Here is a 55,883-nt window from a genome sequence, read left to right on the forward strand (position 1 = left end):
CTCTGGTAGGCGTCGCGCAGCCGTCCGTCGCGCACGTCGTCGAGGCCGAGGCCGAGCCGGTCGAGGCCGGTGATGGTGGTGGTGAAGTAGTCGAAGGTGGCCTTCACCTGGCCGCTGCCGTCGTCCGCGCTCTTGCGGATCCCGGCGAGCCCGCCGAGCCGCCCGAGCGACGCGCGCACCGAGTCGGCGGCGTCGTCGTCGCGCCCGGCGAGCGCCTCGTCGAGGGCGGTGCGGGCGGTGTCGGTGGCCTTGCGCTGCGCGGGCAGTTTGGCGCTGAACTGCTGGACGCCGCCGACGTACCCGGTGGTGAGACCGCGCTCCTTCTGGAGCTCGTGGACGAGGCCCTGAAGGGTGATCTCCAGGCGGGCGTCGGCGGCGGTCGCGGAGGCGTTGCGGTAGTCGGAGACCTGCTCGGCCGCGAAGACGCCGAGCAGGGCGAGCAGCACGGTGAGGGCCAGACCGAGGATGCGCAGCAGCCGGGTCCGGATGGTTCTGGTACGGGCGGGGCCGCTGACGGTGGCCGCCACCGGGGAGAGTGAGCGAACAGAGGAGAGGAGATCCACGGAAATGCCTTATGGAGAGGGCGAGTTGACGAGGCAGAAACGGTGCATCTGCGCCCGGCCAACGAGCCCTCTCCGACCCCGGTCACCGGATCGTGTGCGTGTTTTACGCCCCGGAAACCGCGCCCGCCCAACGGGCCAGGTGGCCCGTCGTCACTCCTTCGGGGCATCGCCCGGCCGTATACAGGGCCAGCGCCTCACAGCCCGCAGTCACAGCACGAGCAGCATTCGCAGCACGAGCACGCCTCGCAGCACGAGCAGTCACAGTTGCAGTCGCCGCACCCGTTGCAGGCGCCCTCGCGCTTCTTGCGGGACCAGGGCCCCTCGAACTCGTCGGCGCAGCAGACCTTGCAGGTGCAGCAGAGCCCGATCGCGACGGCGCACCCGGCGAGGAAGCCGCGCTTGCCGGGCTTGGGCGGCTGGAAGGACGGCCCGCCGCCGAACCCGCCCGGACCGCCGGGCCCACCGGGGCCGCCGGGATGCCCGCCCCCGTAGGGATTGTTGGAGGTGTACGCACCCGAGCCGGTCGGCGCGTACGGGCTGCCCGGCGCACCGGTCGGCGCCCAGCCGTCCCGGCCGCCGCCCTGCTGGGGCGTGGACGCCGCACCGGCGTGCGCGCCGTGCCCGCTCGCGCAGGCGCCGGTCCCGAACGCGCGGTCCACCGACCGGCCCAGCTCGTGCGCGAGCAGCAGATGCGCCAGCTTTCCGTCCACGAAGTCGACCTCGCGCAGCGCGAGCCGGATGCCGTGCACGGCGTCGTCGGCGAGCCGGCGGGCCTCGACGAGCGGGGTACCGGTGGCGGTCAGCGGGTTCCAGGCCCCGGCGGCGGCATCGGCGCTCCGGTCCTCCACGGCGTCCAGGAGGTGGGCGAGCCGCCCGAACAGGCGGCCCGCCTCGGCGAGCGGCTCGGCGTTGTGCGGCCGTCCGGCGAGCCGGGCGGTGTGCGCGAACGCGGCGGCGGTCGCGGTCTCGGTCGGCTCGGTCACGGTCAGCACGGAGGTGCCGGGCCCGGCCAGCGCCTCGATCCCGGCCTGCCGCTCGACGGCGTCGACGAGCACCGCGGTGTCGAACCCGACGTCGGAGCCGGTACGGGCCCCGGCCCGGCCCCAGCTCGCGGCGACCTTCCGCGCGGCGGCGGCCACCGGGCGGCGGGCGAACAGGCCGTCCCGGTCGTCGACATGGTCACGCACCTTCGCCGACGCGAGCACCAGCGAGACGGCGGCGGCGAGGCGTGCGCCCTCGCCCTGCGCGACGGACGCGGTGCGCATCCCGCGCAGGGGGCAGGGCCCCGCCTGCCTGCGCCCGCCGCCGGACCGCTCGGTCTGAGCCTCCGTCAGAACCGAGACCAGCAAACCGTCGTAGTTCGTGACGACCCGGGCGAACTGCCCGTGGTCGCCGCGCAGGGCCAGGCACAGCCCGCAGAGATGGGCCATCCACTGGGTCTTGAGGCCCTCACCGAGCCGATGACTGCAGGGCCGGACAATTCCGAACAAGGCGACTCCCCCGTACACCGGATGACGGTCCGTCAACAAGCCGACACGCTGCGTCAACCCGTCATTGACCGAGAACGTCGGCATGCTATCGAGCCGCCCCGAACGCCCCCTCGTTCACCCGTACGCACCGCACATCACCCAAACGCCGTGAAGAATCATATTTCACTCACTGTCAGCAGCCGTACCCCGTACAGCCCTTGGGAACTCCGGGGCAACACCGTGTTGACTGTGCACCAGTACCGTCACGAAAACCCCGCGCGGCGACTATCCACTTGGCGCGGGATCCGCATCATGGATGAACATTGGGGATGCAGGACATGCGGAACGCAGAGGAACCGCTGTGAGAGGAGGCGTCCATGGGATCGGTGCGCAAGGCGAGTGCCTGGCTTGGCCTCGTCGACGACAACGATGACGAGCGTTACTACGACGACGACTACGACGAGGGGCCCGAGCCCGCTGCAGGAGCAGCCGCCTGGGTGACGGATCCGCGCGTGAAGGTTGCCGCGGAGGAGGCCGAGCAGGAGGGCCGCCGGATCGGCACCGTGACCCCGGACAGCTTCCGGGACGCGCGGCGGATCGGTGAGATGTTCCGGGACGGCACCCCGGTCATCATGAACCTCACCTCCATGGAGCCGTCCGACGCCAAGCGCGTCGTCGACTTCGCGGCGGGGCTCATCTTCGGTCTGCGCGGCTCGATCGACCGGGTCGCCACCCGGGTGTTCCTGCTGACCCCCGCGGACACGCAGATCGTCTCGGGCCGCGAGGCCGGGACCCAGCCGGATGGTTTCTTCAACCAGAGCTGAGACGCTCCGCAAGGGGTGCTGCCCCTCCCGTCCATCCGACGGTGGAACCGGTGGGCGGGAGGGGTAGCACCGCTCGGCCGCAGGCCGGGCGCACCACCACGGTCGGTCAGACGACCGACGACTCCGCCCGGGACGGCTGCCGCTGCGCGGCCACGTCCGCATCGCCCGCCGCGGGCGCCTCGCACTCCATCCGGAGCGGCAGTCGCAGCGCGGCCACCGCGCCGAGGAACAGCAGTACGGCGCTGACGATCAGGGTCACGTGCAGCCCGTGCACGAACGCGGCCCGCGCGGCGTCCCGCAGCGCCCCGCCCGCCGCGCCCCCGAGCTGCGCGGCGACCTGGTACGCCTCCCCCAGCGAGTGCCCGGCGGCCTCGCTCGCCGTGCCGGACACACCGGTCACATGGGCGAGCCCGGGCGCGTACGCCGCGTTCATGACGGATCCGAGCAGCGCGATGCCCATGCCCGCGCCGAGCTGGTACGAGGTCTCGCCGATCGCGGCGGCGCCGCCGGCGTCGTCGGCCGGCGCCTCGGTGAGCATCGACTCGTAGGCCCCGAACAGCGTGGTCTGGAAGCCGAAGCCGAGCAGTATGAACCCGGTGCCGAGCAGCCACGGCCGGTCGTGCTCGCCCATCAGACAGAGCAGCAGGACGGCGCAGGCGGTGAGCGCGAAGCCGCAGGCGACCATGGCGCGCGGCCCGAACCGTCGCAGGTTCGCGGAGCCCATCACGCCCGCGACCATCGCGGCGAAGGTCAGCGGCAGCATCCGCAGACCGGTCTCCAGCGGGCTGAGCTCCAGCACCAGCTGCAGGTACTGGACGGCGATGAGTTCGAGTCCGACCAGCGCCAGCATCGCGATGACGATGCAGCCGACGGACGTGGAGAACGCGGCGCGGGAGAACAGCCGCATGTCGATCAGCGGGTGCTCGCGCCGGCGCTGCCGGCGCACGAACAGCGCGAGGAGCACGATGCCCGCGAGGAACGGCAGCACGGCGCCCGCGTCGAGCAGATCGCGGTCGATGCCCAGTTCCTTGATGCCGTAGACGACGCCGAGGACGCCGAGCGCGGCGAGGACCGCGCCGAACAGGTCCCACGGCCCGTCCGCGCGCCCCTTGGACTCGCGCACGAGGATCCGGCACAGCGGCAGCATGACCGCCATCAGCGGGATGTTGATGAGGAAGACGGAGCCCCACCAGAAGTGCTCGACGAGGAAGCCGCCGAGGACGGGTCCGGTGGCGGCGCCGATCGCGGCGACCGCCGTCCACACGCCGATGGCGACGGCCCGCTCGTGCCGGTCCGGGAAGACGTCCCGCAGGATCGACAGGGTCGCGGGCATGATCATCGCGCCGCCGATGCCGAGCAGGGCGCGGGCCAGGATCAGCACCTGGGCGGTGTCGGCGAAGACGGCGAGCGCGGAGGCCGCGCCGAACAGCGCGTAGCCGAGCAGGAGGATCCGTCTGCGGCCGACGCGGTCGCCGAGTGTGCCGAAGAGGATCAGCAGCGAGGCGCAGACCAGCGGGTAGGCGTCGCCGATCCAGAGGAGCTCGACGGAGGTGGGCTTCAGGTCCTCGGTGACCGAGGGCAGGGCGACGTAGAGGATGGTCGAGTCGAGCGCGACCAGAAGCAGGCTTGTGCACAGGACGACGAGGACGACCCAGCGGTTCGTGCGGACCCCCGTGGCGGCCAGCCGATGACGCAGGCGTCCGGCGGCCGTGCTCGTCCCGGACATGTGCGAACCTCCCAGTGGTCCTCGCGTTCGGCGGATCCGGGGGCTGGGGATGCCCATGGTCTCCGGCTCGGGAGGAGCGGCCTCCCGGCCCCGCTACGAAAGGCGAGTGAGCCGTCAGAGTACGCGAGTTCAGGCCAGTCTCACGTGGCGGACCTCTCACGAATTCCCTGGACCCGTGTGGTGTATGCCACTCGCGCGCCGAGGGCGGCGGACGGATCCGCCGGGGCCGACGCCGATAATCGGGGCCGTGAACGACGTCGACCGACAAGACCGGCCGCCCTCCCTGCGGCGGGCGCTGCCCGCGCTGCTCGGCTACGCGGGGGTGCGGGCGCTCGGGCTGCTCGCGCTCGCCCTGTGGAGCGCCGCCGCGGACAAGAGCCCGCACACGCTGCTGACCGCGCGCTGGGACTCCCTCTGGTACACGCGGGTCGCCGGGCACGGGTACGGCTGGTCGGTGACCCTGCCGGACGGCAGCGTCCACTCGAACCTCGCGTTCTTCCCGCTGCTGCCCTGGCTGGAGCGCCTGGTCGCCGCGGTGAGTCCGCTGTCGTACGCCGATGCGGGTCTGGTCGTGAGCTGGCTCGCCTCGCTCGCGGCGGCCTGGGGGATCTTCGCCGTCGGTGACCGGCTGTACGGGCGCCGGGCCGGAGTGTGTCTGGCCGTGCTGTGGGGCGCGCTGCCCGTCGGGATCGTGGCGTCGATGGCGTACAGCGAGGCCCTGTTCACGGCGCTGGCGGCGTGGGGACTGTACGCGGTCGTGCGCAAGCACTGGGTGAGCGCCGGTCTGCTGGCCTCGCTGGCGGGTCTGACCCGGCCGATCGGCGCGGCCGTCGTGGCGGCGGTGTGGGTGGCGGCGGCGCTGTGGATCGCGCGCGAGCGCAGCGCGCCCTGGCGTCCGGTGCTGGGCGTGCTGCTGGCGCCGGTGGGGGCGGCGGCGTACGTGCTGTGGGTCGGGCACCGGACCGGCGGCGGACTGTTCGGCTATCTCGACGTGCAGGGGCAGTGGGGGAACGGGTTCGACGGCGGCGCTGCGTTCGCCCGCTTCATCGGCGACAAGTTCACGTCACCGGCCGGCGCGCCGGCCGGGATCGGGCTGATCGTCGCAGTGGCGCTGGTGCTCTGGCTGTACGTGGCCGGGGTGCGGCAGCGACAGCCGGTGCCGCTGCTCGTCTACACCGGCATCGTCGTCGTGCTTGCCCTGTGCGCTTCGGGGTACTTCGGATCCAAGCCGCGTCTGCTGCTGCCCGCGTTCCCCCTGCTGCTGCCGATCGCGGTGGCACTGGCCCGGTGGCGTACCGGCAGGTCGGCGTGGCTGCTCGGCACACTGGCCCTGGCCTCGGCGGTCTACGGGGCGTTCTGGCTGAACGGGTCCGGCCCTCCGTGACCGGCCCCGCGCGACCTTGATCGACCTTGATCGACCTTGATCGACACCGACGGGCCCGATGAGCGGACGGAGAATTCCGTGCCAGCAAGCGGTGAACGCATTCCCCATCGCGCCAAAACCGGCCCTCGGAAACGATCAGTGAATTCGCAAGGACTTCCGTTACCGGTTACCGGAATCCCGGGAATAGATGGAGTCCTGAGATCAATCCCACATCACATCGTCATCACAAAGCCACTGTTTCGTCCTGGTCCGCAGCGCGCCCGCTGTAGCGTCGATTGGGTGCGTACCGAACGAAACCTGACCCGCCGCCTCGAGCGGGTCTTCGCCCGGCTCGACCGCGAGCCCGAACGACCGGTCAACCTGGACATGCCCAGGATGAGCCGGCACCGGGTCGTGCTCTTCGGGCTGACCCTGTCCTTCTACCTCGCCATCGTGGTGGCGGTCCTGGCCACGACGTGGCTGGTCACCTTCGACTGGCAGGTCATGTTCTTCCGGCCCTACCAGCAGTGGCCCGAGGTGCACGCCTTCCTCGACTACTGGGTCGTCCTCGGCCAGCGCGGCCCGACCGCGGTCATGGTGATGGCGTGGCTGGGGTGGCGTTCGTGGCGGCAGCACACGCTGCGCCCGCTGCTGATGTTCGGTACCGCACTGCTCCTGCTCAACGCCACGGTGGGCGCCGCCAAGTACGGCATGGGCCGCGCGGGCCCGCACTACGCCACCGTCATCGGCTCGAACGAGATGTGGAAGAACGGGGATATATTTCCCTCCGGCCACACCGCGAACGCGGTGGTGACCTGGGGCATCCTCGCCTACCTGGCCTCCACGCCGCGCGCCCGCCGCTGGCTGTCCGCCGTCTCCGCGGTGATCTCCCTGAGCGTCGGCCTGACCACCGTCTACCTCGGTACGCACTGGCTGAGCGACGTGCTTCTCGGCTGGGCCGCGGGCCTGCTCATCCTGCTCGCGCTGCCCTGGTTCGAGCCGCTGGTCGCCCGGGTCGAGGCCGTCGTCCTCGCGGTCCGCGCGCGCCTGCGCGACCGCCGCACCGGTGCCACCGCGCCCGCACCCGTCCCGGCGCCCGCGCGGGTCCGCACCCCGGTTCCCGCCGACGACGGGGTCCGGGCGCGCGAGCCGGTGAGCACGGGACGCTCCACGGTCCGCCCCTCGACGCTGCTCGCGCCGGGGCCGCACACCCCGCGCGGCGAGCGCACGCCGGTCACCCCGGCCGGCAGCCGCCGCCCGGCGACCGAGAGGCTCCCCCGCACCGCACCGACGGCCAGGCCTCTCTAGGTCCCACGATCAGCGGGGCCGGTACGCACAACCACCCCGCACGGCGAAGGGCCCCGCAACCTCCCAGAGGTTCCGGGGCCCTTCGCCGTGCTCAGCCCTTCCAGCAGCGCGTCACCGTGCCGTTCGTGACCTCGAAGTTCAGCCGTCCCGCGCGGTACTCCATGGTGATGATCGCCCCCGGCGGCAGCTGCCGGACGCTCGACCAGCCGCGGCCGTGCGCCTGCCGCTCGGCTCGCTCGGCGTCGAGTCCGACGTACGTGTCGGGGCTGTCCTGGGGTTCTGCGGGCGGGGTCGGAATGGGTGCCATACGGCCACCGTAGGCCGTGCGCACAGGTGACGCCAGGCCCGCTCGCCCAGCCCGCCGCGCTCTTGTACGGTCACGCTTTCGTCACAAGATCACGACAGTTGTTTCTGCCGAACTTCCTCACACGATCGGGGGGTTCCTTACTTCTTACGCCGTTCTTACATGCACCCACCGATGCCCGGCGCGCGAAATTCCGGATTCCTTCGGGACCCCTTCTTCGCCCCGCGCGTCCCTTTACCGGGAGCACCTCGCACGAATTCTTCGCCCATTCCGAATCCGGCGGCGCGGCACGCGAGTTGAGATCGTCCGGGAATTGCCTGTCCATGCCACAAAGAGCCGTTCGCCCCCTGTCGCGGCGACGGCTGCGCGCGCATCATGGCGGGAGTTCGGAAGCAGGCCCGAGGCGCGCGCAGCGAGGGAGCAAGCGATGGGAACCACCGGGGTGCGGGCCGGGCCCGCGGCGGCCGGACCGGCCCGGGACCGGCGACCCGGCCGCGTGATCGTGGACTGGCTGACCACCACGGACCACAAGAAGATCGGCCACCTCTACCTGATCACGGCCTTCGGATTCTTCCTGGCCGGCGGGCTGATGGCGCTGGTGATGCGGGCCGAACTCGCCCGCCCCGGCCTCCAGATCGTCAGCAGCGAGGAGTACAACCAGCTGTTCACGATGCACGGCACGATCATGCTGCTGCTCTTCGCGACGCCCACGTTCGCCGGCTTCGCCAACGAGATCATGCCGCTGCAGATCGGCTCGCCCGACGTCGCGTTCCCGCGTCTGAACATGCTCTCGTACTGGCTGTTCCTCTTCGGCGGCCTGATCGTGCTCGGCTCGCTCGTGGTGCCCGGCGGGGCCGCGGACTTCGGCTGGTTCGCCTACGCGCCGCTGAACAGCCTGACCCGCTCCCCCGGCATCGGCGCCGACATGTGGATCATGGGCCTCGCGCTGTCCGGGTTCGGCACGATCCTCGGCTCGGTGAACTTCCTGACCACGATCATCGGGATGCGGGCGCCCGGCATGACGATGTTCCGGATGCCGATCTTCACGTGGAACACGCTGTTCACGTCGATCCTCGTGCTGCTCGCGTTCCCGGTCCTGGCGGCCGCGCTGCTCTGCCTGGAGGCGGACCGGCGGTTCGGCTCGGTGGTCTTCGAGGCCCAGTACGGGGGCGCGCTGCTGTGGCAGCACCTCTTCTGGTTCTTCGGGCATCCCGAGGTCTACATCATCGCCCTGCCGTTCTTCGGCATCATCAGCGAGATCCTGCCGGTCTTCAGCCGCAAGCCGATCTGGGGCTACACGATGCTGGTCGGCGCGACCATGGCGATCACGGGTCTCTCGGTCGTCGTGTGGGCGCACCACATGTTCGTGACGGGCGGCGTGCTGCTGCCGTTCTTCTCGTTCATGTCCTTCCTCATCGCGGTGCCGACCGGGGTGAAGTTCTTCAACTGGACGGGCACGATGCTGAAGGGCTCGCTGTCCTTCGAGACGCCGATGCTGTGGTCCGTCGGCTTCCTGGTCACGTTCCTGTTCGGCGGCCTGACGGGCGTCATCCTGGCCTCGCCGCCGATGGACTTCCACGTCTCGGACACGTACTTCGTCGTGGCGCACTTCCACTACGTGGTGTTCGGCACGGTCGCCTTCGCGACGTTCGCCGGGTTCTACTTCTGGTGGCCGAAGCTGACCGGGAAGATGCTCGACGAACGGCTCGGCAAGATCCACTTCTGGACGCTGTTCGTCGGCTTCCACACCACGTTCCTGGTGCAGCACTGGCTGGGCGCGGAGGGCATGCCGCGCCGGTACGCCGACTACCTCACGGCGGACGGCTTCACGGCCCTCAACAGCATCTCGACCATGGGCTCGTTCCTGGTCGGGCTGTCGACCCTGCCGTTCCTCTACAACATCTGGAGGACGGCCAGGTACGGCACGCCGGTCGAGGTCGACGATCCTTGGGGCTTCGGCCGCTCCCTGGAGTGGGCGACGTCGTGTCCGCCGCCCCGCCACAACTTCACGACGCTGCCGAGGATCCGCTCGGAATCCCCGGCGTTCGACCTGCACCACCCCGAGTTCGCCGCGTTCGAGGACCGCCCCCTCAAGGCCGCGGACACCTGAGCCGCCGGGCGCTCAGACCGAAGTGACGTGTACCGAAAGGTCGTTGTCGACGGTGTAGTACGGCTCGGCCGACAGGTCCCGGCCGGCGACGGTCACCTGGACGACCGGATACGCGAAGATCGGCTTCTTGTCGGCGATGTCGTCGAGGATCCGGGCCACCCGCACCTCGGGCCCGTCGTCCCCGCCGGGCCGCACCCACAGGTCCCAACGGCCCTCGGAGAACTCGTCGTACCCGATCCGCAGAGTGAACTCGGGTCCGTCGACGGCCAATTCCGCCCGAAGCGCCGGACCGGAGACGGCGCGGGAACGTATCTCCGCGTACGCCTTGGCCGTGAACTGCGTGCCGTAGACCCGCCCGTGCACCGTCAACTCACCGTCCACGATGCGCAGTTCACCGGCCTCCGCGTGCGGCGTCCGCAGCCAGCTGCGCACGGTGAGATTGCCGTGCTTGGTGGCGTACGGGATCCGCACGGCGACATGGCCGCGCGATCCGCTGGGCGCGCGGTCGACCAGCGAGCGCAGATCGTTCACGCCCGGCATGAGCCGCACCGGCTCGTCCCCGGCGACCTGCGCGTACGTGTCCCAGCGCCCCTCGGGCAGGCCCACGCTGATCGGCAGCGAGGCGCGCAGGCGCCCGTCGCCCATCGGCGTGAGCGGCAGCCGGACCTCCTCCCCGGTGGCCCGGTCGATCAGCACGAGGTGGGCCGGGTCCGTCGAGACCCCGTGGTCGGTGACGTCGAAGGTGAGGCCGCCGGCGGAGTCGGCGATGCAGTCGGCGCTGGGTGCCATACGGACGGTCCTGTCGTCAGGCGCGGGCAGCGGTGCGGGCGTGGCCAGCGGCGTCGTCATGCGGTGCGCCCCTTTCCCGGGGACTTGAAGGCGTCCCGCACGGCGTGGGCGCCGCCCAGCAGAGTTCCGCGGGCCCGGTTCAGCAGTCCCACGGAGCCGCCACGGCCGGTGAGCGAACCGAAGAGGTCCTCGTAGCGCTCGGCGATCCGCGCGGGATCGAAGCGCTCGGAGTGCGTGAGGGCGCGCGCCGCCATCTGCCGGCGCAGCGGTTCGTTGTTGATGAGTTCGAGCAGGCCGCCGGCGATCGCGTCGACGTTGCCGACCTCGACGAGGCGCCCGTCGACACCGTTGTCGATGATCTCGCCGGGGCCGTGCGGGCAGTCGGTGGAGACGACGGGCAGACCGCACCGCATCGCCTCGACGATCGTCATGCCGAACGACTCGAAGGTCGACGTCACCGCGGCGACGGAACCTTTCGCCCACTCCGGTTCGATGGGGTTGGCGGGTCCCATGAGGAACACGTGGTTGTACAGGCCGAGTTGATCGATGAGGCGGCGCAGCTTGTCCTTCTGCTTGCCGCCGCCGTAGATCCGCAGGCGCCAGTCGGGGCGCTCGGCGCGCACCTTGTCGAAGGCCCTGATCAGCAGGTCGTACCGCTTCACGGGCGCGAGCCGCCCCGCGGCCACGACCCACTTGCCGCTGCCGTCGGCCGGCGCGACACCGGGCGCGGGCACCGGGTTGGGCATGGCCTCGATGCGCACGCCGGGCAGCCGCATCCGGTCGCGGTAGGCGTGGGCGTCGGCCTCGGTGGTGGTGGTGAGGGCGTCGAGCCGCGGGTAGACGCTTTGCAGTTCGCGGCGCAGCCCCACGGAGTGCGTGTCCAGCGTGAGGTGCTCCTGGCCGACGCGCAGCGGGCCGCGCCTGGTCTGCCGGGCGAGGTGCACGTTGAGGCCGGGCCGCGTTCCGACGACCACGTCCGTCTCGACACCGGCCAGGTACTCGGCGATGCGCCGGTCGGTGAGCGCGCTGTACTGGTCGTAGCGCCCCTCCTGCCGGGGGAAGACCGAGGCGGCCTGCTCGGCCTCGGGATCGTCGCCCTCGTACCCTGCGGAGCCCTTGCGCAGATCCACGAGGTGACGGAGCCGTACGCGCTGGTCAGGCGCGAAGACCGGCTCGTCACGGTGCCGGAACACGGAGACGACTTCCACGTCGTGCTGCTCGGCCAGGGTGTTGGCGAGGTTGTACGTGGTGCGGATCGTCCCTCCGATCCCGTACGCATTGTGAATCAGGAAAGAAATCTGCATGCGTCCCCGTATCCCACCATTCCTCGCGGACAGTCCGGACAGTCTGAAACGGTCTGAACAGCCCGGGTGCTCCGCCTACCGGATGGTTAGACAGAGATGCCCCGGCGAGGGTTGTTCTTCATCATCATCTTGTTCCAGAACAGTTGCCGTATTGGTAGGCAATATCGGGAACCCTTTGGCCATTTAGTCCATCGGAGCCACGTCACGGCTGGTAGGAGAGCTGCGGAACGTCAAAGCAGGTACGGCTCATGTCACCGTTCTGGGTGACCCAGCCCCGGCTGTCCCTCCACCGTGCCACCGAGAGGCACGTTCTTCGGGTCGCGGGCGGCTCGGCGAGGGTGCGGTACGTCACGGGCAGCAGGAGTCCGTCGGCCGTGTAGGGGGTGCCGCGCGTCATGAAGCGGTCGAGGCACGCGCGCGTGACGTCGTCCCCGTCCTCGGCGCAGGAGCGCGCGGCGTCGGTGAACCACATCGCGGCGGCCCAGCCCTCCAGCTGCCACTGCGTGTGGGTTCCCAGCGACGCGGTCGCGGCGCGGAAGGCGCGCACGGCGGGGTGCCCGGTGTCCTCGAAGTTGCGGCTCGCGCCGGTCACCCACAGGGACGCGCGGCAGTGCGGCGCGTCCTTGTAGTCGGCGGCGACGGACGACGTCCAGTTCTGCACGTTCGTGACCTTCGCGGTGACGCGGGCCCCGACCTGGTCCATGGCCCGGCACAGCCGTGCGTTGCCGTGCGCGTCGATGGCGTCGAGGACCAGGTCGACACCCTGGTCCTTGAGGTCCGCGGCGACGGCGCGGAAGTTCGGCAGGGCGAAGTCGACCTGCTCGGTGATCACCCGATAGCCCTCGGCCTCCAGGCCGCGCCGCACGAGCCGCGCGTACGCCGCCGAGGCCGCCTGGTTGTACGAGACGACGGCGGCGGTGCGGGCGCCCCGCTCCCGCTTGAAGTAGCGGTAGACCTCCGTGCCGCCGTACAGCTTCCCGTCCCAGCCGGGCGTGCCGTCGCGGGGCGCGAGGCTGCCGTAGATCCCGTACAGGTGCGGGTACGTGTCGTACGCGGCGCCGATCGGCTGGCCGCCGATGTCGGGCACGCGCGCGTGGGAGACCTGTTCCGCGCCCGCGTAGTCCAGGGACGTGGTGGCGACCAGCGCGACGACCTTCTCCTCGTCGATCAGTTTGTGCACGCATTCGTTGTTGCCGACGCCGCTGCCCCCGTCGTCGCACAGGCGGACGTCGACACGGCGCCCTTGGATGCCGCCCCTGTCGTTCAGGTTCCGGAAGTACGCCTGTGCGCCGTCGCGGGTGTCGGTGAAGGTGGCGCCGCCGACGGGGCTCGTCGCGCTCGTGATGATCCCGACGCGGATCGGCGCCGCCGCGTTCACAGGCGCACGCCGCGGCGCCCCGTCCCCGAAGTCGCTCTCCGGCAGCCGCGAGCCGCAGCCGGTGAGCACGAGGAGGGCGAGTCCCGTGGCGAGCGCCTCAGCAGCCCGGGCCCGGCGACGCATTGCCGCTCAGCTGCACCAGCGCGCACAGGGTCTTGACGGACACCTTCCATGTGCCGCCCTGCTCGACGGAGGTGCCCTTGGCGCCGGGCAGCACCGTGGCGCCCTTCAGGGCCAGCGAGTACGTGACGTCGGCGGCGGTCGGCGAGGTGAAGGTGACGGTGTCGACGTTCGCCTCGACCTGGCCGCCGCGCTTGTCGCCGTTGAAGCTCTCCAGGACCGGCCGCATCGCGGCGCCGTTCTCCAGGACGTCCTGCTTCTCCTTCACGGGCACGTCCGGATCGAAGAACTTCTTCCAGTTCGCCGTGATCTCCTTCTTCGCCGCGGCCTCGTCCGCGGGCCCGGTCGGCGCGGGCTCCTTCGAGGAGGGCCCCTGCGAGCTGGGGGTGGGCGGGTCGCTCTCGTTGCCGCCGCTGTCGTCGCCGCATGCGGTCACGGCCGTACCGAGCGCCAGGACCGCGGCGAGGGCGAGGGCCGCACTCCGCCCGCGACCCGTCCCGATCTTGTTCCCGAGAACCATCTGGCTCACCACCGGATGTCGGTCCGGACCCCAACTGCGCCCGGAGTTTTCAGGGTTGGCCTCCAGAAGGCATAGTGCAAGCGATCGGCCGACAAGACCAGACACACAGGCAGACACACGACATCACGACGTGGGGGCCACCGATGCGGACTGTCCGGCTACGAACCGTGGGCCCCGTCCTGTGGGCGGGCCTCGCCGCCCTCACCGCGGGTGCCGTGCTGTGCGTGGTCGGATGGTACGGGATGTCCGGCGAGCGCTTCGCCGAGCGCCAACTGCCCTATCTCGCCTCGTGCACGGTGCCCGGAGCGGCCCTGATCATCGCGGGCGCGGTGCTGCTCACGTACGGCAGGAGCGCCCTGGCCAGGTCCCGGGTGGAGGAGCTGTACGCGCTCCTGGTCACCGTCGACCCGCCGGCGGCGCCCCGGGCGGCCGCCCCGCTCGCCGTCGACGGCACCCTCCTCATGGTCCCCGGCGGCACGCTGTGGCACCGCGCGGACTGCCCGCTCGTCGAGGGCAAGCCGGAGGCCGTGCCCGCCGACGCCGGGGCCGTCGCGGCCGGCGGTCTCGGGCCGTGCCCCATCTGCGAGCCGCCCGCGGGGAGTTGAGGCGTGGCCTCCCTGACGTACGACCTCACGCTGGCCGGCCTCTCGGTGGGTGCGGCGGCGGCGCTCACCGGGACCGGCCTGATCGTCACGTACCGGGCGACCGGCGTCCTGAACTTCGCGCACGGAGCGATCGCGATGCTCTGCGCGTATCTGCTGCGGCAGTGCGTGGTGGTGTGGTCCTGGCCGCTGTGGGCGGGCGCGGCGCTGGTCCTCCTGGTCGTCGCCCCGGCGCTCGGACTGGCGCTGGAACGCGGGGTGTTCAGGCCGCTCGCGACGGCGGGGAGCGACCCGGCCCGCACCCTCGTCGCCTCGCTCGGCGTCTTCGTGCTGCTGGTCGGGGCGGCGGCCCTGTTGTGGGGCACGGGGGCACGGGAGGACGCGCCGACGCTGATCGCGGCCGATCCGTGGGGGCAGCTCGCGGTGGCCTGCGCGATCGCGGTGACGGTGTGGGCGGTGACCCGGTGGACCCGGTTCGGCGGGGAGCTGCGGGCCGTCGTCGACAACCGCCCGCTCGCCGTGCTCGGCGGCATCGACGCGGACCGGGTCGCGGCGGCGGGCTGGGCCTTCGGCGCGTTCACGGCGGGCCTGACCGGAGTGCTGCTGGCCCCCTATGTGCGCCTCGACCCGTACGGGCTGCCGCTGCTGGTGATGGAGGTCGTGGCGGTCGCGGTCGCGGCGCGGATGCGGTTCCTGTCGGTGGCCGTGCCGGTGGCGCTGGCGATCGGGGTGGCGCAGAGCCAGCTGACCCGGCTGCACCCGGGCGGCCGGGCGGAGCCGCTGCTGCAGGCGGTCGGGGCGAACCTGTTCGTGGTGGCGCTGCTGGTCGCGGCGCTCGCCCTGCCGGGGATCGGCGGGCGCGGGGCACTGCCGCGGGCGGTGACCCGGCGGGTGGTGCCGGCGCCGCCGGGCGCGTGGCCGGTGGCGGCGGTGCTGTTCCTGCTGCCGTTGGGCTTCGCGGGCTCGGACCTGCACACGTCGGTCCAGGTGCCCGCGCTGGCGCTGATCCTGCTGTCGCTGGTCGTCGTGACCGGCCGTGCGGGCCAACTGGCGCTGGGACAGGGGGCGTTCGCGGGACTGGGCGCCCTGTTCGCGACATTGGCAGCACTGGGTCGCTTCCCGGGAATCCCCCAACTCCCCGGTTTGGTGGCGCTGTTGCTGGCGGTGGTCCTGGTGGCGCCCCTGGGGCTGCTGACGGCCGTGCCCGCGATCGGCCGGCACGGTCTCGCCCTGGCCCTCGCCACGTTCGCCGTCGGGGTGGGGGTGAGCCGGTTCGTGTTCGCGCAGCCGTACGCGGCCTCGGGCCTGGCACCGGGCAGGCCGGCCGGATTCGCCGGGGACCGGGCGTACTACCTCCTCGAACTCTGCTTGCTGAGCGGCGCGTTGGTGCTCGTATGGGCGCTGCGCCGGGGCCGGGTCGGCCGGGCACTGGCAGCCCTGCGGGACCACGAGGCCGGGGCGTCGGCGGCCGGAGTGCGGGTGTCCGCGCTCAAGGCCGCCGCCTTCGTGGTGGGGGCCGGGCTCGCGGCGCTGGGCGGCGGGCTGCTGGCGTTCGGGGTGCGGTCGTTCGACCCCGGGGCGTACGACCCGGTGCGCGGGCTGCTGTGGTTCGCGGCGATCGTGGCCCTCGGGGCGGACAGCCTGCTCGCCGCGCCGGCCGGGGCGGCGCTGCTGGTCGGCCTGGACGCGGGGACGCGCGGCGGGGTCGCGGCGGCGGCCGTCGGGGTGCTGGCGCTGCTGGTGGGACGGTTCCCGGAGGGGCCGTACGAGGCGGCTCGGGGCCTCGTCGCACGGGTACGGGGGCCTCGGCGGCCGACCGCGCGGGGCGCCGCGGTGCGGGATGCGCTGCGCCGGGGCGAGCGCCGTCCCGGTCCGGCGCCCTCGGACGGGCTTGATGAGCCCGCCGGCCCGGGGAGTGCCCCGGCGCCGAGGCGGACCCGGAGGGCGAGAGCGGGCGGACCGCCCCAGGCGGCCGGACGACCCTCACCGCCGCCCGTGCTGTCCGGCGCGCGCCTCACCGTCTCCTTCGACGGCCACCCCGTTCTGCACGGCGTCGACATCGCCGTGCCGCCCGGCCGGATCGTCGCCGTCGTCGGGCCCAACGGCGCGGGCAAGAGCACGCTGTTCCACTGCCTCGCCGGGACGGTGCGGCCGGACGCGGGGCGCGTACGGCTCGGGGACCGGGACATCACGGCACTCCCCGCCCACGCACGGACCCGGCTCGGCGTGGCCCGCACGTTCCAACAGCTCGCCGTCTTCCCGTCGTTGACCGTGGCCGAGAACATTCGCGTCGGCGCCGAGCAGGGCCGCGTTCGGGACCGGCACGCGACGCGGCGTCTGCTCAGGCTGTTCGGCCTGCGGGGCGGGCGGTTCCCCGCCGATCTGCCCACGGGGACGCTGCGCCGCGTCGAACTGGCCCGGGCCCTCGCGGGCCGACCGCACGTCCTGCTGCTCGACGAACCGGCGGCGGGCCTCGACGACGCCGAAGTCGCCGCTCTGGCACGCCTGCTGAAGGCGCTGGCCGGAGACGGGACGGGCCTGCTCGTCGTCGAGCACGACCTGGACCTGGTGGCGGAGCTGGCCGACACGGTGCACGTGATGACGGCGGGCCGCATCGTGGCGTCGGGTCCACCGGCGGCGGTCCTCGACCGCACGGCCGGAGCGCGCCCGTGAAGCACGGCATCGAACTGCGCGCGGCACACGTCCGCTACGGGCCTCTCGAAGCACTCCACGGCATCAGCCTCGCCGCACCCGCCGCGGCGGTCACCGTCCTGCTGGGCCGCAACGGATCCGGCCGCACCACCGCCCTGCGCGCCCTCGCGGGCACTGCCCCGCTCACCACCGGGACCGTCGTGTGGGACGGCATCGACGTCACCCGGCAGACGCCCCGCGCCCGCGCGGCCGCGGGCCTGTGTCTCGTCCCCGACCGGCAGGCCGTCTTCGCCGCGCTCGGGGTCGCCGAGAACCTCCGCCTCGCCGCGCCCGACGGCGACATCGCCCCGGCGCTCGACGCCTATCCGGAGCTCCGCCCGCTCCTCGCCCGCCGCGCCGGCACGCTCTCCGGCGGCGAACAGCGGATGCTCGCCGTCTCCCGCGCCCTGCTCTGCCGGGCCCGCGTGGTCCTGGTCGACGAGCCCGCCCAGGGCATGTCATCCGGGGTGGCCGACCGCACGTACGCCCTGCTGAGCGGGCTCGACGCCTGCGTGGTCCTCGCCGAGCAGCGGCTGCCGCCGGGCCTGCGCCCGTCCGGCCCGGGCGGGGCGACGGTGCTGGTGTACGAACTCGGGCGCGGCGCCGTGGTGTTCAGGGGCGAGGCCGGCGAGGTCACGCCGTCGGGATGACCAGCTGGGTGCCGGCGTTGAGCCGGTCCGGGTGCGGGCCGACCATCTGCCGGTTGGCCTTGTACAGCGCCTCCCAGCCACCCTTGACCTTGAAGCGGCGGGCGATCGAGGTCAGGGTCTCGCCGCGCTGCACCACGTGGACGCGGCCGGCGAGCCGCAGCTTCTTCGAGCACGCGGGCCAGGCCCGCCAGCCCTGGCTGCGCAGGACGTTCTCGGCGACCTTGATCTGCTCGGCGCGGGTCGCGAGATCGGCGCGGGGCGCGTACTTCAGGCCGCCGTGCTCCTCCCAGGTGGGCTGCCAGAACTGGAGCCCGCCGTAGAAGGAGTTGCCGGTGTTCGCGTTCCAGCGGCCGCCGCTCTCGCACTCGGCGAGGCAGGACCACGGCCACTGGTCGCGTGCGCAGTCGTAGGGCTTGCGGGCGGCGCTCCCGCTGCCGGGGGCGGCGGACGCGGCGGGCGGCGTGAGGACCAGGGCGAGCAGTCCGCCCAGGAGGGCCACCGCCCACATGTGCATCTTCGGCTTCGTGGGCATCAGGTGCATCGCGTCACGCTAAGCAGCGGGTACCGGCCTCTCCCGGCGCCGCGCCGCAGTGACCGCGGCCCCACCCGGTCGGCGCACCGGGCAGGACCGCGGGGCATCGCCGCGGCCGGGGCCTACCCGACCAGCAGCCGCTGTCCCGGGAGGATCAGGTCCGGGTCGCCGCCGATCACCGCTTTGTTGACGGCGTACAGGCGCTGCCAGCTGGTGCCGTGGGCCGCCGCGATGCGTCCCAGGGTGTCGCCGCTGCGGACGACGTAGCCGCCGCTCCGGGCAGTCCCGCGGCCCGCGCCCGACGAGGCGCGCTCCACCGGGGCGGACTTCGGTTCGGCCGACCGGGGCGCGGCGGAGCGGGGCTCGGCGGCGGCCGCCGCCGGTGCGCCGCCGTACGCGCCCGCCCGCGCCGAGCAGACGGGCCAGGCGCCCCAGCCCTGCCCGCGCTGCACCTTCGTGGCCACGGCGATCTGCTGGCCCTTCGTGGCCCGGTCGGCCGTGGCGGCGTAGGCCCCTCCGCCGTACGCGCGCCAGGTGCCGGCGGTGAACTGGAGCCCGCCGTAGTAACCGTTGCCGGTGTTGATGTGCCAGTTGCCGCCGCTCTCGCAGCGTGCGATGCGGTCCCAGACGCCGGAGTCCGCCGCGTGGGCGGAGCCGCCGGACGCGAGGAGGCCGAGGGGGGCGAGGAGAACCGCCCCGGCGATCACCGCTGTCGTGCGAGCCGTACGAATCGGCACGGACATGAGAATCCCTCTCGTGGACTGCTGCTCGGTGCAGACGGCGGTGGAATCTAGGCAGCCCGAGAGGTTTGCATCAACCAAGTCCCTGTCACTCCAGGCCAGTTGGCCGTTACCGAAAGTAGTGATGAAAACGCGCCACCCACTTCATTCACTGATTTCATGATTTGTCGACCTGCCACCTCGGTGATCTGTGACCCACTTCACCCCCTCAACTTGCTCGGAGTACCTACAAGTTGGCGTGGAGTGACAGATTCCGGGTTCCTTCTCACGGTGCGCTTCGGATGAGTGAATTCCGTTCGCCTTCGGGCGTGACTCCCGCCACAGATCACCCGTTGTTCCTTCATAAGTACGCATCCGATCCAGAGGAGCCCCCGTGTCGCGCTTGCTCGACGTCAGTGACGACGTACGCGCCGAGATCGGCGACGAAGAAGCCGACCGGCTGCTCGCCGGTGAGAACGCCCCCGGCGGTTACGACTGCACGTCCTGCCGCACGCCGGGCGACTCCGCGCAGGAACGCACCAGCACGGTCCTGTTCGTCGGCGACGAGACCGCCGTGCTCGCCTTCGCCCATGCCGCCTGCCTGCCCTCGCAGGTCGTCCAGGTCGCCGAGGACCAGCTCCAGGGCGCCGTCCGGTCCATGACCGGGTCCCCGGACGCGCCGGCCGGCGGCGGGCCGCAGGTGGCCGCCCCGACCCAGGCCGTGCTCGGGGTGACCAGCGGCCTGCTGCTGATCGCGGGCGAGCTGCACCCCGCGCTCGTCGTCGAACCGACCGGTCCCATCTCCCGTCCCGGCGCCGAGCCCGGCGGCGGCGACGACTTCCTGCCGCTCCTGATCGAGCAGGGCTTCATGCCGGTCAGCGAGCTGAACGAGGCACCGCGCGTGCTGCCCGGCTGGTCGGTGCTGCTCGCCATGGGCCAGCTGCACGCCGTGCTGCAGCCCGGCACCGGCGGCGCCTCCTCCCAGGTCGCCTGGTGGCAGGCGCACCAGGCGCTCCAGGTCACCGACGGCTGGCGGGCCGCGGCCAACAAGACGCACACCGTGCTCGTCCTGGCCGCCCCCGTCGGTTCGATCGGCCGGCAGCCCCGCGAGGACCTGCTGCGCGACGCCCTCGACAAGGCCGCGGCGAACGGCCGGCTGGTCGCCGCCGCGATGCCGCTCGCGGGCACCTGAGCCAACGGCGGGTCCCCTTCCGGACCCCCGACGAATGCGCCGGTCATCCTCCTGACGCCTCGCATAAGCCGAGGCCAAGGGCGCATCCGTCGGGGGTCCGGGTCGTTGGCACAGACGTGCACCCATACGACCCCACCTCATCCCCCTCCGGGCGGCGTCAGCCGTATCCGACCCCCATTCCGGCCATGCGTCCCGCGGAGGACTATGCGGGCAACTGCTCGGCGACTCCGATCTACGACGCCCTGTACGCGGAGTACCGCCGGTCCTTCCGGGCCCTGCCCGGCGACCGCAGCGGCGAGGAGGATCTGGGGTTCACGGCCTTCGGGACGGGGCCCTACGGGGCACGGCAGCACACCCCGCACTACCCGGCGGCGGTCCAGCACCACCAGTACTCCTACTGGCAGACGAACGGGCGGCAGCACGCCCAGGGAGGTCATCTCCCGGCCGCGCTGCCGCCCGCACCGCGCCGCGAGCACTGAACCCGCGGCGCCTGGACCGTCGTAGCGGTACGGCTGTCCCGTACCGCTCTACTTCTTCTTCCCGCGCTTCTCCCGCACGCGCACGGAAATGTGGATCGGCGTCCCCTCGAACCCGAACTCCTCGCGCAGACGCCGCTCCACATAGCGCCGGTAGCCGTGCTCGATGAACCCGGAGGCGAAGAGCACGAACCGCGGCGGCTTGGTGCCGGCCTGCGTACCGAAGAGGATGCGGGGCTGCTTGCCGCCGCGGATGGGGTGCGGGTGGGAGGCGACGAGCTCACCGAGGAACGCGTTCAGGCGCCCGGTCGGGACGCGGGTCTCCCAGCCCGCCAGGGCCGTCTCGATGGCCGGGACCAGCTTCTCCATGTGGCGGCCGGTGCGCGCCGACACGTTCACTCGCGGCGCCCACGCGATCTGACCGAGCTCGGTCTCGATCTCGCGCTCCAGGTAGTAGCGGCGCTCCTCGTCGAGGGTGTCCCACTTGTTGAACGCGACGACGATCGCGCGGCCCGCCTCGACCGCCATCGTGACGATCCGCTGGTCCTGCACGGAGATCGTCTCGGAGGAGTCGATCAGGATGACCGCGACCTCCGCCTTCTCGACGGCGGCGGCCGTGCGCAGCGAGGCGTAGTAGTCGGCGCCCTGCTGGAGGTGGACGCGCTTGCGGATACCGGCGGTGTCGACGAACTTCCAGGTGACGCCGCCCAGTTCGATGAGCTCGTCGACCGGGTCGCGGGTGGTGCCCGCCAGCTCGTTCACGACGACGCGGTCCTCGTTCGCCACCTTGTTCAGGAGCGAGGACTTGCCGACGTTCGGACGGCCGATCAGGGCGATGCGGCGCGGGCCGCCGACGGCGGTGCCGAAGGTCTGCGCGGGCGCCTCGGGCAGCGCCTCCAGGACGGCGTCGAGCATGTCGCCGGTGCCGCGGCCGTGCAGCGAGGAGACCGGGTGCGGCTCGCCGATGCCGAGGGACCACAGGGCGGTGGCGTCGGCCTCGCCGCTGGGGCCGTCGACCTTGTTGGCGCAGAGCACCACCGGCTTGTTGGCCTTGCGCAGCAGGCGGACGACGGCCTCGTCGGTGTCGGTGACGCCGACCGTGGAGTCGACCACGAAGACGACCGCGTCGGCGGTCTCGATCGCGTACTCGGCCTGCGCGGCCACCGACGCGTCGATGCCGAGCACGTCCTGCTCCCAGCCGCCGGTGTCGACGACCTTGAAGCGGCGGCCCGCCCACTCGGCCTCGTAGGTGACGCGGTCGCGGGTGACGCCCGGCTTGTCCTCGACGACGGCCTCGCGGCGGCCGATGATGCGGTTCACCAGGGTCGACTTGCCGACGTTCGGGCGGCCGACGACGGCGAGGACGGGCAGCGGACCGTGGCCGGCGGCCTCGATCGCGCCCTCGACGTCCTCGATGTCGAAGCCCTCTTCCGCGGCGAGCTCCATGAACTCCGCGTACTCGGCATCGCCAAGCGCCCCGTGGTCGTGCTCGGCGAAGCCGTCGCCCTCGGGCTGGATCTGGTCGTTCATGAAGTCCGTACCTCGTCGTTCATTCGTGGTGATCGGTGCGCCCGCCTCGGTCAAGGCCGGTGCACTACTGAAAGTCTCGCTCAGCGCCCGGTCAGGCGCCTGGCGTCCGCCAGGTGGGCGGTGAGCCGCTCCTGGATGCGCACGGTCGCCGCGTCGAGCGCCTTGCGCGTACGCCGCCCGCTGCCGTCGCCCGCTTCGAAGGGGTCCCCGAAGACGACGTCGACCCGGCTGCGCAGCGGAGGCAGCGCCTTTATCAACCGTCCGGGCCGCTCCGTGCTTCCCAGTACGGCGACCGGGACGATCGGCGCCCCGCCGCGCACCGCGAAGTACGCGAGGCCGGCCCGCAGCGACGCGAAGTCGCCGTCGCCGCGCGTGCCCTCGGGGAAGATGCCGAGCACTCCCCCGTCACGCAGGACGTCGAGGGCCCGCGTGATGGCCGTCCGGTCCGCGCTGGTCCGGTCCACCTTGAGCTGTCCGATGCCTTCGAGGAAGGTGCCGAGCGGCCCGACGAACGCCTCCTGCTTGATCAGGAAGTGCGTCGGGCGCGGGGCGACGCCCATGACCATGGGGCCGTCGATGTTGTGGGAGTGGTTGACCGCGAGGATCACCGGGCCGGTCGCGGGGACCCGCCAGGACCCGAGCACACGCGGCTTCCACAGCCCGTACATCAGGCCGACGCCGATGCGCCGCCCGACCTCGGCCCCACGTTCCGGAGGGCTGACAGGACTCACTTGGAGGCCCGCTTCTCCTCGACGAGGGTCACGACGCACTCGATGACCTGCTGCAGCGTGAGCTCCGTGGTGTCGACCTCGACGGCGTCGCCGGCCTTGGCGAGCGGCGACGTCTTGCGGCTGGAGTCGGCCTGGTCGCGCTTGATCAGGGCCTCCTGCGTGGCCTTGACGTCGGCGCCCTTCAGCTCGCCGGAGCGGCGGGCGGCACGGGCCTCGGGCGAGGCGGTGAGGAAGATCTTCAGGTCGGCGTCGGGCAGCACGGTCGTCCCGATGTCCCGGCCCTCGACGACGATGCCCGGGCCCTCGGCGGCGGCAGCGGTCGCGATGGAGCGCTGCAGCTCGGTGATGAGGGCGCGCACCTCGGGGACGGCGCTGACGGCGCTGACCTTGGAGGTGACCTCGGTGGTCCGGATCGGGCCCGCGACGTCGGTGCCGTCGACGGTGATGGTGGGCGCGGACGGGTCGGTGCCGGAGACGATCTCGGCCTTGCCGGCGACCGCGGCGACGGCGGACGGGTCGGTGAGGTCGATCCCGTTGTTCACCATCCACCAGGTGATCGCCCGGTACTGGGCGCCGGTGTCGAGGTAGTTCAGGCCGAGCTGGGCGGCGACGGCCTTCGAGGTGCTCGACTTGCCCGTGCCGGAGGGTCCGTCGATGGCGACGATCACAGCTGCCGGGGCGGCGGTTTCCACGGTGACGGACACCTTTCTGAGTACACGGGGCAGGAGTGCGGGGCGCGAAAGCACCCCGCACAAGGTTACTGGCTCCCGCAGGCGCCTCTTACTGCCGCATGGCCCAGCCGCGCTCGCGCAGCGCCGCCGCCAGTTTCGGGGCCGCCGCGGGCTGCACCATGAGCTGCACGAAACCGGCCTGCTGCCCGGTCGCGTGCTCGATCCGCACGTCCTCGACGTTGACGCCGGCGGCGCCCGCGTCCGCGAAGATGCGGGCCAGCTCGCCGGGCTGGTCGGAGATGAGGACGGCCACGATCTCGTACGCCGCCGGGGCCGCGCCGTGCTTGCCGGGGACCCGGCTCTGGCCCGCGTTGCCCCGGCGCAGCATCGTCTCGACGCCGGCGACGCCCTCGCGGCGCTTGGCGTCGTCGGCGGACTGCAGGGAGCGCAGGGCCTGGACCGTCTCGTCGAGGTCGGCGGAGACCGCCGAGAGCAGGTCGGCGACCGGTCCCGGGTTCGCGGAGAGGATGTCGATCCACATGCCCGGGTCCGAGGCCGCGATCCGGGTCACGTCGCGGATGCCCTGCCCGCACAGGCGGACGGCGCTCTCCTCGGCGTTCTCCAGACGGGCCGCGACCATGCTGGAGACCAGGTGCGGCATGTGCGAGACGAGCGCGACCGCCCGGTCGTGGGCGTCGGCGTCCATGACGACGGGGACGGCGCGGCACAGGGCGACGAGTTCGAGGGCGAGGTTCAGGACCTCGGTGTCGGTGTCGCGGGTCGGGGTCAGCACCCACGGCCGGCCCTCGAAGAGGTCAGCGGTCGCGGCGAGCGGGCCGCTGCGCTCGCGGCCGCTCATCGGATGCGTGCCGATGTACGCCGTGAGGTCCAGGCCCAGCGCTTCGAGGTCGCGGCGCGGGCCGCCCTTGACGCTGGCGACGTCGAGGTAGGCGCGGGCCGTGCCGCGCCGCATCGTGTCGGCGAGGGTCGCGGCGACGTGCGCGGGCGGCACGGCGACGACGCAGAGGTCGACGGTGCCCTCCGGGGCCTCGTCGGTGCCGGCGCCGAGCGCGGCGGCGGTGCGGGCCTGCGCCGTGTCGTGGTCGGCAAGGTGCACGGTGACACCGCGCGAGGCGAGGGCGAGGGCGGCGGAGGTGCCGATGAGGCCGGTGCCGATGACGAGTGCGGTTCTCACTGGGCGATGTCCTTGCGCAGGGTGGCCGCGGCGCCGAGGTAGACGTGGGCGACCTCGGACTTGGGCAGCTCGGTCTCGACGTGCGCGAGGACGCGGACGACGCGCGGCATGGCGCCCGCGATGTCCAGCTCCTGAGCGCAGATCAGCGGTACGTCGACGATGCCGAGCTTGCGGGCGGCGGCCGCCGGGAAGTCGGAGTGCAGATCGGGCGTGGCCGTGAACCAGATCGATATCAGGTCGTCGGAGGTCAGCTCGTTCCGCTCGAGGACGGCGGTGAGCAGGGCGCTGACCTGCTCGTCCATGTGCCCGGCCTCGTCCCGTTCGAGTTGGACGGCGCCCCGGACCGCTCGTACCGCCACGGTGTCACTCCTTGATCATGTCCGTACGTCTGCCGGCGTCCAGCGTAGTTGGGGCGGTACGCGCGGGTGCGCGGCGCCCGTCCTTCGAGACGGCCGCCGCGCACCGGGTGACGTACGGATCAGAGCTGCTGCTGCTTGATCAGGTCCTCCAGGGAGCCGCTGCTGGGCACCTGTCCCTCGGGGGTCAGCTTGTCGACGACCTGGGGCAGCTGCTGCGCCACCTCCTGGGCCACCTGGTCGCGGCTGACGCCCGCGTCGGTGGCGACCTTGTCGAGGGTCTCGTCGGGGACTGCTTCCTTGACCTGGTCGGGGGTGAGCGGTTGGTTGTCGCCCTTGCCGACCCAGGAGTCGAGCTGGTCCTGGCTGACCAGGCCGGACTTCGTGATCATGTCCATCAGGCCGCCGAGCGGGTTCGAGCCTCCACCGGATCCGGCCGCGCCGCCCGCGCCGCCGAGCAGGCCGCCCAGGATCTTTCCGAGGTCGAGACCCCCGCCGGAGGCCCCGTTCTGGCCGCCTCCGCCCAGGAGACCGCCGAGCAGACTGCCCAGATCGTTACCCGCCATGGTCACGCGCCTTTCGGACATTCGGAAAACCCGTTTCACCTAAATGTCACCCCATTCGCCCCCTGTCGCCACTCGGCCGGAACTGCTTGCATGGATGGCGCCATCGTGTGCTGCCTCGGGGGGAGGCCCGCCATGAAGTCCTCAGGACCCCTCTACACGCTGTTCGCCGGTCTGGCTCTGGGCCTGGTCATGCTGTCGCTGAACGCGACGACGGGTGAAGGTGCCTCTCCGTCCGGTGGTGCGCCGGCCGCCACGGCGATCCCGTCGCCCGCGCCGACCCGTACGACGGCGGGCCCGAGCACCGGTCCGAGCCCGTCGAAGCCGGCCGCTGCGAAGACCAGCTACGCGGGCCGTACCGACGACGACACCGCGGCCGTCTCCGTCTCCGTACGCGGCGACAAGGCGGTGGCCTACTTCTGCGACGGCCGTTCCAAGGAGTCCTGGCTGAAGGGGGACGTCGAGGACGACGGCTCGATGAAGCTCAGCGGCAAGCACGGTGCCGAGCTCACGGGCACCCTCGCCGACGAGCGGATCCGCGGCACCGTCGAGATCGAGGACCGCCCGTACGCCTTCACGGCACGCAAGGCCGTCAAGCCGTCCGGCCTGTACCGGGCCACCACCGAGGTGCGCGGCGCGGAGATCGACGGCGGCTGGATCGTGCTGCCCGACGGCCGTCAGGTCGGCATCGTCACGCGGGACGACGAGCCGTCGAAGGCACCTCCCATCGATCCGGAGACCGGCGCCGTCACGGTCGACGGCGAGCACGTGACCGCGCGCCCCGTCGTGCCCTGACCTGTGTGGAGGGGTTGCCATGACCGTCGACCCGATGACCTGTGTGGAGGGGTTGTCATGACCGTCGATCCGAATGCCGCCACCCAGAGCTTCCCCGGCCCCGATCCCGGTCACCGCCGCCCGCACCCGGCCCGCTATCTGGTGCCCGCCGCCGTCGCGGCGCTGGTGGCCGTGGCGCTCGGGGCGTACGGCAAGGTCCACGACCCGGCGGGCACGGCCTTCAACCTGGCGGGGTTCTCCAGTACGAGCGCGGTGAAGTCCTGGCTCGCGACGGTGGCCTTCGTCTTCGCGCTGGTGCAGGTCGTCTCGGCCTTCATGGTGTACGGGAAGCTGCGCGGCCCGTCCTGGGCGCCCGCCCTGCACCGCTGGTCGGGCCGGATCGCGTTCCTGGTGGCGGTGCCGGTCGCGGTGCACTGCCTCTACGGGCTCGGCTACCAGACGTACTCGGACCGCGTCATGTGGCACTCGTTCCTCGGCTGCTTCTTCTTCGGCGCGTTCAGCGCCAAGATGCTGCTGCTGCGCGCGGAGCGGCTGCCCGGCTGGCTGCTGCCGGTGGTGGGCGGCCTGGTGTTCGCGGTCCTGACGCTGCTGTGGCTGACGTCCGCTCTGTGGTTCTTCCGGACGGTGGGGGTGACGACATGAAGCCTGCGGCGACCCGACGCAGCGTGCTCCTCGCGGGCGCGGCCTCGCTCATGGCGGGGTGCAGCAAGTACGGCGACGAGAACGGCGGGGACGGCGACACGGCTCGGCCGCAGCCGTCGCCGACCGGGTCCGGCACGCCCACGAAGCGGTCCCAGGAGCCACCCGCGGCAGCCGAGCTGGCGAAGACGTCCGATGTCCCGGTCGGCGGCGGGAAGGTCTTCGCCGACAAGAAGGTCGTGGTGACGCAGCCGGCGCAGGGCGACTTCAAGGCGTTCTCCGCGGTCTGCACGCATGAGGGCTGCACGGTCGGGTCGGTGTCGGACGGCACGATCAACTGCCCGTGCCACGGTTCGAAGTACCGGATCGCGGACGCCTCGGTGGCGGGCGGCCCGGCGCCGCGCCCGCTGCCGCCGCAGAAGATCACGGTCACCGGAAATTCGATCTCGCTCGGCTGAGGGCACGCCTTACGCTCCCCGCATGGAACCGGAACACCCGCGGCCGCACGACCTGGTGCGCGACCACACGGTCTACTCCTGCGTGATGGGCTCGCGCGCCTTCGGTCTGGCCACGGACGCCAGTGACACGGACCGCCGCGGCGTGTACCTGGCGCCGACGCCCCTGTACTGGCGGTTCGAGAAGCCGCCCACGCACGTCGAGGGCCCGGCGCAGGAGCAGTTCTCCTGGGAGCTGGAGCGCTTCTGCGAGCTGGCCCTGCGCGCCAACCCGAACATCCTGGAGTGCCTGCACTCCCCGCTCGTCGAGCAGGTCACGGACACCGGCCGCGAGCTCCTCGCCCTGCGCGGGGCGTTCCTGTCGCGCCGGGCGCACGAGACGTTCGCGCGGTACGCGGCCGGCCAGCGCAGGAAGCTGGAGGCCGATGTCCGCACCCACGGCGCCCCGCGCTGGAAGCACGCGATGCACCTGCTGCGGCTCCTGATGTCCTGCCGCGATCTGCTGCGCACCGGCGAGCTGACGATCGACGTGGGCGATCAGCGCGAGGCGCTCCTCGCGGTCAAGCGCGGCGAGGTGGCGTGGCCGGAGGTGGAGGCCCGGATGGAGCGGCTCGCGGCCGAGGCGGAGAAGGCGGCGGCCCGCACCCCGCTCCCCCTCGAACCGGACCGGGCCCGCGTCGAGGACTTCCTGATCCGCACCCGCCGCGGCTCAGCCCTCCAGGCGGGCCCTGACCACTAGGTCGTGCAGGGCGTCGTGGGCGCGGGGCTCGTCGGGCAGCTTCGACGCGGTCTGCGCCGCGTCCAGCTCGGCGTGCAGCGCCTCGATGTCGGCGGCCACGCGCGCGTGCTCCACGTCGGCACCGCCGTGCTCGGCGGCCGCCTTGGCCTCGATGAGGTCGGGCAGATAGGCCGGCGCCGTCAACTCCCCGAGGAGCGTGGGCAGATGGGCCTGGACCTCGCCGCTGCGCATCAGATGGACTCCGGTGAGCAGCACGCGGAACGCGTACAGCAGCGGCTTGAGCTCGCGGGTCTTCTCGTAGAGCCGCCACTGGGTGCCGGCGAACCCGCGGTAGTGATGGGCGTGGTGCCGGGTGACGACGTCCGGCGCGAGCGCGACGAGTGCGCGGTGGGTGTCCGTGGTGTGCACGACGAGCGGTGACAGCAGCTGCTCCAGCACATAGCCGTTGCGCCGCAGCATCAGCCGTACGAACTTCCGCAGGTCGTGGGTGACGAGGTCCATCTCGACGCCGTCGGTGAACCACATCCGCGACCGGGTCTCCTCCGGCGCGCGCAGCCCGAGGAGCGCGGCGGCGGGCAGCAGGTGGACGCCGCGCAGGTCCACGTCGGAGTCGCGGGAGGGGAACCCGTACAGGTGGGCGCCGGAGACCGTGGCGAACAGCAGCGGGTCGGGCTCGTCCGCGACGACCGAGGTCAGGTCGACGGAGGCGGGCAGGTGCGCGTCGGCGATCATCCGGCCATACTGCCGGACCGCGCCGCCGCGCACCCGCGCATTCACGCGTCCCAGCCGGCGCCGAACGCGATCAGCTCGTCCCGGTGCTCGATGCGCTCCACCCACTTCGCGGGCCAGGCGTCGGCCCCGAGGTGGGCGCCCGCGAAGGCGCCGGCGAGCGCGGCGATCGAGTCCGAGTCGCCGGAGGTGCAGGCGGCTCTGCGCAGCGCGAGCACCGGCTCGTCCACGAAGAGCAGGAAGCACTGCAGGGCGGTGGCGAGCGCCTCCTCGGCGATCCAGCCCGCGCCGGTGGCGAGGCACGGGTCGGTCTCCGGCGAGGGGGACGCGAGGGCGTCGCGCAGCCGGTCGAGCACGTCGAGGCACTCGTCCCAGCCGGCCGCGGCGAACGCCTCGGGCGTGGCCGCGCCGCCGCGCGTCCACAGGTCGCCGAGCCACCGCTCGTGGTAGGTCTCGCGGTTCTCGTACGCGTACGAGCGCAGCAGTCCCACGAGCCCGGTCGGTTCGGCACCCTCGGCGAGGAGGCGTACGGCGTGCGCGGTGAGGTCGGAGGCGGCGAGCGCGGTCGGGTGGCCGTGGGTGAGTCCGGCCTGCAACTGGGCGGCGCCCGCCCGCTGTTCGTCGCTCAGGCCGGGGACGAGGCCGAGCGGGGTGACCCGCATGTTGGCGCCGCACCCCTTGGACCGCGGCTGACTGGCGTCCTGCCAGGCCCGGTCCTCGGCCTTGAGCAGGTTGCACGCGCGCAGGCAGGTGTTGCCGGGCGCGCGGTTGTTGTCCGGCGACTGATACCAGTCCACGAACTCCTCGCGCAGCGGCCGCTCGAACCGCTGCGGGTCGAGCGGGCCCCGCCCCATGGCGGTGCGCAGGCCGCGCGAGACGGCGAGTGCCATCTGGGTGTCGTCCGTGATGTGGGCGACGGGGGGTCCCGGCAGTTCCATCTCCCGCCAGGGCCCGCACTTGGCGAGGATCGCCGGTACGTCGTCGAACTCCGTCGGGAATCCGAGCGCGTCCCCGAGGGCGAGCCCGAGGAGCGATCCGGTCGCGGGACGCTTGGTCATGAGCGGGTTCCTTCCGAGGGGTCGGGCGCGGGCCTGAGCAGCGGCGGGAGCAGGGCGTCCGCGCCGCCGGCCCGGTACAGCGCGGCGGGCTTGCCGCGGCCGCCGGTCAGCCGGGACGCGCCGGGCACCTGCTCGACGAAGCCGGGGGTGGCCAGCACCTTGCGCCGGAAGTTCGCCGGGTCGAGCTCGGCCCCCCACACGACCTCGTAGACCTGGCGCAGCTCGCCGAGCGTGAACTCGGGCGGGCAGAAGGCCGTGGCCAGACAGGTGTACTCGAGCTTGCCGCCGATCCGCTCGTAGGCGTCGGCGAGGATCAGGTCGTGGTCGAAGGCGAGCGGGCCGTGCGCGCCGGAGGCGTGCGGCAGCCACGCGGCGCGGGCGGCGTCACCGCCGCCCCGGGCCTGCGGCGCGTCCGGGACGAGCGCGGCGAAGGCGACGGAGACGATCCGCATCCGGGGGTCGCGGTCCGGTTCGCTGTAGGTGCGCAGCTGCTCCAGGTGCAGTCCGGCGACATCGCTCAGTCCGGTCTCCTCGGCGAGCTCGCGCCGGGCCGCGGTCTCCGCGGACTCGTCGGGCTCCAGGAATCCCCCCGGCAGCGCCCAGCGCCCCGCGTACGGGTCCTGGCCGCGCTCGACGAGCAGGATGTGCAGCCGGCCCGCGCGGATGGTGAAGACCGCGAGATCGACGGTGACGGCGAAGGGCTCGTAGGCGTGCTTGTCGTAGCCGTGCATGCGACAGCCCCCTCCTTTATTGGTCTAAGTGACCTTAAAAGGAGGGGGCCGGAGCGCACAAGCCCTGCGCGGGGCGACCTACAGGTCGACTTCCTTCATCAGCATGCCGACCTCGGTGTTCGACAGCCGGCGCAGCCAGCCCGACTTCTGGTCGCCGAGCGTGATCGGCCCGAAGGCCACCCGCACCAGCTTGTCGACGGGGAACCCGGCCTCGGCCAGCATCCGCCGCACGATGTGCTTGCGGCCCTCGTGCAGGGTCACCTCGACCAGGTAGTTCTTGCCGGTCTGCTCGACGACGCGGAAGTGGTCCGCCTTCGCGTACCCGTCCTCCAGCTGGATGCCGTCCTTGAGCTGCTTGCCCAGGTCGCGCGGGATCGGCCCGACGATGTGCGCGAGGTAGACCTTCTTCACGCCGTACTTGGGGTGGGTCAGCCGGTGCGCCAGCTCGCCGTGGTTGGTGAGCAGGATGACGCCCTCGGTCTCGGTGTCGAGCCGCCCGACGTGGAACAGCCGCGTCTCACGGTTGTTCGTGTAGTCGCCGAGGCACTGCCGGCCTTCGTTGTCCTCCATCGTGGAGACGACGCCGGCCGGCTTGTTCAGCGAGAAGAACTGGTACGACTGCGTGGCCACGGTCAGCCCGTCGACCTTGATCTCGTCCTTCTCGGTGTCGACACGCAGACCCTGCTCCAGCACGATCTCGCCGTTGACCTCGACGCGGGCCTGGTCGACCAGCTCCTCACAGGCGCGCCGCGAGCCGTAGCCGGCGCGGGCGAGCACCTTCTGCAGCCGCTCGCCCTCCTGCTCGGCACCCGGGAACGTCTTCGGGAGCTTCACTTCCTTCTTGCCCGCGTACCGGTCGCGGTTGCGCTCCTCGGTCCGCGTCTCGTACTCACGGGAGCGCGAGGGGGCCGTCCGGCCGCCGGACTGCTGGCCGCGCCTGGGGCCGCCCTTGGCGCCGCCGCGCGCCGAGGCGCCGCGGCCCGACTTCGGGCCGTCCTGGGTGCCGCCGGGGCCCACGTCGTAACGCCGCTCCTCCGGACGCGGCTTCTTCGGACGGCCGCTGCCGCCCTGCTTGTCGTCGCGGTTGTTGCCGGCCCCGCGGTGGTTACCGCGGCCGCCGCTGTTCCCGCCGCGGCCGCCGCTGTTGCCACCACGGCTCCCGCCGTTGTTTCCGCTGCTGTTCCTGCCGCTGCTGCTTCGCATCAAGTTTCCGTTAGTCGGCTGTGTACTCGGTGTACTCGGCACCCGGCGCATCGGGTGCGTCCGGGTCGAACGACGGAACCCCTTCCAGCGTGTCCGCCTCGATCGCGTCCGCCTCGGGGAGGAAGGGCGCGAGCTCCGGCAGCTCGTCCAGGCCGCGCAGGCCCATCCGCTCCAGAAAGTAGTTCGTCGTCCTGTACAGGATCGCACCTGTTTCGGGTTCCGCGCCCGCCTCCTCCACCAGACCGCGCTGGAGCAGGGTTCGCATGACCCCGTCACAGTTCACTCCGCGCACGGCGGAGACCCGCGATCGGCTCACCGGCTGGCGGTACGCGACGACCGCCAGGGTCTCCAGGGCCGCCTGGGTGAGCCGGGCGACCTGCCCGTCGAGCACGAAGCCCTCGACGGCGGCGGCGTACTCGGGCCGCGTGTAGAACCGCCAGCCACCGGCGACGAGCCGCAGCTCGAAGCCGCGGCCCTGCACGGTGTACTCGTCGGCCAGCTCCCGCAGCGCGTCCGCGACGGCCCGTCGGGGCCGCTCCAGGATCCTGGCGAGGTGCTCCTCGGTGGCGGGCTCGTCGACGACCATGAGGACGGCTTCGAGGGCGGGCTTGAGCGCGAGCCCGGCCACGGCGGTGCTGTCCGTCTCGGCGCTCATACCGCGCCCTCCTTCTGCTGGTCCTTGTCGCCGCCCGGCACCTCGGGGGCCCGGTCGAACTCGTCCGTCACGACGGGCTCCGTCGCGTCCTCGCCGCCGGTCCAGCGCACGAGGAGCTCGCCGAGCGCGGTCTCCTGGTCCAGGGCGACGGCCTTCTCGCGGTACAGCTCGAGCAGCGCCAGGAACCGGGCCACGACGGTCAGGGTGTCGTCGGTGTCCGCCACCAGGTCCTGGAAACTGGCCTCGCCGAGCTCCCGCAGCCTGGCCACCACCACGCCGGCCTGCTCCTGCACGCTGACCAGCGGGGCGTGGATGTGGTCGACGTAGACCTGCGGCTTGGGCCGGGGCTGCATCGCCTTCACGGCGAGCTCGGCGAACCCTTCCGCCCCGATGCTGATGACGACGTCGGGCAGCAGGTCGGCATGGTGCGGCTCCAGGCCGACGGTCCTCGGGTAGCGCCGCGCCTCCGCGTCGAGCCGTTCGCTGAAGATGTCGGCGATCCGCTTGTACGCGCGGTACTGCAGCAGCCGCGCGAACAGCAGGTCACGGGCCTCCAGGAGCGCGAGGTCGGCCTCGTCCTCCACCTCGGCGGCGGGCAGCAGCCGGGCCGCCTTCAGATCGAGCAGTGTCGCGGCGACGACGAGGAACTCGGTGGTCTGGTCGAGGTCCCAGTCCGGCCCCATGGCCCGGATGTGGGCCATGAACTCGTCGGTCACCTTGGACAACGCGACCTCGGTGACGTCGAGCTTGTGCTTCGAGATGAGCTGAAGCAGCAGGTCGAAGGGCCCCTCGAAGTTGGCGAGCCGCACTTTGAAGCGCCCGTCGTCGGCCTCGGGCTCACCCTCCGGATCAGCCACCGCCTCCGGACCGGCTTCGGCTTCGGCTTCGGCTTCGGCTTCGGCTTCGGCTTCGGCTTCGGCTTCGGCTTCGGCTTCGGCTTCGGCTTCGGCTTCGGGCGGAGCATGCGCCTCGGGCGCAGCCACCGCTTCCGGCTCGGGCGGCGCCTCGGCTCCGTCCCCGGCGGCCTCCGGATCCGGGGCCACGGGAGCGTCCGGTTCGACCGGCGGAGCCACCCCGCGGCCCAGCACACGCCGACGTGCGCCCCGGCCGGGCGGAAGGGAGGAATCGTTCACGGGCATCAACGCCGGAGGCTACCGCGAACGGTGCTAGCGCCCGCGCAGCCGGCGTACGAGAATGCTCGCGTCCCCGCGGGACTCCAGATCGGCCAGGACCACGGCGACCGCCTCACGGACGATGCGGCCCCGGTCGACGGCGAGCCCGTGCTCCCCGCGCAGCACCAGCCGCGCGTGCTCGAGGTCCATCAGCTCCTCGGCGGAGACGTACACGGTGATCTTCTCGTCGTGCCGCTCACGCCCGCTGGGGCGCCGGTTGGCGGCGCGGGACCGGCGCCGGGCGGCCGCGGTCGAGCCGCGCCCACTGCCAGAACCTTCCTGCGCGCCACCGGAGGAACGCCGGGCCGGCTTCTCCCCGTTCTCCGCGGCGGCGGCCCGGCTGCGCGAGCCGGCGTCCGACTCGGCCTCGGCGGCCGTGTGCTCGGGGGACGGCGCCGACGCGGTGTCCGCGTCGCCCTCCTCCGCGGCGGGTGACGCGGCGGCGGCCTCGTCGCTCTCGCCGGCCGGACCCGGCACCCGTGCCTCACCGTTCGCCGGACGTCTCGGCGACGACGACTGCAGTGCCATTCCCCCGGTCGTACGGAACAGTTCGTCGGCCCCGGGCAGACTCACTCGGCGTGACACCGGGCGAGCACCTCCCTGGCGAGCTGACGATAGGCCGCGGCACCGACCGAGTTCGAGGCGTACGTGGTGATCGGCTCGCCGGCGACCGTGGTCTCCGGGAAGCGGACCGTGCGCCCGATGACCGTGTGGTAGACGTGATCGTCGAAGGCCTCGACGACGCGCGCCAGCACCTCACGGCTGTGCACCGTGCGGGAGTCGTACATCGTGGCGAGGATGCCGTCGAGCTCCAGCTCCGGGTTGAGCCGCTCCTGGACCTTCTCGATGGTCTCGGTGAGCAGGGCCACACCGCGCAGCGCGAAGAACTCGCACTCCAGCGGCACGATCACCTTGTGAGCGGCCGTCAGGGCGTTCACCGTGAGCAGGCCGAGCGAGGGCTGACAGTCGATCACGATGTAGTCGTAGTCGGCCATCAGCGGCTTCAGCGCCCGCTGCAGCGTGGACTCGCGCGCGACCTCGCTGACCAACTGCACCTCGGCAGCGGACAGGTCGATGTTGCTGGGGAGCAGGTCCATGTTCGGGACGGCGGTCTTGAGGAGGACCTCGTCGGCCGACATGCCCCGCTCCATGAGCAGGTTGTAGACCGTGAGGTCGAGCTCCATCGGGTTCACACCCAGGCCCACCGACAGCGCGCCCTGCGGGTCGAAGTCGACGAGCAGGACCCGGCGGCCGTACTCGGCGAGCGCGGCACCCAGGTTGATGGTCGACGTGGTCTTGCCGACGCCGCCCTTCTGGTTGCACATCGCGATGATCTTCGCCGGGCCGTGGTCGGTCAGCGGTCCTGGAATCGGGAAGTACGGCAGCGGACGCCCGGTGGGGCCGACGCGCTCGCGGCGCTGACGGGCAGCGTCCGGGGCGAGCGTGGCCGCGTACTCGGGGTCGGGCTCGTATTCGGCGTCGGGGTCGTAGAAGTGCCCCTCGGGGGACAGTTCGTCGTAGTCGGCGAAGTGGCTGTGTGTGTCGCCGCTTCGGTCGCCGGCCATGGCGTTCACGTGATGGCCATCCATGCTCTGGTGTGCTGTCTGCGTCGGCTTCTGCTGGGGGCTGCTCTGGTAGCCGCTCTGGTGGGCCGCGAAGGTACGCACAGCGACGGAGCCGACAGCTTGAAGCCCCGTGGGTCCCTGTCCACCTGGCTGGCCACCTCCGGGAGTAAATGTCGACTCATTCACAAGTCGTCTTACCTCCTTGGATGTGACCAGGAACATTTATCGATAGGTCAGCGTGGCACCATGCCGACGGTTGGCGACTCTATGGCGTGTCACCACTCCGCAGCAACACAATCCGCCGGACCCGGCACGATGTGTCGGCACTTCAGCGACTGCGGAACACCCTCATGTCAAGGGCGTGCGACGGTTCTTCGGCGCGTTTCGCGGGTGCGCGAATCGGTTAAAGGGTTACGTTCAAGGCGAGTTGACCAAGTCCGGATGCATGCGCCTACGGCCGGACCCCTCGCAAGGTCCGGCCGTAGGCGTGAGATTGACGACTTTCGTTGACGTCGCCCCGGATTGTGCGCCGGGCGGGCTCAGCCGAGCAGCGTCTCCAGCTCGACGTGCTCCAGGCCGTGCGCCTCGGCGACCTCCTTGTAAACGACCTTGCCGTCATGGGTGTTGAGGCCCAGGGCGAGCGCGGGGTCGCGGCGCAGGGCCTCGGCCCAGCCGCGGTTGGCCAGCTCGACGATGTACGGGAGCGTGGCGTTGGTCAGCGCGTACGTCGAGGTGTTGGGCACGGCGCCGGGCATGTTGGCGACGCAGTAGAAGACCGAGTTGTGGACCGGGAAGGTCGGCTCGGCGTGCGTCGTCGGGTGCGAGTCCTCGAAGCAACCGCCCTGGTCGATCGCGATGTCGACAAGGACACTTCCCGGCTTCATGCGCGAGACGAGCTCGTTGGTGACGAGCTTCGGGGCCTTGGCACCCGGGATGAGGACGGCGCCGATGACGAGGTCGGCCTCGAGGCAGGCCTTCTCGAGCTCGAAGGCGTTGGAGACGACGGTCTGGATCTTCGTGCCGAAGATCTTGTCGGCTTCCTTGAGCTTGTTGATGTCCTTGTCGAGCAGGGTCACGTGGAAGCCCATGCCGATGGCGATCTGCGCCGCGTTCCAGCCGGAGACGCCGCCGCCGATGACGACGGCCTTGCCGGCCGCGACACCCGGGACACCGCCGGGCAGCACACCGCGGCCGCCGTTGGCGGCCATCAGGTGGTAGGCGCCGACCTGCGGGGCGAGGCGGCCCGCGACCTCGGACATCGGGGCGAGCAGCGGGAGCGCGCGGTTCGCGGTCTCGACCGTCTCGTAGGCGATGGCGGTGGTGCCCGACTCCAGGAGCGCGTCCGTGCACTCCTTGGACGCGGCCAGGTGCAGGTAGGTGAAGAGCGTCTGGTCCTTGCGGAGGCGGTGGTACTCCTCCGCGATCGGCTCCTTGACCTTCAGGAGCAGGTCGGCCGTGGCCCACACCTCGTCGGCGGTACCGAGGATCTGCGCGCCCGCGGCGACGTACTCGGCGTCCGTGATCGAGGAACCCACACCGGCGTTCTGCTCGACGAGGACCTGGTGGCCGTGGCGCACGAGCTCATGCACGCCGGCGGGGGTGATGGCCACCCGGAACTCGTTGTTCTTGACCTCGCGGGGGATGCCGACCTTCATCGTCGATCACGGTCCTTGGCTCAGGGGATATCTCGGGCAATGCACTACATACCAGTGCGCAGACAGACACACCGGGAGACGCCACGGAAGGACGCGGCGGAGCCAGTCTAATGAAGGTTTTCTAGCTGTCTAGCCTTTCGATGCATCAATCTTCTGCAGAAGCACTACGGATTTCGCAGGTGTTAGTGGCTTGTTCCGAAGGGATTGCTGTCTCCGGGGTGCCACCACCCGACCCGCCGGGCATCTCCTCTCCCAGCATGCGCTCGGCCGCACCCCTGTGCAGCTTGGCCGCGGCCGGGTCGCCGAGCCGCTCCAGCGTGTCGGCGAGCCGCAGCTGGAGCGCGGCCTGCAGCCGTACGTCCTTGGCCTGCCTGGCCCACTCGACGGCCTCCTGACAGGTCCGCAGCGAGTCCTCGGGCCGCCCCGCGTACTCCTGCACCCGGGCCAGCTCGCTCAACGCCCGTGCCTGGGCCGGGACATCGCCCTCCTTGCGGTATCCGGCCACGGCCGAGCGCCAGCCGCGCAGCGCCTCGCCGTAGCGGCCCGCGTACGTGTGGACGGCGGCGATCCGCCCGTGCAGGCGCGCCGCGTCGGCCCGCTCGCCTCGGGTGAGCCGCTGGGCGAGGGCCCGGCCGTACCAGTCGGCGGCCCGCTGCCAGTCCCCCAGCTCCTGGTGGGCGCCGCCTACGGATTCCATCGCGCGGCCGGTCGCGTACGGGTCCTGCGCGGCCCGTCCGGCGTCCAGCGCGGCCCGGTACCGGGCGAGCGCCTCCTGAGTCCGCCCGGTCCCGGCGTCGAGGTCGGCGAGGTTCAGCAGTGCGGCGGCCTTCTCCCGCGGCAGGTCCCGGCGCTCGGCCACGTCGAGAACCAGCCGGTGGATCCCGTACAGCTCGGGCGCGGCGGCCTCGGTGCCCCGGTGGACCACCATGGCCCGCACCAGCGCGGCCATCAGCCGCCGGGCCAGGGTGTCCAGCTCCCCGTCCGCCACGGCGAGCCGGGCCGCGGCGAGCAGCGCGGGCTGCCGCACGCGCAGCCACTCGGCGCCCGCCTCCGGGTCCGCGAACCGCAGGGCGCTGGGCAGCCCCGCGAGCTTCTTGCGGGCCGGGGAGCCGTCGGGCTCGGTGATCGCGCGGCAGGAGGTGAGCAGCCGGACGGTCCGCTCCAGCATCCGGGCGCGGGCCAGCTGCACCTCGGCGGGCCGGTCCAGCGTCTCGGTGAGCCCGCGCAGCAGCGGCACCAGGCAGCCCGGCACCTCGTACTGCGGCAGCTCCGACTCGACGGCCCGGACCAGGCCCAGGGTGACGAAGTCGTCGAGGGTGGTGCGGGCGGCGGACACGGAGCAGCCGGCCAGCGCGGACGCGGTGTGCGGGTCGACGTAGCCCTCGGGGGCCAGCGACAGATATCGCAGTATCCGCGCGGCGGGCCCGGGGAGCGTGGCGTAGGAGTGCCGGAAGACCCGGGCGAGGGCGGGGCCGTCCCCGGCGTCCTCGGCGGAGTGCAGCTGCTTGGCCAGGTCGGCCACGGACTCCTTGGGGCGCGCGGCGAGCCAGCCGCCGGCGATCTCCAGGGCGGCGGGTTCGGCTCCGCACAGCTCGACCAGGGACTCGGCGGAGCGCGGGTCGCAGGTGATCCGGACGGACCCGGTGTGCCGCGTCAGGAGTTCGAGCGCGGACTTGGTGTCGAGCCCGCCGAGCGTGCAGGGCCGCACGTCCGGGATGCCGGTGAGCGGTCCCTCGGCCACGGCCACGACCAGGCAGTCCGGGGTGTCGGGCAGCAGCGGGTCGACGTTCTCGGCGTCGCCCGCGTCGTCGAGCAGCAGCACGACCCGCCGCACGGACAGGCCCTCGCGCAGCCGCTCGGTCAGGTCGTCGGCCGACTCGCCGGGGGGCGCTGGCAGTTCGAGCGCGTTCAGCAGGTCGCGGGCGACGCGCTCGGTCGGCACGGGGGTGCCGTCGGGGGCGGTGAGCCGGGTGCGCAGCGCCCCGTCCGGGTACTGGTCGGCGACCTGGCCCAGGAGTTCCTCGGCGAGGGCGGTGCGGCCGGTGCCGGGGCGGCCCGCGATCAGCAGGACGCGGGCCCGGGGTGCCTTGCGGCCGGACAGGGTGTCGAGCCCGGCCCGCTCGATGTCGGACCGCAGCTCCTTCAACTCGAGCCTGCGCCCCAGGAACTGATGCTCCGTCACATCCTGGCCCCGGCGGGTGCGGCGCCGTTTGCGGGACGACCCCGAGGACGCCTCGACCGCCGTCACGTCGTCCGACTCGACCGCCTGATCCGTCACGGGCCACGCTCCGTCTCACCCAGCCCCTCCGGGGGTCGGCAGGGGCGGTGCCGAGCCTAGTTCAGCGGGTGCCGGTGCCCTTGGCGAGCGGCGCGCGCGAGTCCCCTGATCGGATCAGCGGATCGTCGCATTAAGCGGCTGTTCGTGGCTGGTTTCGTCGGCTGTCTCGTTGGCGGCTGCGGGCCGGTGGGGCTTCTCGCGCGGTTCCCCGCGCGGCGAAGCCGCGTGCTTCCAGGGTGCGGGGAACTGCGCGACCGGCCACGACGAAAGCCGCAGCCGCCGACGAGACATCAACGAGGCGGACGAGTAAGCGGATCAGGCCTCGAACGGCCGCGCAGGCCACTCCGCCTCAGCCGGACGCAGACCGTCGACCCCGTCACCCGCGAGCGCCGCGGCCAGCGAAAGCGCCCCCACGACAAGGCAGTTGTTGTGCAGGTCACCGGCGAGCGCACCCCGGACCAGCTCGGCCAGCGGTACCCGCGCGAACTCCATGTCGGCCTCTTCGTCCTCCACCTCGAAGCGCTCCCCCTCCGCCTCGGAGAGGTCTCGCGCGAGGAAGACGCGGACGGCCTCGGAGCAGCCGCCCGGGGTCGTGTACACATCAGTGAGGACCCGCCAGTCCTCGGCCTTGACGTGCGCCTCCTCGTACAGCTCGCGCTGCGCGGCGTGCAGCGGGTTCTCGCCGGGGATGTCGAGGAGCCCGGCCGGGATCTCCCAGAGCTTCATGCCGACGGGGTGACGGTACTGCTTGAGCACCAGCACCCGGCCCTGGTCGTCCAGGGCGAGCACGGCCACCGAACCCGGGTGGACCTGGTAGTCGCGGCGGGCCACCGACCCGTCCGGCATGACGACGTCGTCCGTGCGCACCGAGGTCTTGTTCCCGACGAACGGGGTCTCGGTCGCCCGGACCTCCCACGCCTCGGCGGTGTCCTTGATCGTCGTCATGTCGACACGTCCTCCCACGCACACAAAAGAAACCGGGGCACGTGCCGCATAAGGCACGCACCCCGGTAACCGTACATCGCTTGTGTTACAAGCCCCTCAGAGCCCTTACTTGGCCTTCTTGGCCCCTGCGGCGGCCGCGACCTTGCGCTCCACGGCGGCCTTCACCAGACCGGCGAACAGCGGGTGCGGACGCGTCGGGCGCGAGCGCAGCTCCGGGTGCGCCTGGGTGGCGACCAGGTAGGGGTGGACCTCGCGCGGGTACTCGACGTACTCGACGAGCTTGCCGTCCGGGGAGAGGCCGGAGAACTGCAGACCGGCCTTCTTCTCCAGCTCGGAGCGGTACGCGTTGTTCACCTCGTAGCGGTGACGGTGGCGCTCCTCGACGTACTCCTTGCCGTCGTACACCTCGCGCACGATGGAGCCCTCGGCGAGCTTGGCCGGGTACATGCCCAGGCGCATCGTGCCGCCCATGTCGCCCTCACCGGCGACGATGTCGAGCTGCTCGGCCATGGTGGAGATGACCGGGTGGGCGGTGGCGGCGTCGAACTCGGTGGAGTTGGCGTCCGGGATGCCGGCCAGGTTCCGCGCGGCCTCGATCACCGTGCACTGCAGGCCGAGGCAGAGGCCGAGCAGCGGGATCTTGTTCTCGCGGGCGAACTGGATGGCGCCGACCTTGCCGGACACACCGCGGTCGCCGAAGCCGCCGGGGATGCAGATCGCGTCGACGTCGCCGAGCTGCTTCTTGGCGCCGGCCGGCGTCTTGCAGTCGTCCGACGTGACCCACTTGATCTTGACGCGGGCCTTGTTGGCGAAGCCGCCGGCGCGCAGCGCCTCGGTCACCGACAGGTAGGCGTCGGGCAGGTCGATGTACTTGCCGACCAGGGCCATGACGATCTCGTGGTCGGGGTTGTGGACGCGGTCGAGCAGGTCGTCCCAGGTCGTCCAGTCCACGTCGCGGAACGGCAGGTCCAGCTTGCGGACGACGTACGCGTCCAGGCCCTCGCCGTGCACGGTCTTCGGGATGTCGTAGATCGAGCGGGCGTCGGGGCAGGCCACGACGGCGTCCTCGTCGACGTCGCACATCAGGCTGATCTTGCGCTTGATGGCGGTGGGGACCTCACGGTCGCAGCGCAGCACGATGGCGTCCGGCTGGATACCGATGTTGCGCAGGGCCGCGACACTGTGCTGGGTGGGCTTGGTCTTCAGCTCGCCGGAGGGGCCGATGTAGGGCAGCAGCGAGATGTGGACCACGAACACGTTGTCCCGGCCGACCTCGTGGCGGACCTGGCGGACCGTCTCCAGGAACGGCAGCGACTCGATGTCGCCGACCGTGCCGCCGACCTCGGTGATCACGACGTCGACCTCGTCCGTCGCCATGCGGCGGATGCGGTGCTTGATCTCGTTCGTGATGTGCGGGATGACCTGGACCGTGTCGCCGAGGTACTCGCCGCGCCGCTCCTTGGCGATGACCTGCGAGTACACCTGGCCTGTAGTGACATTGGCGCTGCCGTCCAAGTCACGGTCGAGGAAGCGCTCGTAGTGTCCGATGTCCAAGTCCGTCTCGGCGCCGTCGTTCGTGACGAACACCTCGCCGTGCTGGAAGGGGTTCATCGTGCCGGGGTCGACGTTCAGGTACGGGTCGAGCTTCTGCATGACGACGCGGAGGCCCCGTGCCTTGAGCAGCATCCCGAGGCTGGAGGCGGTGAGGCCCTTGCCGAGGGAGGAAGCGACACCCCCGGTGACGAAGATGTGCTTGGTCGTCGTGGATTTGGGCGTCATGGCCAAGAGGGGGCTCCCGTGGTCGCGGTCTGGGGGTGCGTACCGGCGTGCTCTCCTGACTTTCGGGGGGGAGGCGCCGTCGCTGCGGTTCGGGGGTTCTAGGACCACCGGCTCACGGGCTACCAGGGTATCAGCGACGGGACGAGGGTGCTTCCGGCCACGCTCCGCGCACGCGTCACCACGGGCACACGACATCGTCACCCGGCGCTCACTCGTTCGGCTCAGGCACGTTGCCGGGAGGGGCGCGCAGATCACTTGGCCGCGTCGTATCCTGCTCGGACACTCGGCTGGCGAGTCACACAGGAAAACGGCACCACAACGGCAACACCCCCGTCCGTTCGAGACCGTTCACCGGAACACGAAGTCCGATCGCCGGTGCCGCAGCCGGAACAACCGGCTCGTCAGTTCGTTTGACAACGACGTATCAGGACGACGTATCAAGACGATCCGTTGACCCCCCTTTGACCGTTGACCGATCTAGACCGTTGACCGCTGAGACCGCATTGCGATCGCCCCTCGACACACTGTCGCAGTTCAGGTTCAGGGGCGTACGTGGCCGTTCGACTGGAGATGCACGTGGCCGGGCGCATCGAGGATTACGCACTTATCGGAGACATGCAGACCGCCGCCCTGGTCTGCCGGGACGGCACCGTCGACTGGCTGTGCCTGCCCCGCTTCGACTCGCATGCCATTTTCGCCGGACTGCTCGGCACCGAGGACCACGGGTTCTGGCGCCTCGGCCCGGCGCACGCCGCAGACGCGGAGCCACCGACGGCGGCCCGCCGCCGTTATGTCGGTGACTCGCTGATCCTCGAATCCGAGTGGGACACCCCGCGCGGCACCGTCCGCGTCACCGATTTCATGCCGCCGCGCGACGGCGCGCCCCAGCTGACCCGGATCGTGGAGGGCGTCAGCGGGCGCGTCCCGATGCGCTCGGTGCTGCGTATGCGTTTCTCGTACGGGCGCATCACGCCGTGGGTGCACAAGGTGGACGGGCGTACGGTCGCGGTGGCCGGTCCCGACTCCGTGTGGCTGGACTCGGAGGCGGAGACGTACGGCAAGGACCTGACGACGTACTCCGACTTCACGGTGGCCCCCGGTGACCGGGTCGCGTTCACCATCCAGTGGCAGCCCTCGCACAAGGACCAGCCGCCGCTGCCGGACCCGCAGGGCTCCCTGGCGGCGACGCGGGACTTCTGGCGCGAGTGGGTCGAGCACTGTACGTACCACGGCCCCTACCGCGAGGCCGTGGTGCGCTCGCTGATCACGCTGAAGGCGCTGACGTACGCGCCGACCGGCGGCATCGTCGCCGCGCCCACCACGTCGCTGCCGGAGGAGATCGGCGGCGTCCGCAACTGGGACTACCGGTACACGTGGCTGCGTGACGCGGCGATCACGCTGTCGTCGCTGCTGCGCACCGGGTACCGCGAGGAGGCCCGCGCCTGGCGCGAGTGGCTGCTGCGGGCCGTGGCCGGTGACCCGGAGAACCTGCAGATCATGTACGGCATCGCGGGCGAGCGGGAGCTCGGCGAGGCGGAGCTCGACTGGCTGCCGGGGTACGAGAACTCGGCGCCGGTGCGCGTCGGCAACGGGGCGGCGCACCAGCTCCAGCTCGACGTGTACGGCGAGGTCACCGAGGCCCTGCACCTCGCGCACATGACGGGCCTGGCCCGCAACGACTACGCCTCCCTGCTCCAGCTGAAGCTCATCCGCTACCTCGAAGGTCACTGGGACGAGCCGGACGAGGGCATCTGGGAGGTGCGCGGCCCGCGCCGCCACTTCGTGCACTCGAAGGTCATGGCCTGGGTGGCGGTCGACCGCACCATCAAGCTCATCGAGTCCGGTGACGCGGACGGCCCGCTGGAGAAGTGGCGCGAGCTGCGCGACGACATCCACCGGGACGTCTGCGAGAAGGGCTACGACAAGGAGCGCAACACCTTCACGCAGTCCTACGGCAGCAAGGAGCTCGACGCGTCGCTGCTGCTGATCCCGCAGATGGGCTTCCTGCCGCCCGACGACAAGCGCGTCATCGGCACCATCGAGGCGATCCAGCGGGAGCTGTCGACGACGGACGGCTTCATCCTCCGGTACCCGACGGACGGCGACAACGCCGGTGTGGACGGGCTTCCGGGCGACGAGGGGGCGTTCCTCGCCTGCTCGTTCTGGATGGCGGACGACCTGGCGATGATCGGCCGGGTCGACGAGGCCCGCAAGCTCTTCGAGAAGCTGCTCGCGCTCCGCAACGACCTGGGGCTGCTCGCCGAGGAGTGGGACCCGCGCCTGCAGCGTCAGGTCGGCAACTTCCCGCAGGCCTTCAGCCATGTCCCGCTGATCGACACCGCCCTGCGGCTGACCGCTTCGGGGGCGTACGCCGGCTGACCCCGGGATGCCGCCGGGGCGGGCGCGCCGGTACCGTCCGCTGCATGGACAGCGCCACCCCCACCCCGTCGGCCTCGCAGAACACCCCAGGCGGCATCACCGTGCAGCGCGCCCTGGAGCTGCCGGGGCTGCGCAGCGGGCTGCCCGAGGTGGTGGCGGGCGGGGACCGGCTGCAGCGGACGGTGCGCTGGGTGCACGCGGGCGAGGTGCCGAACATCGCGTCGCTGCTCAAGGGCGGCGAGCTGCTGCTGACCACGGGGTACGGCATCGGGACGCGGCCCGCCGAGCAGCGGGCGTTCGTGCGCAAGCTGGCCGAGCGGGGCATCGCGGCGCTGGTGATCGAGCTGGGGCAGCGGTTCGCGCGGCTGCCCGCGGCGTTGGTGGAGACGGCGCGGACGGCGGGCCTGCCGCTGGTGCAGCTGCACCGCGAGGTGCCGTTCGTGACGGTCACCGAGGAGATCCACACCGAGATCGTCAATGGGCACTATGCCCTGCTGCAGCGCGCCGAGGAGGTGCACCGGCGGTGCACGGACGCCCTCCTCGGCGGTGGCGGCGTCCCTCAAGTGCTGCGCATTCTCGCCGAGTTCAGCGGCAACCCGGTGTTCCTGGAGACCGCCGACGGGCAGCTCCTGTACGCGGCCGGGGTGGAGGCCGACGTGGCCGATCCGCTCCAGGTGTGGGAGGGCATGCGCGGTACGCACAAGGACGAGCCGCCCGTCGGGGCGGTCCTCGTGGACGTACCGGGCGGCGGTCCCGGGGCCGGTTCGGTGCGGGCGCGGCTCGTGCTGCTGCCGGTGTCGGCGCCGCTCGCGCCGGTGCACCGGATCGCGGCCGAGCGGGCGGCCGGTTCGCTCGCCGTGGTGCTGATGCAGGCGCGGCAGGAGGAGGAGCTGGCGGCGCGCGGGCGCGGTGACTTCCTCACGGACCTCGCCGAGGGCCGGATCACGCCGGAGGACGCCCCGGCGCAGGCCCGGGTCCTCGGTTTCAGGCCGACCGGTCAGGGGCCGCTGCTGCCGGTGGTGATGCGGCTGCCGGAGGCGTCGGCCGGATCGGTGGGCCTGTCCCCCGGCGGCGGCTGGGCCGTCCTCGCGCGGGCCGTGTCGGAGGAGCTGGCGTCGGTCGGCGTCCCGGTCCTGCTCGGCGTGCGCCCTGTCGAGGGGAGGGTGCCGCTGCTGCTCGGGCTGCGCTCGGAGTCGGAGCGCACGGCGGTCGCGGACCGGGTCGCGGCGGCGCTGCGGGCCGGGGTGGAACGGGCCGGGATGCAGCGGGCGGGGACCCTGCCGCCGGTCGTGGTGGTCGGCGGGGCGGGCGGCTGGGCCGCGGCGGCCGCCGGTCTGCGGCACGCGGCGGAGACGGCGACGGCGGCGCAGGGCCTGGACGACCGGCCGTGGTACGACGCGCGGCGCCTGGACATCGATCTGCTGCTGTGGCGGCTGCGCGACCATCCGGATCTGGCGGCGTTCGTGGAGCGGGCGATCGGTCCGCTCCAGGACCACGACAAGCGCGCGAAGCCGCCGCTGCTGCCCACGCTCCAGACGTATCTGGCACACGCGGGCCGCAAGGCGGAGACGGCGCGCGAGCTGCATCTGAACCGGCAGACCCTCTACAACCGCCTGGCCCGTATAGGGGAGTTGCTCGGCACGGACCTCGATGACCCGCAGACGGTGCTGGCGCTGAGCCTGGCGCTGCGGGCCCGCCGTCACGTGCCGTGACCGAGGAGCGGTCCGCGGACGGTCAGACGGCTCCGGTCAACTCGTCGTAGACGCTGAGGACTTGGGCGATGGTCGCGTCCTCGGTCGGCCAGGACGCGGCCTGTGCGCTGCCCAGGTCCTTGAGTTCGGCGCGGCGCCCGGGATCGGACAACAGCCGCTCGACGGCGCGGGCCAGCGCCGGGGCGTCCCCGTACGGCACCAACTCGGCCGCTTCCCCGACGAGTTCGGGGATGCCGCCGACCTCGGTCGCCACCAGCGGCACCCGGGCGTGCAGCGCCTCCTGCGCGAGCAGCGAGCGCGACTCCCAGCTGCTGGGCAGTACCGCGACGTCGGCGGCGGGCAGCAGTTCGGCGACGTCGTCCCGCCGGCCCGCGAGCCGCACCGGCAGCCCCTCGCTCTCGATGCGCCGCTGGAGCGCGGCCCGCTCGGGCCCCTCACCGGCGATGACGAGCAGCGGCGCGGGGTCGAGGGCCATCCAGGCGTGGGCGGCGTCGAGCAGTACGTCGTAGCCCCGGTGCCGCTGCAGGCTGCCCACGGCCATCAGCAACGGGCGTTCCAAGGCGCCGAGTTCGGCCCGGGTCTTGAGGCGGGCGCGCTCGGCGTCGGCGTCGTCGAAGGGCTCGGGGTGGCGCGGCAGCGGGAAGGAGACGGCGGCGAGCCGGGCGTCGCGGGCGCCGCGCGTCCGGGCCCGGTCCACCAGGTCGGAGGAGGTGCCGAGGACCACGGACGCGGCCCGGGCGACGCGTCGCTCCAGCATGCGCAGCAGGTGGGCGCGGGCCCCTTCCGCGTACCCGCGGGTGTGCCAGGTGACGACGAGCGGGATGCGGCGGCCGCTGAGCGCGAGGGAGGCGCGCAGCGCGGCGTGCAGGCCGTGCGCGTGCACCAGGTCGGCGTCGGCGCAGGCCACCCGGAGCGCGGCGACGGACGCCGGGTCGCTGCTGCGCGGCACGGCGAGATGGTGGGCGCCGACGTCGCCGAACCCGTACGCACGCTCGGCCTCGGACGGCGCGCACACCGTGACGCGCACCCCGCGGGCCACCAACCCGGCGGCCAGCGAACGGACATGGGCGCTGCTGCCCGCACTGCCGCCGCCCAGCACCTGCACGGTGCGCAGCGGCGTCTGTCCGTTCGATGAGTGGCTGCTCACGTGGCTCACGCGGCCGGGCTCCTGGTGGTCGGTTCGAGTGGTCTGGGCCAAGGATGCCAGTCCGTACGGTCGTTCCGGCACCGGCCACGGTCCCCCACCGCGCGGCGACGGGCAACACGGCGCACCGGACCACTCACACGGGTGAGTTGGCCGCCTGCTTCAGATCCTTGCGGGCCCATGCGCTCACGCGCTCCCCGTAGGCGGCCGCCGCCACGAGTCCGGCGGCGTGCGCGAGGAGCCCGGCCCTCGTGTTTCCCGCGACGATCGCCACGCCGAGCGCGGCGCCGAGGGCGTGCGCCCCGGTGTCGCCGAGCATGCCGCGTTCGGCGAGGTCGTCGGGGAGCGCGGCCGCGGCGGCGCCCATCGGCGCGGCCGCGAGGGACCCGCGCAGCAGGCCGGGAGCGCCCAGCGCGAGGACCGCCTGGGCCGCGCGGCCGGGGCGTACGTCGACGAGGTTGACGAAGTGGGCCGTGCCCGCGATGACGACACCCGCGAGCGCCCGGTCGACGCGGCGCTCCTTCAGCAGCGCGCCCGCGACGAGCCCGGCGGCTGAAATACCGAACAACTTCACGGCGCCGCTGGTGAGTTCGCCGTTCCGCAGCGCTCCGAGGTGTGCGCGGAAGCCGCGTCGCTCGTCGCCCGCTCCGGCCACGTCGTCGTACGCGCCGCAGGCCCCGGCGGCGAGCGTGGCGACGAGGGCGGCGCCCCGTGTGCCGGGGTCCGCGGCGAGCGCGCCCGCCGCGACGCCCAGCGCGGCGGCGGGGCCGGGGCACAGGTCGACACCGCGACCCGCGTGGTTCTTGCGGTCCCACGACCCCGCGCCGCCCGGCTTCGTGCGGCGCAGGGCGGTGCGGGCGACTCCGGTGACGCTCGCGGCGAGCGCGGCGGAACGGAGGGCGCGGGTGACGTCGGTCATGCGGTCACCCTAGGGCCCATGGGGACCTAGGCGTCGGTCCGGGCCGCAGCGAGGAGTTCCTCCGCGTGGGCGCGCGCCGTCTCCGAGTCCTCCTGTCCCGCGAGCATGCGCGACAACTCCCGTACCCGGTCCTCGCCTTCGAGCACCGTGACGCCGGAGCGCGTCACGGTCCCGTCGTTCGTCTTCTCGACCAGCAGCTGCCGGTCGGCGAACGCCGCGACCTGCGGCAGGTGCGTGACGACCACGACCTGCGCGGACCGGGCGAGCTTGGCGAGGCGCCGGCCGATCTCGACGGCCGCCTTGCCGCCGACACCGGCGTCGACCTCGTCGAAGAGGTACGTGGGGACGGGGTCGGTGCCCGCGAAGACGACTTCCACCGCGAGCATGACCCGGGACAGCTCACCGCCGGACGCGCCCTTGGCGATGGGCCGGGGCGGCGCCCCGGGGTGCGGCGCGAGCAGCAGTTCGACCTCGTCGACCCCGCTGGGCCCGCACGCCACGGTCCGCCCGTCGACCTCGACGCCGTCGGCCGCGTCGGTCTCCGTCTGCCGGATGTCGAAGGAGACGCGGGCGTGCGGCATGGCGAGCGAGGCCAGCTCGTCGGTGACGGCGGCCGCGAACCGGGAGGCGGCCTCGGTCCTGGCGTTGGTCAGTTCCTGCGCCAGTGAGCCCAGTTCGCCGCGGAGCGACGCCAGCTCGGCGGTCAGCTCGCCGATCCGCTCGTCGTCGCCGTCGAGTTCGAGGAGCCGGGCGGCGCTCGACTCGGCCCAGGCGAGCACGCTCGCGATGTCCTCGCCGTACTTCCGCGTCAGCTGGGTGAGCGCGGCGCGGCGCTCCTCGACGGCCGACAGCCGCAGCGGGTCGGCGTCCAGGTCGTCGGCGTATCCGGCGAGTTCGGCGGCGACGTCGGTGAGCAGGATCGACACCTCGCCGATCCGCTCGGCGAGCGTGGCGAGGGACGGGTCGTGGGAACGGACGGCTTCGAGGGCCCGGTGCGCGCCGCCGACCAGCGTCGTGGCGTCGACTCCCTCCGGGTCCTCGGGGTTCCCGGCGAGCGCGGCGTGCGCGGCGGCGGCCGCCGAGGCGAGCGCCTCCGCGTGTCCGAGCCGCGAGGCCTCCTCGGCCAGCTCGACGTCCTCACCGGCGCGCGGCTCGACCGCGGCGATCTCGTCGAGCCCGAACCGCAGCAGATCCGCCTCCTGCGCCCGCTCCCGGGCGCGCGTGGTGATCTCCTCCAGCTCGGCGCTGACGCTTCTCAACCGCTTGTACACGGCCGCGTACTTGGCGAGCGGCTTGGCGACGGCGTCCCCGGCGTACCGGTCGAGCGCCTGCCGCTGCCGCCCGAGCTTGAGAAGGCCCTGCTGGTCGGTCTGTCCGTGCACGGCGACGAGTTCGTCGGCGAGCTCGGCGAGGACTCCGACCGGTACGGACCGCCCGCCCAGATGCGCCCGCGAGCGCCCCTCGGCGGAAACGGTACGGCTGACGAGCAGCACCCCGTCGTCCAGCTCGGCCCCGGCCTCTTCCGCGCGGGCCAGCGCGCCCGAGCCGGCGGGCACGGCGACGCGCCCCTCGACCACCGCGTTCTTCGCGCCGATCCGCACGAGCGCGGGGTCGGCCCGCCCACCGAGCAGCAGCCCGAGGCTGGTGACGACCATCGTCTTGCCCGCGCCGGTCTCGCCGGTCACCGCCGTGAATCCGGGTGACAGCTCGACCACCGCGTCGTCGATGACTCCGAGCGACCGTATCCGCATCTCCTCCAACACGGACACGACCTTACGAGGTCGGGGGCCACCTGTGCGACGGGCCCTGGTCCAGTGGACCGAATCGGCAGGTGGCGTGGGGCCGGTGTGAAGGCCTTGTCACCCTCCCGAGTGCCCGTCGCGTCCGCGGTGGGGTTGTCCCCCGCACGCATCGACCGGTCCGCCCCATGGGGCGGCGTGCCCGGCGCCGGAACACTGGATCACATGAGTACGGCACTGGCACGGGCAGCGCTCACGGCCCACCGTCCGGCGTTCGTGGGGACGGCGGTGGCCGCGCTGTTCGCGGCCGTGGTGGTGAGCGCCTCCACCATGGTGCTCGCGGCGACGGGCACGCACGAGATCCCGGCCGCGGACCGCCGCCGCATCACGGCGAACGGCGTCGGCGACATCGCCGCCGTGCTCCTCATCGGCTCGGTCTACATGTCGATCTTCGTGGTGGTCTCGACCCTGGGCACGGCCGTCGCCCAGCAGCACCGCGAACTGGCCCTGGCCCGCGCGATCGGCGCCCGTCCGCGGCAGGTGCGCCGCGCGGTGGCGGTTCAGGCGCTGGCGGCCTCCGTGCCGGCGGCCCTGATCGGTTTCGCGGCGGGCGGCGCGCTGGCCCGGTTCTGGTTCGGCGGCATGGTGGCCCACGGTCTGGTCCCGGCCGGGGTCCCGTTCCGCTTCTCCTGGCTCGCCCTGCCGGTCTGTCTGGCGGTCGCGGGGGTGACGTCCACGGTGGCCGGGCTGCTGGCCTCGCTCCGCTTCTCGCTGCTCAGGCCGGCCCGCGCCCTGGACGAGGCCGCGGCGGGCCGGCGCTCCCTGGGGCCGCTGCGCGCGCCGCTGGGGGTGCTGGCGGTCGGGGGCGCGACGCTCCTGTCCGCGCTGCTGGCCCGGCAGCCGGCGGAGGACGCGAACGCGGGCGCGTTCCTGGTCCTGATCCTGTTCTGCGTGGGGGTGGGCCTGCTCGGGCCGCGTCTCGTCGGCCCGGCGGCCTGGCTGGTCTCCGCGCTGATCGGGCGGATCGGGCCGAGCGCGCGGCTGGCGATGCTCAATGTCCGTTCGCAGCCGCGCCGTTTCTCCGCCGCGGTGGTGCCGCTCGTCCTGGTCGTCGGCTTCGGCGTCACGAAGATCGCCCAGCACACGACGGCCGAGCACGTGACGGGCTCGGCCGGCAGCACCGGCGAGGTGTGGCTGGACTACATGGGGACGGCCCTGTACGCGGGCTTCGCCGCCATCGCCTCGGCCAACACGCTGGCGATGATCTCGCTGGAGCGCCGCCGCGACGTGGCCCTGCTGCGTGTGGTCGGCTCGCAGCGCCGCCAGATCCGCGCGATGGCGTTCTGGGAGGCCCTGGTGGTGGCCGGCACGGCACTCCTCCTCGGCTCCCTGATCGCCCTGGCGACACTGGCCCCGATCCTCGACAGCGCCTTCGGCTCACCGCTGCCGTACGTGCCGTGGCCGCTGGGGGTGGCGGTGGTCCTGGCGACGGTGGCGCTGACGGCCATGTCGACGGGGGCGCCGGTGCGCAGGGGGATGCGCGGTCCGGCGATCACCGTGGTGAGGGAGTGAGCGGGTCGTGCCCCGGGTGCGGGGCTGCACCCGAGGACCGGGCCTCAGGCCTGTCCGGCGGATCGTGTCGCGGGCGCGGGGCCCGGCACGCCGACCTGCACAGATCGGCGCGGGCCACCCGGACGCGGCCTGAATCCGCCGGACTGGCCCTAGTGCGGCGCCCCGCGCCACCCGGCGACGGGCAGGGCGAACTTGGCGACCAGCCGGTCGGTGAACACGGCATGGTGCAGCCGCGCCAGCCGCACCGGCACGGCACCGCGCCGTACCTCGACCCGCGCTCCGGCCGGCAGTTCCACGGTCCGCCGCCCGTCGCACCACAGCACCCCGTGCGGTGTGTGCGGCTGCACCTCGACGGCGAGCACCGACTCCGGTGACGTCACCAGCGGCTTGGCGAACAGCGCGTGCGCGCTGATCGGCACCATCAGCAGCGCCTCGACCTCGGGCCACACCACGGGCCCGCCCGCCGAGAACGCGTACGCCGTCGATCCGGTCGGCGTCGCGCACACGATCCCGTCGCAGCCGAACCCGGTGACGGGCCGCCCGTCGATCTCCAGGACGACCTCGAGCATCCGCTCGGGCTCGGTCTTCTGCACGGCGGCCTCGTTCAGGGCCCAGTCGCGGTGCACGACATCGCCGTTGCGGTGCACGACGACGTCGATCGTCATGCGCTCCTCGACCTCGTACTCCTTGGTGACGACCCGGTCGACGACCTTGTCCAGGTCGTCGCGCTCGGCCTCGGCCAGGAACCCGACACGGCCCAGGTTCACGCCGAGCATCGGCACCCCGGAGGCCCGGGCGAACTCGGCGCCGCGCAGCAGCGTCCCGTCACCGCCCAGCACGATGAGCAGCTCGCATCCGTCGAGGCAGGCCGGGGTGGCCTCCTTCACCAGCTCCACGGAGGACGGCAGCGGCAGATCGGCCGCCTCCGACTCCAGGACCCGCACGCCGAGGCCGCTGCGCAGCAGCCCCTGGACGACGAGTTCGGCGCTGCGGATGGCCGCGGGCCGCCCCGTGTGCGCGAGCAGGAAAACAGTACGAGCTCGGGTCTGTGTCAACGCGGCCCCTCCGCCACTGCACGGTCGATGTCGGCCGGGTCCGGTTCGGGTGCCCCGGCACGCAGCCACAGAAAGTACTCGACATTTCCGGAGGGCCCGGGCAGGGGGCTCGCGGTCACCCCGCGCACGCCGAGCCCGAGCTTCCACGCCTGCGCGGCGACCCCGCGCACCGCTTCGGCCCGCAGCTCGGGGCTGCGCACGACGCCGCCGCTGCCGAGCCGCTCCTTGCCGACCTCGAACTGCGGCTTGACCATCAGCACGAGGTCCGCGTCCGGCGCCGCGCACCGCGCGAGGGCGGGCAGCACCAGGCCGAGCGGGATGAAGGAGAGGTCCCCGACCACGATGTCCACGGGTACGTCATCGATCGCCTCCAGCGTCAGTTCGCGTACGTTCGTACGGTCCTTGACGGTGACGCGTTCATCGCTCTGCAGTGACCACGCGAGCTGCCCGTACCCGACGTCGACGGCGACGACGTGCGCGACACCGGCCCGCAGCAGCACATCGGTGAAGCCGCCGGTCGACGCCCCGGCGTCCAGCGCCCGCCGGCCCTCGACGACGAGCCCCTGCGGGACGAACGCGGCCAGCGCGCCCGCGAGCTTGTGCCCGCCGCGCGAGACGTACTCGGGATCCCCGTCGTCCTGCGCGACGACGATCGCCGCGGCCGTCTCCACCTGCGTCGCGGGCTTGGTCGCGACGGTCTTGCCGACGCTGACCCGCCCCGCGGCGATCAGCTGGCTGGCGTGCTCGCGCGAGCGGGCCAGCTTGCGGCGGACGAGTTCGGCGTCGAGGCGGCGACGTGCCACACCTGCCACGGTCGGTTCAGCTCCTGTGGTCGTACGAGGGCGAAGGCTGGGGCCGTGCGTCGAGCGCGGTCAGCGCGCCACGCAGGCCCTGATGTACATCCTCGTACACCTCGACGTGCCCGTCCGCCGCGAGGTGGTCCACATCGCCGAGCCGCTCCAGCTGGGCGTCCACGTCGGCGTTGCCGGTGGGGGTCCGCTCGATGCCGAGGGGGGCGGGGGCCGCGGGCTCGTACGACGGTTCGTCCGGGGCCGGGACCTCGGCTTCGGCGGGAGTCTCACTCATGCCCAGACGCTACCTCGGAAGGCCGGTGTACCGTCGATCACGATGGCCACGATGGAGGAGTGCCGGGCGGCACTCGAGAAACTCTCGGACAACATGGCGGGCGCCGACGGGGACGTCCGCGCCGCCGCGGCGCTCGACCGCTCGCTGAGCTGCCGCATCACGGACCTGGACGTCACGTTCTCCGGCCGTCTCGCCGACGGCCGGATCGAGGTGCTGGACACCCGCCCCGGGCCGCCCGTCGAGAAGGCGCAGATCCGCCTCTCGATGACGGGCGACGACCTGGTGGCGATGGTGGACGGCCGGCTGAACTTCGCGAAGGCCTGGGCCGCGGGCCGGGTCAGGCTGGAGGCCTCGTTCCGCGACCTGCTGCGTCTCAGGACGCTGCTTTAGCCACGGCCGGGGTCTTCTGCCGCGCCTTCCGCGCCGCCGGCACCACCAGCGGGGTGCCCGTCTCCGGGTCGTCGATGACCTGGCACTTCATTCCGAAGAGCCGCTCGACGAGGTCGGCGGTCACGATGTCCTTCGGGGCCCCTTCGGCGATCACCTCGCCGCCGCGCAGCGCGATGAGGTGGGTCGCGTACCGGGCCGCGTGGTTGAGGTCGTGCAGGACGGCGACGAGCGTGCGGCCCTGCTCCTCGTGCAGCTCCGCGCACAGGTCGAGGACGTCGATCTGGTGCTGGATGTCGAGGAACGTGGTCGGCTCGTCGAGCAGCAGCAGCGGCGTCTGCTGGGCGAGCGCCATGGCGATCCACACCCGCTGGCGCTGACCGCCGGAGAGCTCGTCGACGTACCGGTCGGCGAGTTCGGCGACGCCGGTGGACTCCATGGACTCCCGTACGACCTGCTCGTCCTGCGGCGACCACTGGCGCAGCAGGCCCTGGTGCGGGTAGCGGCCGCGGGCCACCAGGTCGCCTACGGTGATGCCGTCGGGCGCGACGGACGACTGGGGCAGCAGGCCGAGCGTCTTGGCGACCTTCTTCGCGGGCATCGACTGGATGACGCTGCCGTCGAGCAGGACCCGGCCGGCGCTCGGCTTGAGCATCCGCGACAGGGCGCGCAGCAGCGTGGACTTGCCGCAGGCGTTCGGGCCGACGATCACCGTGAAGGAGTTGTCGGGGATCTCCACGGACAGCTTCTCGGCGATGACGCGCTGGTCGTACCCGAGCGTCACGTCGTCGGCTATCAGCCTGTTCACAGCGGTGCTCCTTCGGTTCTGGTGCGGCTGGTCCGCCTGGGAGGTGTGCGTGCGGGCGCTCATATCCGGCCCGCCTTGCGCTCGGTGACGAGCAGCCACAGGAGATAGGCGCCGCCGACCACGCCGGTCACCACGCCGACGGGCAGCTGGTCCGCGCCGAACATCCGCTGCGAGGCCAGGTCGGCGACGATCAGCAGCGTCGCGCCCATCCAGGTGGCGGCCATCAGGTTCGGGCCGGGCGACTTGGTCAGGCGCCGGGCGATCTGCGGGGCGGTCAGCGCCACGAAGGTGACCGGGCCGGCCGCTGCGGTCGCGGCGGCGGTCAGGAAGACGGAGGCGGTGAGCAGCAGCAGCCGGGTGCGCTCGACGCGGATGCCGAGTGCGCCGGCCGAGTCGTCGCCCATCTCCAGCATGCGCAGCGGACGCCCGAACGCGGCGACGACCGGGGCGAGGACGGCGAACAGGATCAGCAGCGGCCACACCTGCTCCCAGCCGCGGCCGTTCAGCGACCCGGTCATCCACACGGTGGCGCGGGCGGCGTCCACGAAGTCGGCCTTGGTGAGCAGATAGCCGTTGACGGCCGTGACGAACGCGGAGACGCCGATGCCGACGAGGACGAGCCGGTAGCCGTGCACGCCCCGCTTCCAGGCGAGGACGTAGATCGCGAAGCCGGTGACGAGGCCGCCGACGAGCGCGCCGAGCGCGACCTGCGCGGCGCTGCCGCCGAAGATCACGATCATCACGAGCGCGCCGGCGGTCGAGCCCTGCCCGAGTCCGAGCACGTCCGGGCTGCCCAGCGGATTGCGGGAGATGGACTGGAAGAGCGCGCCGGACAGGCCGAGCGCGCCGCCGACCAGGAGGCCGACCAGGACCCGCGGCAGCCGCAGGTCGTTGATGATGAACTCCTGCCCGGCGTCGCCGTGGCCGGTCAGGGTGCGCAGCACGTCGAGAGCCGGGATCGGGAAGTCGCCGGTGCCGATGAGGACGACGCTCGCGAC

53 protein-coding genes (2 of these 53 only partly in view) are annotated in these 55,883 nt (G+C 72.4%); 17 read left to right on the forward strand and 36 right to left on the reverse strand.

All coding sequences use genetic code 11. From position 1 onward, the window contains the following. Both ACVHNB_RS28735 and ACVHNB_RS28740 read right to left on the reverse strand, forming a co-directional pair. A protein-coding gene (locus tag ACVHNB_RS28735; protein WP_456226231.1) for a nitrate- and nitrite sensing domain-containing protein crosses the window boundary here: on the reverse strand, positions 1-527 show its 5' portion. It extends 1,756 nt beyond the left edge of the window; only the first 527 of its 2,283 coding nucleotides appear in the window; it begins with the start codon at positions 525-527; the stop codon falls past the left edge of the window. Between the two features lie 230 nt (positions 528-757). Continuing rightward, positions 758-2,053 (reverse strand): DUF5685 family protein, encoded by a 1,296-nt coding sequence (locus tag ACVHNB_RS28740; protein ID WP_428955636.1) that lies wholly within the window; start codon positions 2,051-2,053, stop codon positions 758-760. 356 nt (positions 2,054-2,409) lie between these two features. On the opposite strand from ACVHNB_RS28740, the gene ACVHNB_RS28745 reads away from it, so the two are divergent. Further along, entirely contained in the window at positions 2,410-2,856 is a 447-nt protein-coding gene (locus ACVHNB_RS28745; protein ID WP_428955635.1) for a cell division protein SepF, read from the forward strand. Positions 2,857-2,962: 106 nt separating this feature from the next. Here ACVHNB_RS28745 and ACVHNB_RS28750 read toward each other — a convergent pair whose 3' ends face one another. After that, positions 2,963-4,582 carry an MFS transporter gene (locus tag ACVHNB_RS28750; protein ID WP_428955634.1) on the reverse strand — a complete coding sequence of 540 codons (1,620 nt, stop codon included), beginning with the start codon at positions 4,580-4,582 and terminating at the stop codon, positions 2,963-2,965. Positions 4,583-4,904: 322 nt separating this feature from the next. On the opposite strand from ACVHNB_RS28750, the gene ACVHNB_RS28755 reads away from it, so the two are divergent. After that, complete coding sequence (locus ACVHNB_RS28755; RefSeq protein ID WP_456228959.1) at positions 4,905-5,966, forward strand: hypothetical protein; 1,062 nt, start codon at positions 4,905-4,907, stop codon at positions 5,964-5,966. 279 nt (positions 5,967-6,245) lie between these two features. Next, positions 6,246-7,253, forward strand: coding sequence for a phosphatase PAP2 family protein (locus tag ACVHNB_RS28760; RefSeq protein WP_428955632.1), 1,008 nt, complete (start codon positions 6,246-6,248; stop codon positions 7,251-7,253). 91 nt (positions 7,254-7,344) lie between these two features. Here the strand turns inward: ACVHNB_RS28760 and ACVHNB_RS28765 are convergent, their stop codons facing one another. Beyond that, positions 7,345-7,560 carry an I78 family peptidase inhibitor gene (locus ACVHNB_RS28765; protein ID WP_428955631.1) on the reverse strand — a complete coding sequence of 72 codons (216 nt, stop codon included), beginning with the start codon at positions 7,558-7,560 and terminating at the stop codon, positions 7,345-7,347. 424 nt (positions 7,561-7,984) lie between these two features. Here ACVHNB_RS28765 and ctaD point away from each other — a divergent pair, with 424 nt between their 5' ends. Continuing rightward, positions 7,985-9,667: an aa3-type cytochrome oxidase subunit I gene (gene ctaD / locus ACVHNB_RS28770; RefSeq protein WP_428955630.1), complete on the forward strand. Its 1,683-nt coding sequence runs from the start codon at positions 7,985-7,987 to the stop codon at positions 9,665-9,667. 12 nt (positions 9,668-9,679) lie between these two features. Here ctaD and ACVHNB_RS28775 read toward each other — a convergent pair whose 3' ends face one another. From ACVHNB_RS28775 to ACVHNB_RS28790, 4 genes are all read right to left on the reverse strand, one after another. Further along, positions 9,680-10,516, reverse strand: coding sequence for a hypothetical protein (locus ACVHNB_RS28775; protein WP_428955629.1), 837 nt, complete (start codon positions 10,514-10,516; stop codon positions 9,680-9,682). Further along, a complete protein-coding gene (locus tag ACVHNB_RS28780) occupies positions 10,513-11,760 on the reverse strand; it encodes a glycosyltransferase family 4 protein (RefSeq protein ID WP_428955628.1) in 1,248 nt (415 codons plus the stop codon). The genes ACVHNB_RS28775 and ACVHNB_RS28780 overlap by 4 nt, the downstream gene beginning before the upstream one ends. 202 nt (positions 11,761-11,962) lie before the next feature. After that, positions 11,963-13,261: an ABC transporter substrate-binding protein gene (locus ACVHNB_RS28785; protein WP_428955627.1), complete on the reverse strand. Its 1,299-nt coding sequence runs from the start codon at positions 13,259-13,261 to the stop codon at positions 11,963-11,965. Further along, positions 13,236-13,778 carry a hypothetical protein gene (locus ACVHNB_RS28790; RefSeq protein WP_428955626.1) on the reverse strand — a complete coding sequence of 181 codons (543 nt, stop codon included), beginning with the start codon at positions 13,776-13,778 and terminating at the stop codon, positions 13,236-13,238. Before ACVHNB_RS28790 ends, ACVHNB_RS28785 begins: the two co-directional genes overlap by 26 nt. A gap of 143 nt (positions 13,779-13,921) precedes the next feature. Here ACVHNB_RS28790 and ACVHNB_RS28795 point away from each other — a divergent pair, with 143 nt between their 5' ends. Genes ACVHNB_RS28795 through ACVHNB_RS28805 form a run of 3 tightly spaced genes read left to right on the forward strand, consistent with a single transcriptional unit; the run spans position 13,922 to position 17,721 of the window. After that, on the forward strand, positions 13,922-14,383 hold the full coding sequence (locus tag ACVHNB_RS28795) for a hypothetical protein (protein WP_428955625.1): 462 nt from the start codon (positions 13,922-13,924) through the stop codon (positions 14,381-14,383). A gap of 3 nt (positions 14,384-14,386) precedes the next feature. Beyond that, positions 14,387-17,053 carry an ABC transporter permease subunit gene (locus ACVHNB_RS28800; RefSeq protein ID WP_456226232.1) on the forward strand — a complete coding sequence of 889 codons (2,667 nt, stop codon included), beginning with the start codon at positions 14,387-14,389 and terminating at the stop codon, positions 17,051-17,053. After that, positions 17,050-17,721, forward strand: coding sequence for an ATP-binding cassette domain-containing protein (locus tag ACVHNB_RS28805; protein WP_456226233.1), 672 nt, complete (start codon positions 17,050-17,052; stop codon positions 17,719-17,721). Before ACVHNB_RS28800 ends, ACVHNB_RS28805 begins: the two co-directional genes overlap by 4 nt. Here the strand turns inward: ACVHNB_RS28805 and ACVHNB_RS28810 are convergent. After that, the gene (locus ACVHNB_RS28810; protein ID WP_456226234.1) at positions 17,705-18,262 is read right to left on the reverse strand and encodes a LysM peptidoglycan-binding domain-containing protein; all 558 of its coding nucleotides are present in this window, start codon (positions 18,260-18,262) and stop codon (positions 17,705-17,707) included. The genes ACVHNB_RS28805 and ACVHNB_RS28810 overlap by 17 nt on opposite strands. Positions 18,263-18,375: 113 nt before the next feature. After that, positions 18,376-18,996 carry a LysM peptidoglycan-binding domain-containing protein gene (locus tag ACVHNB_RS28815; RefSeq protein ID WP_428955621.1) on the reverse strand — a complete coding sequence of 207 codons (621 nt, stop codon included), beginning with the start codon at positions 18,994-18,996 and terminating at the stop codon, positions 18,376-18,378. A 370-nt stretch (positions 18,997-19,366) separates the two neighbouring features. On the opposite strand from ACVHNB_RS28815, the gene ACVHNB_RS28820 reads away from it, so the two are divergent. After that, the gene (locus ACVHNB_RS28820) at positions 19,367-20,164 is read left to right on the forward strand and encodes a hypothetical protein (protein WP_456226235.1); all 798 of its coding nucleotides are present in this window, start codon (positions 19,367-19,369) and stop codon (positions 20,162-20,164) included. 185 nt (positions 20,165-20,349) lie between these two features. After that, entirely contained in the window at positions 20,350-20,643 is a 294-nt protein-coding gene (locus ACVHNB_RS28825; protein WP_456226236.1) for a hypothetical protein, read from the forward strand. 48 nt (positions 20,644-20,691) lie between these two features. Here ACVHNB_RS28825 and der read toward each other — a convergent pair whose 3' ends face one another. From der to ACVHNB_RS28855, 6 genes are all read right to left on the reverse strand, one after another. After that, positions 20,692-22,170 (reverse strand): ribosome biogenesis GTPase Der, encoded by a 1,479-nt coding sequence (der, locus tag ACVHNB_RS28830; RefSeq protein WP_456226237.1) that lies wholly within the window; start codon positions 22,168-22,170, stop codon positions 20,692-20,694. An 80-nt stretch (positions 22,171-22,250) separates the two neighbouring features. Further along, positions 22,251-22,838, reverse strand: a complete 588-nt coding sequence (locus ACVHNB_RS28835; protein ID WP_428957712.1) for a lysophospholipid acyltransferase family protein — start codon at positions 22,836-22,838, stop codon at positions 22,251-22,253. A gap of 59 nt (positions 22,839-22,897) precedes the next feature. After that, positions 22,898-23,593 carry a (d)CMP kinase gene (cmk, locus tag ACVHNB_RS28840; RefSeq protein ID WP_428955617.1) on the reverse strand — a complete coding sequence of 232 codons (696 nt, stop codon included), beginning with the start codon at positions 23,591-23,593 and terminating at the stop codon, positions 22,898-22,900. Positions 23,594-23,681: 88 nt separating this feature from the next. Next, the gene (locus ACVHNB_RS28845) at positions 23,682-24,767 is read right to left on the reverse strand and encodes a prephenate dehydrogenase (protein WP_428955616.1); all 1,086 of its coding nucleotides are present in this window, start codon (positions 24,765-24,767) and stop codon (positions 23,682-23,684) included. Next, positions 24,764-25,126: a chorismate mutase gene (gene aroH, locus ACVHNB_RS28850; RefSeq protein WP_428955615.1), complete on the reverse strand. Its 363-nt coding sequence runs from the start codon at positions 25,124-25,126 to the stop codon at positions 24,764-24,766. Before aroH ends, ACVHNB_RS28845 begins: the two co-directional genes overlap by 4 nt. Before the next feature lie 119 nt (positions 25,127-25,245). Then, positions 25,246-25,689, reverse strand: coding sequence for a YidB family protein (locus tag ACVHNB_RS28855; protein WP_428955614.1), 444 nt, complete (start codon positions 25,687-25,689; stop codon positions 25,246-25,248). Between the two features lie 132 nt (positions 25,690-25,821). Between ACVHNB_RS28855 and ACVHNB_RS28860 the strand changes: the two genes are divergently transcribed. The 4 genes from ACVHNB_RS28860 to ACVHNB_RS28875 are packed head-to-tail and all read left to right on the forward strand — an operon-like array spanning position 25,822 to position 28,314. Beyond that, positions 25,822-26,481, forward strand: a complete 660-nt coding sequence (locus tag ACVHNB_RS28860; RefSeq protein ID WP_456226238.1) for a hypothetical protein — start codon at positions 25,822-25,824, stop codon at positions 26,479-26,481. A gap of 57 nt (positions 26,482-26,538) precedes the next feature. Further along, entirely contained in the window at positions 26,539-27,123 is a 585-nt protein-coding gene (locus ACVHNB_RS28865; protein ID WP_428955612.1) for a DUF6529 family protein, read from the forward strand. Then, complete coding sequence (locus ACVHNB_RS28870) at positions 27,120-27,578, forward strand: Rieske (2Fe-2S) protein (RefSeq protein ID WP_428955610.1); 459 nt, start codon at positions 27,120-27,122, stop codon at positions 27,576-27,578. Before ACVHNB_RS28865 ends, ACVHNB_RS28870 begins: the two co-directional genes overlap by 4 nt. 22 nt (positions 27,579-27,600) lie before the next feature. Further along, a complete protein-coding gene (locus ACVHNB_RS28875) occupies positions 27,601-28,314 on the forward strand; it encodes a nucleotidyltransferase domain-containing protein (RefSeq protein ID WP_428955609.1) in 714 nt (237 codons plus the stop codon). On the opposite strand, the gene ACVHNB_RS28880 is transcribed toward ACVHNB_RS28875, so the two are convergent. From ACVHNB_RS28880 to ACVHNB_RS28935, 12 genes are all read right to left on the reverse strand, one after another. Further along, positions 28,285-29,046 (reverse strand): nucleotidyltransferase domain-containing protein, encoded by a 762-nt coding sequence (locus tag ACVHNB_RS28880; protein ID WP_456226239.1) that lies wholly within the window; start codon positions 29,044-29,046, stop codon positions 28,285-28,287. The genes ACVHNB_RS28875 and ACVHNB_RS28880 overlap by 30 nt on opposite strands. Positions 29,047-29,087: 41 nt before the next feature. Beyond that, complete coding sequence (locus ACVHNB_RS28885) at positions 29,088-30,101, reverse strand: ADP-ribosylglycohydrolase family protein (RefSeq protein ID WP_428955607.1); 1,014 nt, start codon at positions 30,099-30,101, stop codon at positions 29,088-29,090. Next, positions 30,098-30,832 (reverse strand): NUDIX hydrolase, encoded by a 735-nt coding sequence (locus tag ACVHNB_RS28890; protein ID WP_428955606.1) that lies wholly within the window; start codon positions 30,830-30,832, stop codon positions 30,098-30,100. Before ACVHNB_RS28890 ends, ACVHNB_RS28885 begins: the two co-directional genes overlap by 4 nt. A 78-nt stretch (positions 30,833-30,910) precedes the next feature. Beyond that, positions 30,911-32,035, reverse strand: coding sequence for a pseudouridine synthase (locus ACVHNB_RS28895; protein WP_428955605.1), 1,125 nt, complete (start codon positions 32,033-32,035; stop codon positions 30,911-30,913). A gap of 10 nt (positions 32,036-32,045) precedes the next feature. Further along, complete coding sequence (gene scpB, locus ACVHNB_RS28900) at positions 32,046-32,690, reverse strand: SMC-Scp complex subunit ScpB (protein WP_428955604.1); 645 nt, start codon at positions 32,688-32,690, stop codon at positions 32,046-32,048. Next, positions 32,687-33,829: a segregation and condensation protein A gene (locus tag ACVHNB_RS28905; protein ID WP_456226240.1), complete on the reverse strand. Its 1,143-nt coding sequence runs from the start codon at positions 33,827-33,829 to the stop codon at positions 32,687-32,689. The genes scpB and ACVHNB_RS28905 overlap by 4 nt, the downstream gene beginning before the upstream one ends. A gap of 27 nt (positions 33,830-33,856) precedes the next feature. Then, entirely contained in the window at positions 33,857-34,447 is a 591-nt protein-coding gene (locus tag ACVHNB_RS28910) for a hypothetical protein (protein WP_428955602.1), read from the reverse strand. After that, positions 34,432-35,613: a ParA family protein gene (locus ACVHNB_RS28915; RefSeq protein WP_428955601.1), complete on the reverse strand. Its 1,182-nt coding sequence runs from the start codon at positions 35,611-35,613 to the stop codon at positions 34,432-34,434. The genes ACVHNB_RS28910 and ACVHNB_RS28915 overlap by 16 nt, the downstream gene beginning before the upstream one ends. 353 nt (positions 35,614-35,966) lie before the next feature. Beyond that, positions 35,967-37,082: an alanine dehydrogenase gene (gene ald / locus ACVHNB_RS28920; RefSeq protein WP_428955600.1), complete on the reverse strand. Its 1,116-nt coding sequence runs from the start codon at positions 37,080-37,082 to the stop codon at positions 35,967-35,969. 145 nt (positions 37,083-37,227) lie between these two features. Further along, positions 37,228-39,360 (reverse strand): tetratricopeptide repeat protein, encoded by a 2,133-nt coding sequence (locus ACVHNB_RS28925; protein WP_456226241.1) that lies wholly within the window; start codon positions 39,358-39,360, stop codon positions 37,228-37,230. 315 nt (positions 39,361-39,675) lie between these two features. Beyond that, positions 39,676-40,305, reverse strand: a complete 630-nt coding sequence (locus tag ACVHNB_RS28930) for an NUDIX domain-containing protein (RefSeq protein WP_428955598.1) — start codon at positions 40,303-40,305, stop codon at positions 39,676-39,678. A gap of 105 nt (positions 40,306-40,410) precedes the next feature. Further along, entirely contained in the window at positions 40,411-42,084 is a 1,674-nt protein-coding gene (locus ACVHNB_RS28935; protein ID WP_428955597.1) for a CTP synthase, read from the reverse strand. Positions 42,085-42,660: 576 nt separating this feature from the next. Here ACVHNB_RS28935 and ACVHNB_RS28940 point away from each other — a divergent pair. Both ACVHNB_RS28940 and ACVHNB_RS28945 read left to right on the forward strand, forming a co-directional pair. Further along, complete coding sequence (locus ACVHNB_RS28940; RefSeq protein ID WP_428957711.1) at positions 42,661-44,463, forward strand: glycoside hydrolase family 15 protein; 1,803 nt, start codon at positions 42,661-42,663, stop codon at positions 44,461-44,463. A gap of 44 nt (positions 44,464-44,507) precedes the next feature. Further along, positions 44,508-46,175 carry a PucR family transcriptional regulator gene (locus ACVHNB_RS28945; protein ID WP_428955596.1) on the forward strand — a complete coding sequence of 556 codons (1,668 nt, stop codon included), beginning with the start codon at positions 44,508-44,510 and terminating at the stop codon, positions 46,173-46,175. Positions 46,176-46,197: 22 nt separating this feature from the next. Here the strand turns inward: ACVHNB_RS28945 and ACVHNB_RS28950 are convergent, their stop codons facing one another. From ACVHNB_RS28950 to recN, 3 genes are all read right to left on the reverse strand, one after another. Next, on the reverse strand, positions 46,198-47,331 hold the full coding sequence (locus ACVHNB_RS28950) for a glycosyltransferase family 4 protein (protein WP_456226242.1): 1,134 nt from the start codon (positions 47,329-47,331) through the stop codon (positions 46,198-46,200). A 124-nt stretch (positions 47,332-47,455) separates the two neighbouring features. Next, positions 47,456-48,238: a hypothetical protein gene (locus tag ACVHNB_RS28955; RefSeq protein WP_456226243.1), complete on the reverse strand. Its 783-nt coding sequence runs from the start codon at positions 48,236-48,238 to the stop codon at positions 47,456-47,458. A 26-nt stretch (positions 48,239-48,264) separates the two neighbouring features. After that, on the reverse strand, positions 48,265-49,989 hold the full coding sequence (recN, locus tag ACVHNB_RS28960; RefSeq protein ID WP_428957710.1) for a DNA repair protein RecN: 1,725 nt from the start codon (positions 49,987-49,989) through the stop codon (positions 48,265-48,267). Between the two features lie 213 nt (positions 49,990-50,202). On the opposite strand from recN, the gene ACVHNB_RS28965 reads away from it, so the two are divergent. Further along, positions 50,203-51,549 (forward strand): FtsX-like permease family protein, encoded by a 1,347-nt coding sequence (locus ACVHNB_RS28965; protein ID WP_456226244.1) that lies wholly within the window; start codon positions 50,203-50,205, stop codon positions 51,547-51,549. A gap of 149 nt (positions 51,550-51,698) precedes the next feature. Here ACVHNB_RS28965 and ACVHNB_RS28970 read toward each other — a convergent pair whose 3' ends face one another. The 3 genes from ACVHNB_RS28970 to ACVHNB_RS28980 are packed head-to-tail and all read right to left on the reverse strand — an operon-like array spanning position 51,699 to position 53,690. Next, positions 51,699-52,604 carry an NAD kinase gene (locus ACVHNB_RS28970; RefSeq protein WP_428955592.1) on the reverse strand — a complete coding sequence of 302 codons (906 nt, stop codon included), beginning with the start codon at positions 52,602-52,604 and terminating at the stop codon, positions 51,699-51,701. Next, entirely contained in the window at positions 52,601-53,416 is an 816-nt protein-coding gene (locus tag ACVHNB_RS28975; protein ID WP_428955591.1) for a TlyA family RNA methyltransferase, read from the reverse strand. Before ACVHNB_RS28975 ends, ACVHNB_RS28970 begins: the two co-directional genes overlap by 4 nt. A 7-nt stretch (positions 53,417-53,423) precedes the next feature. Next, positions 53,424-53,690, reverse strand: a complete 267-nt coding sequence (locus ACVHNB_RS28980; protein ID WP_428955590.1) for a hypothetical protein — start codon at positions 53,688-53,690, stop codon at positions 53,424-53,426. Positions 53,691-53,732: 42 nt separating this feature from the next. Here ACVHNB_RS28980 and ACVHNB_RS28985 point away from each other — a divergent pair, with 42 nt between their 5' ends. Beyond that, positions 53,733-54,080 carry an SCP2 sterol-binding domain-containing protein gene (locus tag ACVHNB_RS28985; protein WP_428955589.1) on the forward strand — a complete coding sequence of 116 codons (348 nt, stop codon included), beginning with the start codon at positions 53,733-53,735 and terminating at the stop codon, positions 54,078-54,080. Here the strand turns inward: ACVHNB_RS28985 and ACVHNB_RS28990 are convergent. Both ACVHNB_RS28990 and ACVHNB_RS28995 read right to left on the reverse strand, forming a co-directional pair. Beyond that, a complete protein-coding gene (locus ACVHNB_RS28990) occupies positions 54,064-54,948 on the reverse strand; it encodes an ABC transporter ATP-binding protein (protein WP_428955588.1) in 885 nt (294 codons plus the stop codon). The genes ACVHNB_RS28985 and ACVHNB_RS28990 overlap by 17 nt on opposite strands. Continuing rightward, on the reverse strand, positions 54,945-55,883 hold the 3' portion of the coding sequence (locus tag ACVHNB_RS28995; RefSeq protein WP_428955587.1) for a FecCD family ABC transporter permease. 90 nt of this gene lie beyond the right edge of the window; 939 of the gene's 1,029 nt are visible here — the last part of the coding sequence; its start codon lies off the right edge, out of view; it ends in the stop codon at positions 54,945-54,947. Before ACVHNB_RS28995 ends, ACVHNB_RS28990 begins: the two co-directional genes overlap by 4 nt.

The sequence above is a fragment of the Streptomyces sp. YJ-C3 genome, from assembly GCF_053891275.1.

Excerpts from the sequence above, each read along its gene's own strand:
- ACVHNB_RS28870 (WP_428955610.1), top strand. The coding sequence starts at position 27,120 with ATGAAGCCTGCGGCGACCCGACGCAGCGTGCTCCTCGCGGGCGCGGCC.
- ACVHNB_RS28855 (WP_428955614.1), bottom strand. The coding sequence starts at position 25,689 with ATGGCGGGTAACGATCTGGGCAGTCTGCTCGGCGGTCTCCTGGGCGGA.
- ald (WP_428955600.1), bottom strand. The coding sequence starts at position 37,082 with ATGAAGGTCGGCATCCCCCGCGAGGTCAAGAACAACGAGTTCCGGGTG.
- ACVHNB_RS28745 (WP_428955635.1), top strand. The coding sequence starts at position 2,410 with ATGGGATCGGTGCGCAAGGCGAGTGCCTGGCTTGGCCTCGTCGACGAC.
- ACVHNB_RS28945 (WP_428955596.1), top strand. The coding sequence starts at position 44,508 with ATGGACAGCGCCACCCCCACCCCGTCGGCCTCGCAGAACACCCCAGGC.
- ACVHNB_RS28865 (WP_428955612.1), top strand. The coding sequence starts at position 26,539 with ATGACCGTCGATCCGAATGCCGCCACCCAGAGCTTCCCCGGCCCCGAT.
- ACVHNB_RS28825 (WP_456226236.1), top strand. The coding sequence starts at position 20,350 with ATGCGTCCCGCGGAGGACTATGCGGGCAACTGCTCGGCGACTCCGATC.
- ACVHNB_RS28810 (WP_456226234.1), bottom strand. The coding sequence starts at position 18,262 with ATGCACCTGATGCCCACGAAGCCGAAGATGCACATGTGGGCGGTGGCC.
- ACVHNB_RS28775 (WP_428955629.1), bottom strand. The coding sequence starts at position 10,516 with ATGACGACGCCGCTGGCCACGCCCGCACCGCTGCCCGCGCCTGACGAC.
- ACVHNB_RS28890 (WP_428955606.1), bottom strand. The coding sequence starts at position 30,832 with ATGCACGGCTACGACAAGCACGCCTACGAGCCCTTCGCCGTCACCGTC.
- ACVHNB_RS28795 (WP_428955625.1), top strand. The coding sequence starts at position 13,922 with ATGCGGACTGTCCGGCTACGAACCGTGGGCCCCGTCCTGTGGGCGGGC.
- scpB (WP_428955604.1), bottom strand. The coding sequence starts at position 32,690 with ATGAGCGCCGAGACGGACAGCACCGCCGTGGCCGGGCTCGCGCTCAAG.
- ACVHNB_RS28885 (WP_428955607.1), bottom strand. The coding sequence starts at position 30,101 with ATGACCAAGCGTCCCGCGACCGGATCGCTCCTCGGGCTCGCCCTCGGG.
- ACVHNB_RS28860 (WP_456226238.1), top strand. The coding sequence starts at position 25,822 with ATGAAGTCCTCAGGACCCCTCTACACGCTGTTCGCCGGTCTGGCTCTG.
- der (WP_456226237.1), bottom strand. The coding sequence starts at position 22,170 with ATGAACGACCAGATCCAGCCCGAGGGCGACGGCTTCGCCGAGCACGAC.
- ACVHNB_RS28965 (WP_456226244.1), top strand. The coding sequence starts at position 50,203 with ATGAGTACGGCACTGGCACGGGCAGCGCTCACGGCCCACCGTCCGGCG.
- recN (WP_428957710.1), bottom strand. The coding sequence starts at position 49,989 with ATGCGGATACGGTCGCTCGGAGTCATCGACGACGCGGTGGTCGAGCTG.
- ACVHNB_RS28880 (WP_456226239.1), bottom strand. The coding sequence starts at position 29,046 with ATGATCGCCGACGCGCACCTGCCCGCCTCCGTCGACCTGACCTCGGTC.
- ACVHNB_RS28875 (WP_428955609.1), top strand. The coding sequence starts at position 27,601 with ATGGAACCGGAACACCCGCGGCCGCACGACCTGGTGCGCGACCACACG.
- ACVHNB_RS28955 (WP_456226243.1), bottom strand. The coding sequence starts at position 48,238 with ATGACCGACGTCACCCGCGCCCTCCGTTCCGCCGCGCTCGCCGCGAGC.
- ACVHNB_RS28790 (WP_428955626.1), bottom strand. The coding sequence starts at position 13,778 with ATGGTTCTCGGGAACAAGATCGGGACGGGTCGCGGGCGGAGTGCGGCC.
- ACVHNB_RS28905 (WP_456226240.1), bottom strand. The coding sequence starts at position 33,829 with ATGCCCGTGAACGATTCCTCCCTTCCGCCCGGCCGGGGCGCACGTCGG.
- ACVHNB_RS28765 (WP_428955631.1), bottom strand. The coding sequence starts at position 7,560 with ATGGCACCCATTCCGACCCCGCCCGCAGAACCCCAGGACAGCCCCGAC.
- ACVHNB_RS28895 (WP_428955605.1), bottom strand. The coding sequence starts at position 32,035 with ATGCGAAGCAGCAGCGGCAGGAACAGCAGCGGAAACAACGGCGGGAGC.
- ACVHNB_RS28780 (WP_428955628.1), bottom strand. The coding sequence starts at position 11,760 with ATGCAGATTTCTTTCCTGATTCACAATGCGTACGGGATCGGAGGGACG.
- ACVHNB_RS28930 (WP_428955598.1), bottom strand. The coding sequence starts at position 40,305 with ATGACGACGATCAAGGACACCGCCGAGGCGTGGGAGGTCCGGGCGACC.
- ACVHNB_RS28785 (WP_428955627.1), bottom strand. The coding sequence starts at position 13,261 with ATGCGTCGCCGGGCCCGGGCTGCTGAGGCGCTCGCCACGGGACTCGCC.
- ACVHNB_RS28750 (WP_428955634.1), bottom strand. The coding sequence starts at position 4,582 with ATGTCCGGGACGAGCACGGCCGCCGGACGCCTGCGTCATCGGCTGGCC.
- ACVHNB_RS28935 (WP_428955597.1), bottom strand. The coding sequence starts at position 42,084 with ATGACGCCCAAATCCACGACGACCAAGCACATCTTCGTCACCGGGGGT.
- ACVHNB_RS28990 (WP_428955588.1), bottom strand. The coding sequence starts at position 54,948 with ATGAGCGCCCGCACGCACACCTCCCAGGCGGACCAGCCGCACCAGAAC.
- ACVHNB_RS28985 (WP_428955589.1), top strand. The coding sequence starts at position 53,733 with ATGGCCACGATGGAGGAGTGCCGGGCGGCACTCGAGAAACTCTCGGAC.
- ACVHNB_RS28980 (WP_428955590.1), bottom strand. The coding sequence starts at position 53,690 with ATGAGTGAGACTCCCGCCGAAGCCGAGGTCCCGGCCCCGGACGAACCG.
- ACVHNB_RS28835 (WP_428957712.1), bottom strand. The coding sequence starts at position 22,838 with ATGTACGGGCTGTGGAAGCCGCGTGTGCTCGGGTCCTGGCGGGTCCCC.
- ctaD (WP_428955630.1), top strand. The coding sequence starts at position 7,985 with ATGGGAACCACCGGGGTGCGGGCCGGGCCCGCGGCGGCCGGACCGGCC.
- ACVHNB_RS28815 (WP_428955621.1), bottom strand. The coding sequence starts at position 18,996 with ATGTCCGTGCCGATTCGTACGGCTCGCACGACAGCGGTGATCGCCGGG.